The organism is Gemmatimonadota bacterium, from assembly GCA_026706345.1.
In the GTDB taxonomy this organism is placed as follows: Bacteria; JAAXHH01; JAAXHH01; order JAAXHH01; family JAAXHH01; genus JAAXHH01.
In genome coordinates, this window is the sequence record JAPOYX010000066.1 from 1 (window position 1) to 45,088 (window position 45,088).

Consider the following 45,088-nt stretch of genomic DNA (forward strand, 5'->3'; position numbering starts at 1 on the left):
CACCTTTTCGGGCGTCCAGTGGGGATAGGCTTCCAGCAGCAGCGCGGCGACACCCGCCACCAGGGGCGCAGAGAAGGATGTGCCGTTGAGGCGCGTGTAACCGTCGAAGCTGAACGGGTCCACCGTGTAGACGTCTTCCCCCATGGCCATCACGTCCGGCTTGATGCGGCCGTCGAAGGTGGGGCCGATGGAGGAGAAGACCCAGCGACTGCCGGATGCGTCGACGGCTCCGACGGAGATCACCTTTTCCGCGTCGGCAGGCGCCCCCATCTTTTCATAGGGGGCGCCGCCCAGGTTTCCCATGCTGTTCACGACCACGATCCCACGGTCCGAAGCCATGGAAGCCGCCCGGGTGATCATGGCGGTTTCGCCATCCATATCTTCATAGGAATACCAGTCGGGGTAACTGAGCGAACTGCTGATTACGTCCACGCCGAGGCTGTCGGCCCATTCCATGGCGGCCACCCAGAAGTCCTCCTCGATCTCGTTCTCGAATGCGACGGCCTCCGTGCTCGCGAGGAGGTAACGGGCTCCGAAAGCCGGACCGACCAGATGGCCCGGCGCGTATCCGCCGATGGTGCCGAGCACCGCCGTACCGTGACTGGAGTCCTCCAGTCCGGTGAACCCGGTTTCGTCCCGAAGGAAGTTGCGCCGCGCTTCCACCCGGGTTCTCAGGCTGTCGAATGCTACGTGATCCAGGCTGAATCCCGTGTCGAAGAGCGCCACGAGCACGCCGTTTCCGGTAAGCCCCAGATCGTGGAGTTCCGGTACCTGCAACTGGTTCAGCTGAATGAAGGAAGGACCGTAATCGAGTCGGGCGGACCGGATCGCCCGCAGCCTGACGTCCGTTTCCGCCGGGCCGGGAAGTTGCGGCGGGACGGGGCGCGGATAACGGAGCCTGGCGACCGCGTCGATCCTCAGCACGAAGGGCTGGCCGGCCAGGCCGTCAATATCTCCGGCCGGGATGGATACGCTCGCCGCGTTCAGCCAGCGGGACACCTGGAGGACCCTGCCCCCCAACCCTTCGATGCGCTCCAGGTAGGGATCGTGGACGGGGATATCCTCCCATCCCGCCAGCCGGTTGCTTCTTGTCGACAGCCGCCGGCGGGTGCGGGGCGACAGCCTGTCTTCAGCGGCCGCCAGCGCGGTGTCGTATCCGGCCCCCGGGGCCTGGCCTTTGTCCGCCAGGTAAACCCATACCTTCAGCACCTCGCCGGGCGGCCTCGTGGCGAGCATGTTCTGAAGGCGGCCGGAAATCCCCGGTTCGCCGCCGGGGGCGATCCCCCGCACCGGCTGCTGATCGGGCACGGGGCCGCCGTAAGCATTGGAGGTAACGAGGATGAACAGGAACGGCAGGCATCGCTTCATGGCAGGCTTTCATGTGGGCGGGATGGGGACGGGATCGATACCAGCGGCCTGCGCCCCGCCCTGACTGCTATTCGGTTCGGGCGTTGCGCTGTCGGACGGCCCTTCGTCTGATCAGGCACAAGTAGAACATGATCCCCAGGACTGCAAGAAAAAAAGCGCCTCCCAGTATCAGCGAGAGGTCCACGCCCAGGACGCCGGCCATCTGCCTTCCGAGGTAGAACCCCAGGACGCCCCCGATTCTGAACCGAAGGTACTCGGGGAGAATCGGGATCAGGCTCGCGGTGGCGGTTCCGGTAACCACGAGGACCAGGAGCCAGGCGGATTGCCAGATCAGTCTCGCCGGACGCTGCCCCCGGATCCTGTTCAAGGCGAGCAGGCCGATGAGAACGGGGACGACGTATCCCCCGTATCCCAGGACGAGCATCACGCCGTAGGATACCAGGGCGCCGGGACGGCCGCCCAGGTTGACCACTTCATCCGGACCGCGGCTTGAATTGGGATAGTCGTCTTCCGCGTGGGTTACGAGGCTGAGCAGGACGAATACCGCGACGGGCACCAGGAGAAGCCCGATCGCGTGTATGCGGCGTTCGATGGCTCGGCTGAACGGGGGGAAGCTCAAACGATACGCTCCCGTCAGGTGCTAATGGATCCCGCGGGCATAGTCCACGGCGTTCCGGAAGATGTGCAGTCCGTCGGGCTCCCTGCGGCCCTCCCGGGTCCACCGTGGATGATGGGTCGGATGGGTATATCGCTCCGGATGAGGCATGAGCCCGAAGATCCGGCCGGTTGCGTCGCAGATCCCTGCGATGGCGTCCACCGAGCCGTTGGGGCTCCAGGGATACCCGGCCTCGTCGCCGTCCACCCAGGGCGGATTGGCATACCGAAGGGCGACGTGGCCGCCGGAAACGAGCCGTTCCCGCACACCCCGCGAAGCGAGCATGACCTTGCCTTCTCCGTTTGCGACGGGTATGTATATGGTGTCCGGCATGTTTCGGGTGAAGACGCAGGGACTCCCGGGGTCTCTTCGCAGGTAGACCCAGCGGCACTCGAACTTGCCGGAGTCGTTGTAGAACACCGTCGCCTCCTGTCGCCGCCCGCTCGGTTCCGTCTGGGGCAGCAGACCCATCTTGACGAGCACTTGGAATCCATTGCAGATACCGAGGATGAGTTTCTCTTCCCCGATAAACGATTCCACGTCTTCCATCAGCTTGTACTGCATTTCGTTGGCGAGCACCTTGCCGCCGGAGAGGTCGTCACCGTAGGAGAACCCGCCGGACAGGACCAGTATGTCGTATTCGGACAGGCGACGGCGTCCCTGGATGAACTCGTTGATGTGGATAGGATCCACCCGCGCCGCACCGGCGAGCCGGAAAGCATGGGCCGTTTCTTCATCGCAGTTGATCCCCGCGGCGCGTAGAATCAGGACCGAGGCGGCAGGCATGGAAACTCCCGAATTTGAAAGGATATGAAAGGCGGATCGCCCGATCCGTTTGGCCCGCGCGGCCCGCCCGGATCGCCCGGATCGCCTGCTCCGCCTGCTCCGCCCGGTCGCGTCACCATCGCAGGGGACGCTGCCAGGCTTCCTTCAGCGTACGAAGGTCCGCCGATATGATTTCATCGCCCCGGAGGCCGCGTACGACCAGGCGGTCCTCTTCGGTAACGACGCCCACGCGGCCGAGCGGACTGCCGGCCATCCACGCTTCGAAGTCGGTCTCCCGTCCACTGGGCACTTCTACCACGAACCGGCTGTTCGATTCGGAAAAAAGGACGATGTCGTCGCGGTCCGCGCCCCCGTCCCGGGGGACGGCATCGAGATCCAGCGTCACGCCGAATCCGCCCGCGAAGGCCATTTCCGCCGCGGCCACGGCCAGGCCGCCCTCGGAGCAGTCGTGGCAGGCGGCTACCAGGCCCCGCGACATGGCCCGGTGCAGCCGGTTCATGGTCGCGCCCCCCGTGTCCGTGTCCAAGGTCGGCACGTTGCGCCCGATGAATCCGAGCATGCTGTAGTACCGGGAACCCCCCAGCTCATCGCGTGTGCATCCCGCGACGTATATACTGTTACCCGGCGCCTTGACGTCCATGCTGACTGCCCGGCTCACGTCGTCCATGACGCAAATGGCCGATATGAGCAGCGTGGGAGGAATGGCGATGGCCCGGTTGCCGTCGGAGAATTCGTTGTAGAAGCTGTCCTTCCCCGAGATGAAAGGCGTGCCGTAGGCCACCGCGATATCGTAACAGGCCCGCGCCGCGCGGACCAGCGCGGCGAGCCGGTCCGGCTTGTCCGGATTGCCCCAGCAGAAATTGTCCAGCAGCGCGGTCCGGTCGACGCTGCCGCCCACGCAGGTGATCTGCCGGAGGGCTTCGTCTATGGCGGAGGCCGCCATCCAGTACGGGTCGATGTCGGCGTAGGACGGATTGATGCCGTTGGCTACGATGACGCCCCGGTCCGACGAAAGCACCGGCCGCACGATGGCGGCGTCGCCGGGTCCGTCGTTCCGGGCGCCCTGGAGGGGCTTCAATACACTGCCCCCCTGCACCTCGTGGTCGTATTGACGGACGACCCATTCCTTGCTCGCCACGTTCCACGACGACAGCAGCCGCGTCAGGCTCGCCGAAGGATCGGGGCGGTCCGCTTCGGGGGGCTCGGGATGCTCCGGCGGGTCCCAACGGGCCTTCCGGGCGATACGCGGCACCCCCTTGTGCAGGAATTCCATGTCCAGGTCCGCGACCGTGGACCGTTCGGCGTCCTCCCGATCGTCCCTGTAGGTGACCCGCAACCTTCCGTCGCCGGTAAAGGCTCCGATCACCGAGGCCTCGACGTCCTCGCTCGCGCAGAGGTCCCGCAGGGCCTCGATGCGGTCGGGCGGGACCGCCAGGATCATGCGTTCCTGGGACTCCGAGAGGAAGATCTCCCACGGTTTCAACCCGCCGTATTTAAGAGGCGCCTTTTCCAGGTGCACTTCCGCGCCCGTGTCCTGACCCATTTCGCCGACGGCCGACGAGAACCCGCCTGCGCCGCAGTCGGTGATGTTCCGGTAGAGCATGCGGTCCCGGGCCTGCATCAGCACGTCGAGGATCTTCTTCTCCTCGATCGGATTTCCGATTTGAACGGCCTGCGTGGCGGTGGATTCCGAAGATTCGGTCAACTCGATGGACGAAAACGTGGCCCCGTGGATTCCGTCTCTGCCCGTCCGCCCGCCGATGGAGACGATAAGATCGCCGGGTTCGGCCGACTTGTCGACCCGGTCGACCGGGATGATGGCCGCCGTGCCGCAGTAGACCAGCGGATTGCCCAGGTACCGCTCGTCGAACAGGATGGCCCCGTTGACGGTTGGTATGCCCATGCGGTTGCCGTAGTCCCGGACGCCGGCTACGACGCCCTTGAAGATGCGCTTCGGATGCAATACGCCTTCAGGCAGTTCGTCATAGGGGAAGTCGGGCGGCGCAAAGCAGAAGACGTCCGTATTGAAGATGGGCTTGCCGCCCAGGCCCGTCCCGAGCGGATCGCGGATGACCCCGCCGATGCCCGTGTTGGCTCCGCCGTAGGGGTCCAGCGCGGAAGGATGGTTGTGGGTCTCTACCTTGAATACGAGATGATAGTCTTCGTCGAACTCGATGATGCCCGCGTTGTCGACGAACACGGATACGCAGCGGTCTTCATCGCCCTTCTGCCGGCGGATATCCTCGGTCGCCTTCCTTATGGAGCGGGCGAAGAGATTGTCGATGCGCTCCGTCTTTCTGCCCGAGACGTAATCGATGACCCCGTTGAAGACCTTGTGCTTGCAGTGCTCGGACCAGGTCTGCGCGATCGTTTCGATTTCCACGTCGGTCGGGTCCCGTCCGATCGAGGCGAAATAATGCCGTATCGACCGCATTTCCTCCAGGTTGAGGGCTAGCATGCCATCCCGGCTCAACCGCATCATTTCATCGTCGGTCGCCTTCAGCAAGGGGAGGGTCTCTACCGTGTCGTCGGCCTCGTAGGTCATTGGCCCCCTTCATAGCATTCGTACCGTTCGATCACATCGTTGGCAAGCAGCCGGCGGCATATGGTGTCGATCTGAGGCCGGTCAAGCGGACCCCCCAGGATGTATCCCCGGCCCGTGTCCACCGATTCAATCCCCGTGACGCCCAGGTCGCGGCTCCCTTTCAGCGCCGTTTCGCCCACGGCGTCGGTCACCCCCTGCCTGAACCATACTTCCACGCCCCACTGGCCGGATTCGACCGGCAGGCCCGCGGCGTCGATTTTCAGATGTTCCTGAGTGACCGGGTCGGCGAGCAGACCGGTGGTGATCCGGTCGAGTTCGGCCGTCGACAGTTCCCCGTGGAGCGTGTAGAGCCGGACGTGCCGAACGCGTTCGACCCCGTTGATGCCTAGGTCAAGGATATCTCCGCGGAGACTTTCTCCCACGGCGTCCACCACGTCTTTCCGATTCGCTACGGCAATACGCCATGTTTTCGATTCCGCGGCCATCCGCCGTTTCCTTGCGGGAAGGATCTCCGGTCATGGAGGTATGCGTCCGATTTCGAGAGTGCCAATGTATCCACCGGTCCTTCTCCTGTCAATCTTAAAGGGAAAACACTTGACTTTACGGGCGATATCGGTTTATTTTGGGTATACTGGGAACTGTCACCCAGGCAAAGCCTTCTTGTAAGCCTGTACATGCTGGATTCCGGTTGTATTCGATGGCAACCCTTCTCAGTTCCCGTTGTCTGAGTGATGACGCAATTTCAGTTTTTGAACGCGCATCCGCCGGATTGTCCTTTCCGTTTGTCTGCCGATGGCGTCTTTGCCGCTTGCATATTCTGAAACAGGGTCCTGTATGGCACGCATCGTTCGGCACGCCGTTGACACCACAGAGGATCGTGATGTAACGGGAACCGGGCCTGCGTAGGCCGGAGCGGAAGGGATATCCCGCGCGTGGCGCATGGCGCGGAGGGGAGGTGAAGCAAGATCAGCACTTCATATCAAGAGTCCTATGGCAACGGGGCGAGATACGAACAGGCGCTGTATCGCTACCTGGCCGAGATGTCCAAGTATCCCTTGATAACGGCCGAAGAGGAGGTCAGGCTGGCCCGCCTGATCAAACAGGGCGACCAGAACGCCCTGGACAAGCTGGTGAAGGCCAATCTGAGATTCGTCGTCAGCGTGGCCCGGCAGTACCAGAACTACGGCCTGCCCCTGCTGGACATGATCAACGAAGGTAACATGGGCCTGATGCGGGCCGCCAAGAAGTTCGACGAAACCAGGGGTTACAAGTTTATCTCCTATGCTGTCTGGTGGATACGCCAGGCCATCATACAGTCCATTGCCAACCAGTCGAGGACTGTTCGGGTCCCGGTAAACCGCTCTGAAGAGCTTCGCCGCATCAAGCAGACCTCCAAGCATCTGCAGCACGAGCTCGGCCGCAAACCCGAAATAGACGAGATCGCCGAGGAAATGGATATCTCGGTCGACGAAATCAACGAGGCCCTCAGTTCATTCAGCCACTGCATCTCCCTCGACGTTCCCTTCAATCACGATGACGACCGCAGCCTGCTCGACCTCCTGCCCGACGAAATGCAGACGGCGCCGGACGAGAGCACCATGCTCCAATTCCTGAAGTCGGACGTGGGGAAGGTACTGGACACGCTTCCGCCCCGCGAGGCGGAAGTGATCCGCCTGTACTTCGGCGTAGGGTCGGAAAGGGCCCACACGCTCGAGGAAATCGGTATTCGTTTCGGCCTGACGCGGGAACGGATACGCCAGATCAAGGAACGTGCGCTGCAGCGTTTGCGGCACGCGACCCGCAGCGGGAAGCTCAGCCCCTATCTCCGGGACGACGACTGAGGGGGAGTCACCGTTCGAATACAGCAGGCAGCCCCGGCGCGACCACGCTTTCCCGCCGGGGTTTTTTCTTGAGAAATGGAACCGGAAACCGGCCGTTCCGGTTCAAATAAAAGGGTTGTTCCAGGCTGGCCGCGCCTGTAAGTTTCATCGTCGGCATATCAGCCGCAAGAGTCCGCCTCCACGGCACGGAACGAGGGACGAAACACCATGCTCACCCCGATCAAGAACCTGATTGCCAGCGCTTTCGGGACCAAGCACGACAGGGACGTCAAGCGGATGGAGCCCATCGTCGACGCCGTCAACGAATGGGCCGACGAATACCGGACGCTTGAAGAAGACCAGTTCCCCGAAAAGACGCGGGAGTTCCGGTCCAGGTGGGAGGACGGCGAGGAACTGGACGAAATCCTGCCCGAAGCCTACGGCCTGGTCAAGGAGGCGTGCAGACGCATGATCGGCCGGTCGTGGACCGTCCCCGGCCAGGGCGAAATGGTATGGGACATGACGCCCTACGACGTGCAGATCATCGGCGGGATCGTGCTTCACGAAGGCAAGATCGCCGAGATGGCGACGGGCGAGGGCAAGACGCTCGTCGCCCTTTTTCCCATGTATCTCAACGGCCTGACCGGACGCGGCGCCCACCTGGTGACGCACAACGAGTTCCTCGCCAAGCGCGACCGGGCCTGGATGGGACCGGTATTCGAGTTCCTCGGGCTGACGGTGGAATGCCTGGAGAACAACGATCCCGACGTAGAGCGCAAGAAAGCGGGCTACCAGGCGGACGTGACCTACGGGACCACCAACGAATTCGGGTTCGACTATCTCCGGGACAACATGAAGTGGCGCCTGGAGGACCGCGTGCAGCGGGGGCACAGCTACGCGATCGTGGACGAGGTGGATTCCATCCTGATCGATGAAGCGCGCACGCCCCTCATCATCGCGGGGCAGGTAAGCGAATCAAACAGCGGGAAGTACGCCGAATCGCTGCCGGACGTCCAGAAACTCATGCGCGCCCAGACCCGCTTCGTGGCGAAGATCATCGCGGATGCGGAAGCTTTGCTGGATAACGAGAAGGAGGACGACTACGAAGCCGGGACCAGGCTGTTGCAGGCGCAGCGGGGCATGCCGAAGAACAAGAAGCTCCTGAAACTGCAGCAGGAGCCCGGCATCAAGAAGCTCATACAGCAGGTGGAGGGGGATTACATCCGGGAAAAGCGCATGTCGCAACTGGACGATGATCTCTTCTTCACGGTCGATGAAAAAACCCGCCATACCGAGATCAACGAGAAAGGCCGGGAACTCCTTTCGCCGGGCGATCAGGAGCTCTTCGTCATACCCGATCTCGGCGAAGGCATGGTCGAGATCGAATCCGACGCGAGCCTCACCGAGCAGCAGAAGGACGAGCGGAAGGCCAAGCTGGAGAAACTGTACGCCGAACGCAGCGAGCGCATCCATAACATGCACCAGTTGCTCCAGGCCTACGCGATCTACGAGAAAGACATCGATTACGTCATCGAGAACGGGAAGGTCGTCCTGGTGGATACCTTCACGGGCCGGTTGATGTACGGGCGGCGGCTGGCGGAAGGCCTGCACCAGGCCATAGAGGCCAAGGAAGGCGTAAAGATCGAGCAGGAAACGCGCACCGTCGCTTCCATCACCATACAGAACTACTTCCGCATGTACGAAAAGCTGGCGGGCATGACCGGCACGGCCGTTACGGAGGCGAGCGAGTTCTTCGCGATCTACAAGATGGACGTGGTGGAAATACCGACCAATCAGCCCGTCCGGCGCATGGACTACGACGACGTGGTCTTCCGGACCCGGCGGGAGAAGTACAACTCGGTCCTGGACGAAATCGAGGAAATGAACACGCGCCGCCGGCCCATCCTGATCGGGACCACCTCCGTCGACGCCTCGGAAACGCTGAGCCGCATGTTGAAACGCCGGGGGATCAAGCACAACGTGCTGAACGCCAAGTTCCACCAGCAGGAGGCGGAAATCATCGCGAAGGCGGGACAGCCCGGTTCCGTGACCATCGCCACGAACATGGCGGGGCGGGGCACCGATATCAAGCTCGGCGCGGGCGTGGTGAAGTGCGACCGCTGCCACCTGGAAAACGGCGAGTCGCTCAATACGCCCACGGCGGAAGGGCTGACCGTGCGGGACTGCATGGCGGACGTGCCCTGCGGACTCCACATCATCGCAACGGAACGCCACGAAGCCCGCCGTATCGACCGCCAGCTCCGCGGCCGTTCCGGACGCCAGGGAGACCCGGGTTCCTCGCGTTTCTACCTCTCTCTGGAGGACGACCTGATGCGGCTCTTCGGTTCCGAGCGCATCGCGGCCGTCATGGACCGCCTGAAGATACCGGACGGGGAAGTGATCGAGCACTCCATGGTGACCCGGTCCATCGAACGGGCCCAGAAGCGGGTGGAGGCCCAGCATTTCGACATGCGAAAGCACGTGCTCGAGTATGACAACGTCATGAACCAGCAGCGCGAAGCCGTGTACGACCGCCGCCTGCACGCCCTTGAGCGGAAGGACCTCAGGAACGACGTCATCGAGATGATTCGAGGGGTCGCCGAACGGAAGGTCGCGGAATACACCGATCCCAAGACCTATCCCGAGGACTGGGAACTGGACGCTTTGAGCGCCGATCTGGCCCGCAACTTCCACGTGGCCGTGGCCGTGGCCGAAGACGAAATGGCCGATCTGAACGTGGAATCGCTGGTGGAGCTCGTCGACGAGAAGATGCTCGAATCCTACGAGCGGAAGGAAGCGGCCCTGGCACCCTCTCCCGACCTGATGCGCGACCTGGAGCGCCTGGCCACCCTGCACGTCATCGACAACGCCTGGCAGGAACACCTGTACGAAATCGACCGGATGCGGGAGGGCATCGGGCTGCGCGCCTACGGTCAGCTGGATCCCCTGATCCAGTATAAGAAAGAAGCCTACGCCATGTTCGAGGAGTTGTGGGACCGGCTGGACGAGGAGATCGTCAAGACCGTGTTCAACGCCGAGCTGGCGGAAACGCGGATGCCGCGCCAGGAAGCCCCGACCAACATGCGGGCGATCCACCAGGAAGCCCCGGCCATGGCCGGCATGGCCGCGGAAGACCCCGAAGCGGAGGCCGGCGTCCGGCGGGGGGGAAGACGGGGTTCGGACTCCGACGGGAATTCATCCCGGGCCCGGCCCGTCAAGGTCGACCGGAAAGTCGGCCGCAACGCGCCCTGTCCCTGCGGAAGCGGCAAGAAGTACAAGAAGTGCTGCGGAGCGGGCGTCGCCTGAAAGGTCCGAGGCGCGCGTCAGCCATCTGCAGCGCCTGAACTCGATCCCACCTGAAAACTGTCTTATTCTTCCTCGGCGCCGATCTGCCCCAGGTCCAGGTCCAGTTCGTCGCGCCGCTGGTTCTTGGTGATCCTTCCGTCCTGTACCCACAGGATGCGGTCTGAAACGTCCAGCATCTTCAGATCGTGGGTCGCGGAAATGATCGTCACCTGTTTTTCCTGGTTCAGCTCCCGCAACAGTTCGATGATCTCCCGTCCGGTCTTCCGGTCCAGGTTGCCCGTGGGTTCGTCCGCGAGGACGATGGCCGGGTCGTTGGCCAGCGCGCGGGCCACGGCGACGCGCTGCTGCTGCCCGCCGGACAGTTCCAGCGGCTTGTGCTGGACCCGCTCGCCGAGGCCCACCAGCGTCAGCAGGTCGACGCCCTTGTCGATGGCTTCGTCCGTCGCCAGGCCGGCGAAAATCATGGGCAGGGTGACGTTTTCCAGGGCGGTCATGACCGGAATCAGGTTGAAGGTCTGAAAGATGTAACCGATCTTGCGGCACCGCAGCCAGGCCAGTTCATAGGCGTCCAGCTGGGCGACGTCGACCTCGTCGATGTAGACCTTGCCCTCCGTGGGCTTGTCCAGCGCGCCGATCATGTTGAACAGGGTGGACTTGCCCGAGCCCGACGGGCCCATGATGGAGATGTACTCGCCGCGCTGGACCTCCATGTCGATGCCCTTGAGCGCCTCCAGGGAGAGCTTGCCCATCTGGTACACTCTCTTGACCCCGCGCGTGCGGACGATATTCTGCGTTTCGGTATCCGGCGCGTCCATTACCGCGGTCTGTTCTTCTGTCATTTTCCGCCCCTTTCAGATATCTGTTCGAATCCGCTCGTTCCGGCAAGCGTTCCGGGTGCAGTCCGATGTCAAACTTCCGTGCGCATGGCGTCGGCCGGAGGCATCTGGGATGCCCGGTACGCGGGGTACAACGCCCCGATGATGGCGAGACCCAGTCCGGCCCCCAGCGAATACAGGCCGCTTCGCACCACGTCCAGCAGAGGAAAAAGCATCAGGGGGTCCCATCCATAGGAGGTCATCATGGAAACCAGCATGAACAGGCAGCCAAGTATGACCCCGCCCACCGAACCGACCAGTCCCTGGAAGGTAGACTCCAGCACGAACAGCTGTATGATGAACTTGTCCAGCGCCCCCAGGCATTTCATGGTCCCGATTTCCCGGTACCTTTCGGTCACCGACATCAGCATGGCGTTGGTGATTCCGACCACGCACACCAGCAGGGAGAGGGAAACGAGCCATACCTGCTGCGTCGCCGAATCGCCGTCCGCGCCTTTCTGTTCCAGCAGCGCCCGGACCTGGGGGGAACCGCCTTCAACGAGCGCTTCGTTGATGGCCGCGCCGGTCAGGATGGACATGAGGAAGGCGATGCCGAAGAAGATCCCGCCGATCGTGATCAGCGACCGCCAGAACCTGATTCGCAGGCTGCGGAAACTGATCTCGATCGCCTTGGACAAGGGCAATGAGATCTGCTTTTCCGTCGTGCCGGCCGTCGCGACTGATTCCGTCGTCATGCGTTCTTTTCTCCTTTTCTGTTTGCCACGGCCAGTCCAATCAGTCCCTTTTCCGTGAGTTGCTTCAAATACGTCAACGTGGAGACTTCCGCTTCCTTGCGTTCCAGCTTGTATTCGTTCCGGATCGTCGATATCACGTGGTCCACCGTGTTCCGCCCGTCACATAGCCCCCAGAGGAACGAGCCGATCCGGTCCAGCACCACCGTCCGCCGGCTTGGCACGTAGAACACCCTGGACAGGGTATTGATCCACCAGGTCTTTCTCCTCGGGATGCCCAGCACGATTTCCCCGTCGGAGTTTTCTTCGCAGGTCAGTCTTTCATTGCGTACCGGCTTTGCGCGCAACAACTCCCTTCGAGGCAACGGGGGCGGTTTCTTTCGAAAGAACGACATGATTTACGACCCGTGGAAAAGATGCCGGCCATGGACGAGCGTGTATGCTTCCCGCAAGATCAGTGGCAAATCACAGTACCGGCTATCCCGTCCAGGAAGTCTGGCCGGTGCGTCTCGCCCATGTGTCGCAGCACGTAGAGCCTATTGCCATCGATACAATGCCAGCCGCAACAACTCAATGGTTTTTTGCGCGGACGCCGCCACGGCAGCCACGCCATCCGGCTGTGAACCGTCTCGGGATCCACGCCCTCGCCGGTCCCGCGGACGCCCGGATGACCGTAAGCGGAAGCGGAGCCATCGACCCAGTTGTCCATCTCGTTTCCGTAGGTATCCTGGAACCACTCCGGGAACGTCCGGTTCTCGAGGTGCATTTCGGCAAGGCTCATCCTTACCAGTTCCAATCTGGCGCCACCGTACTCAAATGTCAACTCGATCCGTCCCGTCAGAAAGGCATGCTTCACGAGGGCGCATTCGGACGGCAGTTCGAATTTCAGCCCGTACACGGCCCAGACGGCGGTGTCGCCCCGTGCGTGGTCGTCCAAGGTGTTCAGAAGCCTCGAGGCCTGGGCCATGATGGATTCGCCCCCGCGTCCGAGGACCTGGGCAAAGACCGTACGTCCGCAGGTTTCGCACATCCACAGGCAGCCATAGGCCTGCAGGGGGTCGCGCCCTTCCGTCCGCCAGTGGAACCCCTCCACTGTTCTGTCCGCCAGCACGGACTCGTCCTTGATGAGCCCCAGGTCCCGCCGGACTTTCACCGGCGGCGCCTTCTTTTCGCCCTTTCCGGAAAGATTCTTGAGATATCTCGCAACCACCTGGTCGACGGGTTCCCGGCCCCGGGTACGCTCCCACCTCAGTTCGAAACGGGGCATTTCCGTATCGTCGAGCCGCAGGTAGCCCGATGTATAATCTCCCGTTACCGCGCCGATACTCCAGTCTTCCGGCCGCTCGAACGACAGGTGATGCCAGCCGGTGACCGCCCATTTCGAAGCGCCGCGATTCATGTAAGCGTACTTTCCCGTCGCATTTCCCTGCGATCCATCGTGCCGGAAGCCCCGGGGACTCCCGCGGTCTCCGGACTGCCCGACCGGGTCCGGACCAGCCGCGCGAACCCCAGGACGTAATGAATGCCCGATCCGACGACGCAGCAGAGCGCCGCCCAGAGCGCCCACGCCCCATAAGGCTGCAGGTCCGCGGCGTAAAGGAAAAGCGTGCCACCCATGACCAGGGTGGTCAGTTTCCCGATCCGGTCGGCCGGCAGGACCAGGTTGCCGGGCCTGAGATAAAGATACGCGCCCGCCCCCAGTATGGCCAGGTCGCGGGCGATGACCAGTGCGGCCGCCCACAGGGGGAAGTCCCGAAACAGCACCAGGAAGACCGCCAGGCTGCCGACCAGGATCTTGTCGGCCAGCGGGTCGAGGACGAGCCCCCATTTGCTTTCCCAGCGGAAACGGCGCGCCAGGTAGCCGTCGGCCGCGTCCGTCAGAAAAGCCCAGCCGATGAGCGCGTAGAGGCCCAGCTGCGCATCCTGGGCGAAACCCCAGTATATGAACGGCACGGCGGCTATCCGCGAGAGGGACAGCAGGTTGGGCGGAGACCAGAACCCTCCCGTTCTTCCGGCCCGCCTGGTCCGCCTCGCCGGCCTGGTCCGCCCTGCCTGCCCGATTTGCCCGATCTGCCTGGCCTGCCCGATCTGCCTGGCCTGCCCGATCTGCCTGGCCTGCGCGTCCTGCCCGGAATCCGGACTCATGTCGCCGTCCTTCGCGGTCTCACACGGCCGCCGTGCGCCGAAGCATCTCGCGGGCGTGCGAGAGGGCCATGGCGTCCACCGTCTCCCCGGCCAGCATGCGCGCGATCTCCCGGATCCTGCCGTCCTCGTCCAGGTGATCGACCAGCGTGACCGACCTTCCTCGAGCCGACTGCTTCTGCACGGTAAAATGCGTACGGCCCCAGCAGGCGACCTGGTGAAGATGGGTGATGCACAGCACCTGGTGGTCCCTGGACACTAATTTCAAACGGTGCCCGACCGATTCGGCGATGCGTCCGCCGATGCCGATGTCCAGTTCGTCGAAGACCAGGGTCGGCATGCGGTCCGATTCGGCGAGGATCACCTTCAGGGCCAGCATGACCCGGGATATCTCCCCGCCGGACGCGATATTCACCAGCGGCTTGAGCGCCTCTCCGGCATTGGGCGATATCAGGAATTCGATCCGGTCCATCCCGTGGACGTCCACGTGAAAGCGGCGGCCGTCGATGCTCAGGGGGCCGTCCTCGGACTCCTGCCAGTCGATCCGGACCTGGAATCCCGTCTTCCCCATGCCCAGTTCCGCCAGTTCCGCCACCACCCTGCTTTCCAGTTTTCGCGCCACCTGCTTTCGCCGGTCCGACAGGGCCTTTGCCCGCACGGTCAACTCCTCGCGGGCCGCTTCTACTTCCGCGTGCAAACGGTCCCGCCGTTCGTCGACCGTGTCCATCTGGTCCAGTTCTCCGGCGATCCGGTCACGGTAGGCCACGACATCCTCGATCGTGGCGCCGTATTTCCGTTTGAGACGCCCGACGAGATCCAGGCGGTCCAACACCTCTTCCAGGCGCGCCGGATCGTACTCGACGCGGTCGCGGTAGCGCCGCAGGAAATCGGTGCAGTCGTCGAGCTGGTAGCGCGCGTTCCGAACGCCCCCGAGGGCTTCCCCGAGCGCGGGGTCGATCCGCTCCGCTTCCTCCAGCGCGCGGATGACCCGGACCAGTCCGTCGACGGCCGCGCCTTCCCCTTCGGAGAGCGCGTCGGAAGCGTCCGAGGCGACCCGGATCAACTGCTCCGCGTTTTCGAGGACGGCCCGCTCCCTTTCCAGCGCCTCGTCTTCTCCCGGAGACAGGTCCGCCTGGTCGAGCTCGTCCAGCTGAAAGCGGTAAAGCTCCTCGCGCTCCCGGGTAGCGGCGAGTTCATCTTCCAGCCGCCCCAGTGCCTCCGAACACTCCGTGAAACGACGGCAGGATTCGGCGACCTTTTGTTTCGGCGCTCCGGCATCCTCGAACCCGTCGAGGAAATCCCGGTGCGTCCGCGGGTTCAGAAGCGTCTGGTGATCGTGCTGCCCGTGCAGGTCCACCAGCAGGACGCCCAGGCTCTTGAGGACGGAAACGGGGACCAGGCAGCCGTTGACCGTGCACCGGTTGCGGCCGTCGCGGCTGACCTCCCGCCGGATGATCAGCGTATCCTCTTCCACGTCCACGCCGACTTCTGCCAGCAGGGCCTGCACTTGTGCGTCCCGCGCTCCTTCGAACAACCCTTCGATCGTCGCGGTCCGGGCGCCACTGCGTATGGCATCCGACGTGGCCCGGCCGCCGAGAATGAGTCCCAGCGCGCCGATCAGGATGGACTTCCCGGATCCGGTCTCCCCCGTGAGCACGTTCAATCCGGGGGTGAATTCGATGTCCACCTCGTCGAGCAGCGCGTAGTTTCTGACCCTCAGGTTCGCAAGCATAGGCCACAACAGGAATAGCGGTGACAGGCGGACGAGGCGGACCACACGGACCAGCTGATTCCCTCCGGCTGAGTCAGCGTTCGCCCCATTTCAGCTTCGAACGCAGGACGTCGTAATAAGAACGATCCATGAACCGGATCAGATGTATGGCGTGGTCCGCCCGGCAAAGCTCCACGGTACAGCCCGGCTGTATGACCACGTTTTTCTGCCCATCCACCGTCAGCAGGAGATCCGGATGGTCGGCCCGGACTTCGACTCGAATGCGGTCCCGCGCGGCGAGCACCATCGCCCGGTTGGACAGGGTGTGCGGACAGATGGGCGATACGACGATCGCTTCCATGTCCGGCGCAAGGATCGGGCCGCCCGCCGCCAGCGAATAGGCCGTGGATCCGGTCGGGGTCGAGACGATCAACCCGTCCGCCACGACGTCATTGACGTATTCGTCGTTGATGTAGATACCCAGTTCGATGACCCGGCAGATCGAACCCTTGTCGATTACGATATCGTTCAGCGCCGAAAACACTTCGCCGCCGACCGCGTCCCCCGAAGTTCCGTTTCCTGTCCTTCCTTGCAGGACCAGCCTCTTGTCCAGCGAGTATCTCCCTCCGAAGACCCGTTCAAGGGCGTCGCCCAGCTCGTCGGGGGTCGTCTGCATCATAAAGCCGAGCTTCCCGGTGTTGACCCCGAGAATGGGTATGCCGGAAGCGCCTACCAGGCGCGCCGTCTTGAGCAGCGTGCCGTCCCCCCCGATGGCGATGATCCAGTCCGCCTCCCCCGCGACGCCGTCGTCCGTATCGACGATCACGCAGCCCCGGCGGGACGCATAATCGCTGACCAGATCCGCCAGGTCGGACGAAAGCGTCGGTTTTCCGGACCGCGACGAAAGAAGCCGGACGAGTTCCGGTATCAGGCGGCGGACCATGGGACGGGCTGGATTGGCGATGATACCCACGCGATGCATCAGAAGGACCTTCCGATCAGGTATTCCGCCCAGTTGACCAGGTACCCCTTATAAGAAGAGTCGGGAATCGCATCGAGATTTCGAATGGCGTCGGCCACGCGCCGTTCCATGAGCGCCCGGGCGTGGTCGAGACCGCCGTGGGCCAGGATGAGATCGCGTACCTCCGCGATCTGGTCATCGGTAGCCTCCGGTTTTCCGACGACATCAAGCAGGAACCGCCTTTCGGCGGCCGAAGCCTTTTGGTACGTGTGCACGAGCAGCAGCGTACGTTTCCCTTCCCGCAGGTCGGAGCACACCGGCTTTCCCAGGGTGGCCTCGTCGGCCGTGAGACCCAGGATGTCGTCCTGCAGCTGGAAGGCCACGCCGCATTCTCCGGTGAAGGATGAAATCGCCCGTACCAGGGGGTGGGTCCGGTCCGGCGTGTTCAGGCCGATCATCGCGCCGGCGGCGCCCGCGAACGCGTAGAGCGCGCCGGTCTTTCGCCAGAACATATCGATTACGGACGCTTCGTCCATGCGTTCCATGGGGGCCTTGGCGTATTGGATGTCCAGGGCCTGGCCGCCTACGAGCGCCAGCAGGACCTCCGTTTCCAGGTAACGGATCAGTTCGATCACCATCTCGCCGTTGTCCGCATCCGCGTCGTACAGTTCAGACAGGAGCGCGGTGGCCCATCCGTGCTGCACCTCGCCCGTCATGATACCGATGGACACGCCGTAGTGGGCGGCTTCCCGTTCGTCGAAGGCCTCCGTGGCCAGCGCCCGTCTCCGGAACGCCTCGTGGACGGTGGGCGCGCCGCGCCGCAACGCGTCACGGTCCATGATGTCGTCATGAACGATGGTCCAGGTGTGGAACACTTCCACGGCGACGGCCGCGGGCGTCGCCGTCTGCTCCTCCCCGCCTACGGCGCCGCAGGAGAAATAGAGGACGCAGGGACGAAGCACCTTGCCGGACGCCTGAAGGTAGCTGAGCACCCCGTCGTGAATGTCCTCCGGAACGAACAGCGCTTTACGGCGGTCCCGTTCCAGGTATTCGTGCACCCAGCCCTTGCGCTCGGCCAGCGCTTCGAGGAATGCCCGCTTTTCCTTGGTATCTGCCATATGCCACACCAGGTATATAGTATATCGCGTCCGTGCCGGCGCGTCATGCGTCCCTGCCGGCAGGCCGAGCGCGATAGGCGGGACGATTCCCAATGAAACGGACGTCCTTCGCGCCGGGAACGCTCAAGGGAGGCGCGCCGATGTCAGAAGGACAGGTCGTCGTCCTGGCCAGCCGGTGTTTCGGGTTCGAGGGGCTCGATGACAAACCGGCCGTTCTCCACCCGGACCAGCTTCCGCACGTGTTCGTCCGCCGCATTCAACTGGCGCGTGCAGATCCGGGAGAGCTCGATGCCTTCCTGGAACAGGGCGAGCGACTCGTCCAGCGGAAGATCGCCCTGCTCCATGCGCTCCACGATGTGCTCCAGGCGCTTCAGCGCCTCCTCGAAGGTCGGTCCTTCTTTCTCATTCATCCTGGGCATCCACTGGGTTAGGTATGTTCCGGGGAATCTGATTCGTCGAAGAGACTGAAGGACTCTGCCGCCTCCCCGCGCCGTTTCCTGCGCGGCGCGGCCGCGATTGGTTCCGCCCTGCCGCGAATGTGTTCGACGCGGCAGAACGCCTCGCCTTTGCGCAGCCGGATGTTCACCCGGTCGTCCACGCTGAGTTCATCCGCGCTGCGGACGACGCCGCCGTCGGACGCCCGGTGGCAGACCGCGTATCCACGCTCCAGGACCGAGAGGGGGCTGAGCGCCTGGAGCCGGCCGGCCAGTCCGCTGACCGTCTGGCCGCGTGTTTCGTGATCGTGGAAGCATCTGTCGGCCAGACGGCGGGTCAGCTCATCGGTGAACTGGGCGTACTGTCCGATCTGGTCCACCGGTCTCCTGAGTCCGTAACTGGAGACCAGCGCGGCGACGCGCTGGCGGTGCAGGTCCATGTAGGCCGCCATGCCTCCGCAGAGCCGCCTCAATACGCTATCGGACCGGTCCTTCAGTTCCCGCAGGTCGCGAACGACGATTTCGGCCGCGCCCGACGGCGTGGGGGCCCGGTGGTCGGCGGCGAAATCGGTCAGGGTAAAGTCCGTTTCGTGCCCCACGGCTGAGACTACCGGAATGCGGGACTTGAAAACGGCCCGGACCACCGCCTCTTCATTGAATGCCCACAGGTCCTCTGCCGATCCGCCTCCCCGACCGACGATCAGCACGTCCACTTCGCCGTAGTCGTTCATCTCTTCGATGGCGGCGGCGATTTCGGCCGCGGCGCCTTCGCCCTGCACAGGCGCCGCCCGCAGGATGATCGAGACCCATGGCGCGCGCCGGCGCAGCACCTGTATGATGTCCCGTATCGCCGCGCCGGAGCCCGAGGTGACCACCCCCACGCGCTCCGGGAAGGACGGCAGCGCTTTTTTGTGCTCCTCCCGGAAGAGGCCCTCTTCCTCGAGCCGTGCTTTCAGGCGTTCGAAGGCCGCCTGGAGCGCGCCTGCGCCAACTGGCGTCAGCTGCTGGGCGACCAGCTGGTACTGCCCCTGTACTTCGTAGACGGAAAGGACACCCCGTGCCAGGACCTCCATGCCGTCTTCGGGCTCGAAAGTCAGTTTCCGGTTGGCCGATCGCCACATGACGCAACGCAACTGGCTGCGGTCATCTTTCAGGGAGAAGTAGGCATGGCCGGACGAGTGCCGTTTGTAGTTGGAGATTTCGCCGGACACCGACACATAGGGGAACGCTTCTTCGAGCAGCGTCTTGACCCCCGCGGTCAGTTCGGTAACGGTAAGGATACGGGTATCGGCATCGGTCCCCACGCCTGGTCTTCCTCCCCTGCCTCTATCGGCAACGCCGCTACCTGGCGAATTCGACCGCGCGGGTCTGCCGGATTACGGTCACCTTGATCTGACCCGAGTACTCCATCCTGACCTGGATCTTCCGGGCGATTTCCGTGGCGAGCTGTACGGCCCGGAGGTCGTCGACTTCTTCGTGATCGATCATGACCCGCACTTCTTTGCCCGCCTTCATCACGAAGGCCCCGGATACGCCTTCGAAGGAACTCACCAGCTTTTCGATCTCCCGGAGCCGGCGTACGAATTTCTCCAGCGGCTCTCTGAGCGCGCCGGGCCTGGACACGGAGAGGACGTCGGCGGTCCTGACCACCACGGCCATGGGGCTGGCCTCATCCAGGTTTTCGTGGGTAACGCCTATACATTCCAGTACTTCGGGCGGCTCGCCGTACTTTTCGGCGACCGATCTTCCCAACGCGCCATGGGCGCCTTCCGGGCCGCCCTCCACGGCCTTGCCGATATCGTGGAGCAGTCCGCAGCGCCTGGCCAGGGTCACATCCAACTCCAGTTCCTGCGCCATAAGACCTGCCAGTTCGGCCACCTCGCGGCTGTGATGCAGCGCGTTCTGCCCGCCCGTCATACGGTATTTCAACTGTCCGAGCAGGATGGCCAGCTCGGGGCGGACGCCGGTAACACCCAGGTCGAAGAGGATCTGGTCGCCCGTATCCTGGATCAGATCGTTGATTTCTTCCTGGGTCTTGGAGACCACCTGCTCGATGAATCCGGGATGTATCCGCCCGTCCTGGATCAACTTCTCCATGGAGAGCTTCGCGATTTCCCGGCGCATGGGATTGAACCCGGAGAGGACGACGGCATTGGGCGTGTCGTCGACGATGACATCGATCCCCGTAGACATTTCGAACGCCTGGATGTTGCGTCCGTCGCGCCCGATGATGCGTCCTTTCATTTCATTGTCGGGCAGCGATATGACCGATGTCGTCGTTTCCGTCACGTGATCCAGCGTGTACTTCTGCATCGCGTGCGTGATGATTTCCCGGGCTTCGATCTCGGCGTTCTGGCGGGCTTCTTCGATGATGCTGCGGGCCTGTTGGCCGGCTTCGGCGCGTATCCGCGCGTCGATGTTGCTGAGCAGCGACCGCCTCGCTTCTTCCGTCGACATGCCGGCGGACTGCTCGAGTTGTTCGGTCTGCCGCTTGACCAGCTGTTCCAGCCGCTCTTCTTCTTCCGTCAGTTTCTCGTCCCGCTCCTGCAGCGACTGGAGCTGCTTCTGAATGCCCCTTTCCTGCTTGGCCACGTAGTCGGCCTTGCGCTCTACATTCTGTTCCCTGATCGCGATGCGTTTCTCGGCCCTGTTGTATTCCTGGCGGGCCTGGTTACTCTCTCGCTCGAATTTCGCCTTGGCCTGATACGATTCCTCCTCCATTTCGATCCTGGCCGTGTTTTTTATCGTATCAGCTTCTTCCACCGCCTCTGCAAGGATGCTCTCTGCCAAGCGCTCCATACTGTCGGTCTTACGTTTTTCGACACGCTTTCGAATGTACCATCCGAAGAGAAACATGATCAGGGCGGTGCCGGCGTAGAGACTGATCGTCACAAGCATAGTGGCAGCCACCTTCTTCAAATATGATATTTAATCCGGACATGGTCCGTTCCTCAACAAGACCGGTCATGGTTTTCTTTCTCGTCATCCTGTTCAGGAATCGCGCTTTCCAGCAATTCGTCCATGCGCCGGATCAGATCCGCGATCCGCTCGTCGTGCATGGACTCCGATACGACCTGCTCCTGCTTTTTTTCACGTTCCTTGTGCAACTCGTCGGCAATCCTGATCGCCGTAAGGACCGCCACGCTGGTGAGGGACTGCATGGTCACACTGACGGGCACCTCGCGCATGCGTTCGTCGACGTAGGCCGCGATCCGCTGTATGTACTCGGCTTCCTCCTCCGCCTGTATGGGATACTCGGTCCCGCAGATGTTGACGCGAACGGTGACTTTTTCGTCATCCATCATGTGTTCATCCCCGTAAGCAGCCGATGCCTGATCGTACGCGATACGAACGAGTCTTCCGGGTCGATTGAGCTGGGGACAGATCTTACTCGATGACGTCGAGACGCGACAGCATGGTGTCTATGCGTGCCTTGATGTCGTCCTGCTTGACGCGCAACTCCTGATTTTCCTGTTCCAGCTCTTCTTTCGTGGTAACCGACTGCTCCTGGACGCGCTGCAGTTCCTGGACCTGTGACTCCAGGTTCTGATTCTGGCTGCGCAGGCCGGCGTTCTCGTCCTTCAGTCGCTGAATCAGGTCAATCATCGTTTCTATTCGGCCCAACAACAACTCTATGGATTGCTCTTGCATGATCCCTCCGCTGGAGTGGTTCCTGCGCGCCCCGACGACGCTAGGAGCGAAGTTCCGCCCGGTACCGGTTTACCAGCCGGCGCAGCACCTTGTCCTGGAGCCGCGTGACTTCGGCGTCCGTCAGCGTCCGTTCACCGGACCGGAATCGCATGGCGTATGCCATGCTCTTTCGGTTGGCGGCTATCTGCTCTCCACGATATACGTCGAACAGTTCGACGGCTTCCAGCAGGTCGCCACTACACGCGCGGATTTCTTCCAGTATGTCCCGGTGCGAAACCTCGTCGGGCACGACTATAGCCAGATCTCTTTCCACCGCGGGGTACTTGGGGGCCGAATGATAGGTCCTTCGTTCAGACGCGCCGCCAAACAGGACTCCGCAGTCAATCACCCCCATCCAGACGGGCTCCCGGATGTCGTACCGGTCGAGGATCCCGTGCGATACCGCGCCGAAACGGCCGATCCGCACCCCGTCCGCGAGCAGTTCGCCGGTCCGGTCCGCGTCGAATAGCGGGTCGTCATTATCATACGGGACGGTTTCGACCCTGTCAAGTCCTAACCGCCCGGGCAACGCTTCCGCCAGCCCCTTCAAATCGAAGAAGTCGAAGGCCCCCGGCGGCCCGTCCCAGTGCGGGTCGTGACGCTGTCCCGTAACGGCGATGCAAAGGTGTTCGGGCTCATCTGGAAGGCCGTCGGATTTCGGCCAGAACACGCGGCCGACCTCGAATATCCGGATGTCCCGCACCTTGCGGTTGGCGTTCCAGCGAAGCACGCTCAACATGGAGGCCGCGAGGCTCGTGCGCATGGCGGAAAGCTCGGGACTCAGGGGGTTGTCGATCAGGACGCTGGACCGGGAAGGATCTATGAGCTCGTTCCGGTCCGGGTGCACCAAACTGTGGGTGACCACCTCGGTGAAGCCGAAGCCGGCCATGGTGTCGCGCAGGCGCCGCCGGACATCCTGCTGGGCGCGGCGCTCCTCCACCCGCTTTCGCGCTTCCGCCGTCTCGTCATGACGAGGCACGGAGGGAACCGGCTCGATCCGGTCGTATCCGTAGAGCCGTGCGACCTCCTCGGTCAAATCCACTTCGCGGGTTACATCCCTCCTGAAGGAAGGCACCCTGACCTCGAGATCCGCTTCGGCGGTCCGCATAGGCTGCACGTCGAAGCGGAGTTTACGCAGAAACGAGGCGATTTCGTCCCGGTCCAGGGCGGTTCCGAGCAGTCCGTTTACGCTGCTCGTGCGCAGCCGGATCACCGGTTCGGGTTCAGCCGGGGTCCGGACGTCAATCATGCCCGTTGCCACGGCGCCGCCGGATACCTCGGCGATCAACCCCGCGGCCCTGCTTACGGCCGCTCCCTGCAGTTCCGGATCCATGCCGCGCTCGAATCGCCGGGACGCGTCCGTCTGCAGCTGCAGCGCCTTCGAACCCCGGCGCACCCGAACCGCGTCGAAGCAGGCGCCTTCCAGGAACACCCGGCCGGTGTCGGCCGTGATCTCCGTGTTCAGTCCGCCCATGACGCCGCCGACGCCGATACCCCGTTCGTGATCGGCGATCATCAATACCTCGTGGCCGAGCGTCCGTTCCACCCCGTCAAGCGTGGTGAACGGTTCCTGCGCCACGGCGCGCCGGACGATGATGCCCTGGCCCGCCAACCGGTCCAGGTCGTAGGCGTGCAGCGGCTGACCCATTTCAAGCATCACGTAGTTCGTCACGTCGACGACATTGCTGATGGACCGGATGCCGGCGGCTTCGACCCGTCTTTTCAGCCAGTCCGGGGAAGGCCCGATCCGGACACCGGCGATCACGCGGCCTACGAACCGGGGACAGTCTTCGGGTGCGTCGACACGGACGTTGGCGAGAGATTCGGCGGTGGGGCCCGATTCGTCGACACTGGTGGACGGCATACGCAGTTCGCCGCCCGACAGAGCCGTGATTTCCCTCGCTATGCCCACGAGGGACAGGCAATCGGGACGGTTGGTGCCTACGTCGATGCTCAGTACGGTCTCCGGTTCGCCCAGAACGTCTTTCAAGGGCAGGCCGGGCTCGATCGCTTCATCGAGCACCATGATGCCGTCGTGGTCGTCGGACAGGTTCAGCTCGGCCTCGGAGCAGACCATCCCGAAGGATTCCACTCCCCGGATCTTTGCTTTCTTGATCTTCATGCCGCCGGGCAGCGACGTCCCGATCGGCGCCACCGGCACCTTCTGGCCGGCGGCCACGTTCGGCGCCCCGCATATGATCTGGAGGGTCTCCGTTCCCACGTCCACGGAGCAAAGGGAAAGCCTGTCGGCGTTGGGATGGCGTTCCACGCGCGCCACGTGCCCGGTGACAAACCCCTCGAAGTCGCTACCGACCGTCTCGACGGCATCGACTTCCAGGCCCGTCATGATCAGCCGTTCCACCAGTTCCTCGACGGACCAGGGGATGTCGCAGTACGCGCGCAGCCACGAAAGGGGGACTTTGATCACCATGGGACGCTTGGCTCCTTACCGGACGGACGGCCCTTAAGGCCGCTCGAGCAGACGCAGGTCGTTTTCGAGGAACATGTGGATGCTGTCGATCCCGTACTTGAACATGGCGAGGCGGTCCAGCCCCATGCCGAAGGCGTAGCCGGTGTACACTTCCGGATCGTAGTCCACGAAACCGAACACGGCCGGGTCGACCATGCCCGCGCCCGATATCTCGAGCCATCCCGTGTTCTTGCAGATCCTGCAGCCGTCGCCGCCACACGCGATGCAGGAGAAGTCATACTGTACGCTGGGCTCGGTAAAGGGAAAGAAATCGGGGATGAAACGCACCTTCACCCGTTCGCCGAAAAGCCGCCGGGCGAAATGGGTCATGTCGCCCTTGAGTTGCGCCATCGTGACCCCCTTGTCCACGTACAGCCCCTCGCACTGATGAAAGGTGAAGGCGTGGGTGGCGTCGGGATTCTCGTGGCGGTAGGTGCGTCCCGGCACGATCACGCGCACCGGGGGCTGCTGCTGCTCCATGACGCGGACCTGCACCGGGGAGGTATGGGTCCGGAGCACGATGTCGCGGCCCAGGTAGAAGGTGTCCTGCATATCGCGGGCCGGGTGGTCCTGCGGGATGTTCAATGCTTCGAAGTTGTAGTAGTCCCATTCCACCTCGGGACCGTCCACCACCGAGAAGCCCATTTCCTGGAAGATCTCGCTGACCTCTTCCCGGATCAGGGTCAGGGGGTGCTTGCTTCCCCGGGGCGGGCGGCGCCCCGGAAGGGTGACGTCCAGGGAGCCCGCCGTGGATTCCCGTCCCGTGCCGCACGCCGCCTTGCGGGCCTCCAGCGCTTCGCTGACGGCTTTCTTGGCCTGGTTGACCCGCTGGCCGATCCGGGGGCGGTCTTCAGGGGCCGCCTTGCCCACGGACCGCAGGATCCGGGTCAACTCGCCGTTCTTGCCCATGTACCTGATGCGGATGTCTTCCAGGTCCGACGGGTCGGCGGCGCGGGCGATTTCATCCAGCGCCCGGGCTTCGATGGCTTCCGCTTCCTGTCCCATAGATGGTCAGGAAAACTGCGCTTTTGCCGCGTCCGCTACTTCGGCAAAGGCGGGAGGATCGTTGACGGCGAGTTCGGCAAGGACTTTCCGGTCGATTTCGATATGGGCCAGCTTCATGCCGTGAATGAGCTGGCCGTACGTCAGGCCGTTGAGCCTTGCCGCCGCATTGATTCGGGTGATCCACAGGCGGCGGAAATCACGCTTGCGCCGGCGCCTGTCGCGGTACGCGTACGCCCAGCCCCGGTTGACGGCTTCGCGGGCCGTCCGGTAGAGCCGGTTGCGTCGCCCCCAGTATCCCCGGGCAAGCTTGATGATTTTCTTGCGCCGCCTGTGCGAGGCGGCGGCGTTGGTTGCACGTGGCATGGTTCGTTCCTTCTCTGGTTCGGCGTCCTTCGCCGTCTAGTTCGGCATCATCCGCCTGAGGCGCGGCGTGTCGGCCTTGCTCGCCATGGCGGTACCGCGAAGGCTTCTCGTGCGCTTGCCGTTCTTGGACAACTTATTGTGGGTCGCATGGGAATGGCTGCGTTTGAACTTGCCGGAAGCGACCCGCTTGAAACGTTTCGCCGCCGCTTTCAACGTCTTCATTTTCGGCATGATCAACTCCTGGTATTTGCCGTACTTGCCTTACCTGGGCATGAGGACCAGCGACATGCTGCGTCCTTCCAGCCTGGGCCGCTGTTCAATGGTGCTCACGTCCTCCAGCATTTCCGCCATGTGTTCCAGCTTCTGCTGACCCAGCTCCACGTGGGTCATTTCCCGGCCCCAGAACCGCACGGACACCTTGACCTTGTTACCGTGCTGCAGAAAATCGCGGGCCTGGTTGGCCCGGTACTCGAGGTCGTGTTCGCTGATCTTGGGCGTCTTGAAGCGGATTTCCTTCAACTGCGTCACGTGCTGCTTCTTGCGCGATTCCTTTACCCGCTTGCTCTGCTCGTACTTGTACTTGCCAAAGTCCATGATTTTGCATACGGGCGGGCGGGCGTCGGGCGATACTTCCACGAGGTCCAGATCGGCGCCCGTCGCAAGTTGCAGGGCCTCCTTGGTATCCATGATGCCGACCTGCTCGCCTTCCGCGCTTATCACCCGTACCTGGGGCACGCGGATCATTCCGTTGACTCTGACGGTTCTCTTTTGAATAGTTTTCCTCCCGAATCCTCGTAACCTGGATTCACTTCGCCGCCCGGACCGTCCGAGCGATTTCTTCTTCCATCGTGCCGATCAGGGCGTCCACTGTCATGTTCCCCTGGTCACCCTCGCCGCGCCGGCGGACCGATACGTCGCCCGCCTCCATCTCGCGGGCGCCGGCAATGGCCATGAAGGGGATCTTCTTCGTCTCCGCCTCGCGGATCTTGTACCCGACTTTCTCGTTTCTCACGTCCGTCTCGACCCGGAAACCGGCGTCGGCCAGCCTGCGCTCCACCCCGCGGACATACTCGGTCTGGTGTTCCGAAATGCCGATCACGACCACCTGGACCGGCGCCAGCCAGGTCGGGAACGCGCCGGCGCAGTGCTCGATGTACACGCCGAGGAACCGTTCCAGGCTTCCGAGTATGGCGCGGTGGATCATGACGGGCCGGGCGGGCTTGCCGGATTCGGTGATGTATTCCAGGTCGAAGAGCTCCGGCATGTTGAAATCGAGCTGGCACGTACCCAGTTGCCAGGGGCGCTGCAGGGCGTCCTTCACGAAGAAATCCACTTTCGGTCCGTAGAAGGCCGCTTCGCCGGGCGCCACCTCGTAATCGACTCCCAGGCTGTCCAGCACGCGGGCCAGGGTCTCCTCCGCCCGGTCCCAGAGCTCGTCGGAACCGGCGCGCTTGGCCGACCGCGTGGACAGGTGGATGACGGTGTCCTCGAACCCGAGCGTGGTATAGGCGTCCGCCAGCATCTTGATGAAATCGTCGACTTCGTCCCGGATCTGGTCGGGACGGCAGAAGATGTGAGCGTCGTCCTGCGAAAAGGAGCGCACCCGCATCAGGCCGGCCGTCACCCCGGAACGTTCGTGCCGGTGCAGCCGGGCGAAATCGGCGTAGCGGATGGGCAGGTCGCGGTAGGAATGGTGGCCCGCCGCGTACATGAGGCAGTGGCTGGGACAGTTCATCGGCTTGGGCGCAAATTCCCGTTCGTCGGCGTCGATGGTGAACATCTCGTCCCAGAAATGCTCGTAATGTCCCGAGGTCTTCCACAGCCCGGCTTCGTATATCAGCGGGGTGATGACTTCGTCGTAACCGTGCTTTCTATATAGATCGCGCACGTAGTCGGTCAGGGCGTTGTAGATCTGGGCGCCTTTCGGGAAGAAGAAGGGCGACGCCGGCGCGTAGGGATGAAACATGAACAGCCCGAGCTGCCGGCCCAGCTTGCGGTGGTCCCGCCGCTCCGCCTCGGCGCGCCGTTCCAGGTACTCCTCCAGGTCGCTCTGGCGGGGATAGGAAACGCCGTATATCCGCTGGAGGCTCTGGTTGTTCTCGTCGCCGTGCCAGTAGGCGGCCGCGACGCTGAGCAGCTTGAAAGCCTTGATCTTTCCGGTCGACGGGATGTGCGGGCCCCGGCAGAGGTCGATGAAATCCCCCTGCTCGTAGATGCTGATCACCTCGTCCGCGGCGAGGTCGTCGATCATCTCGACCTTGTAGGACTCGCCCCGCTCGGTGAACAGGGCGCGGGCATCCTCCCGGGAGAGTTCGCGGCGCCGGATCGGCATGTCCGCCCGGGACAGCTCGACCATGCGGCCCTCGATGCGCTCGAGATCATCTGCCGTGAACGGCGCCGGCATGTCGAAGTCGTAATAGAATCCCTCTTCGATCGGCGGACCGATGGTCAGCCGCGCTTCGGGGAACAGCTCCTTGGTGGCCTGGGCCATCAGGTGCGTACTGCTGTGCCAGTACACCTCGCGGCCCTCGGGATTGCTGAAGGTCAGCACTTCCAGGGAGGCGTCTCCGTCCAGCCGGTGGTCCAGGTCGACCTGGGCGCCGTCGATCTTGGCCGCGAGCGCCGCCCTGCCCAGGCCGGGACCGATGCGCGCCACAGCGTCCATGACCGTCGAACCCTGCTCCATTTCGATCTGACCGCCGTCGGGAAGTGTGATCCTGACGTTTTTCAATGACTTGCTCCTGGGCAGTACTGTGTCAGTTCCAGGCTGGTCCGCCTGATTCCGCATGGCCTTTCCACCTACCGGACAAACAGAAAAAAATAAGGCGCGAGACGGAATTTGTCAATAGAATTACCTGGCCCAAAATCCCGTCAACGATCGAACAGACTGCCCATCATGTCGCTGTAAGAACGCCGGCCGTCTGCGACGTTCTTGCTGATCCGAGAATGCTGGTGCAGACCCTCGAGCAGGAATTCCATGGCGACGGCGAGTTCGGCCCGGCTTTCCGTTCGGATATGCTCGCCGGCCAGTTTCCGCAACCCGCCGACACCGTTCAACGCGCTGTAATAGGATTTGTCGTCCATGGTGTCCGAAATCTCGACTGTTTTTCCCTCCTCGAACCAGTCGAGGACTTCCCGGTAGTACGCGCCGCGTTCGTCATCCTCGCCGTAAACCGCGGGAAAGTAGTTTCCGAAGACTTCTTTCACGGCCCGCCCGATCAGCGCCTCGGCCACCTTTACCTCGCCTTCCTGCTCGCCCTCGTACACGAGTTCGAGCTTGCCCGTCATCGCCGGTATCACCGCGGAAAGATCACACATGCGGGGAACGACGGACCGGCGCTTCTGCAATATGCTTCGCTTTTCGACCTGGCTGACCAGGTTTTCCATGGCGGCGATGGTCATGCGCGTGCTCACGCCGGAAGTCTGGTCGATGAATTCGCTGCCACGGGCCTGGAAGGCGATCTCTTCCACCGTTTCGCGTATGAAGGACGGCATGTCGATGCGGACGCCGCCGGGCCGGTCGGTCCAGGCCTCCTGGTCGGTGATGGCCAGGGCGTACGTGCGGTTGACCGGATAGTGGGTGAGGATCTGCGAGTCGATCCGGTCCTTGAGCGGGGTGATGATGGCGCCCCGGTTGGTGTAGTCCTCCGGGTTCGCCGAGAAGACGATCATCACGTCCAGGGGAATCCGGACGGGAAACCCCCGGATCTGGATGTCCTTCTCTTCCATGATGTTCAGCAGGCCGACCTGGATGCGGGGCTGGAGATCGGGCAATTCGTTGACGGCGAAGATGCCCCGGTTCATCCGCGGGATGATGCCGAAGTGGATTACGCCCTCGTGGGCGTAGTGCAGCCGCTGAGAGGCCGCCTTGATGGGATCGATGTCGCCGATCAGGTCGGAGATGGTCACGTCGGGCGTGGCGAGTTTTTCGCCGTACCGTCGCGACCGGCCGATCCATTCGATGGGCGTGTCGTCCCCGCGCTCGGTCACGAGGTCCCGGGCGCGCCGGCTGACGGGCGCGAAGGGCGAGCTGTTGATCTCGCAGCCTTCGATCACGGGCAGGTACTCGTCGAGCAGCGTGACCAGCGATCTCAGGATGCGGGTCTTCGCCTGTCCTCGCAGCCCGAGAAGAATGAAGTCGTGCCGGGACAGGATCGCGTTGATCAGTTCGGGAATGACGGTCTGGTCATATCCGACTATGCCGGGAAAGACCTGCTCGCCGCGGGTGAGTTTGCCGATCAGGTTGTCCCGCATCTCGTCTTTAATGGTACGTTGCGGATAACCCATGCCGCGCAGCGCGCCGATGGTAGTGGCAGCGGTATAGTCCATTTGCTCCCGGGAGTCCGTGACGGGATGGATTCGAGGGAGGATCCGTGGCGTGGATTTCCCCTTCGACCGTCGACGGATTCTATCGCGGAAGGCCCGTCCTGTCAACAGTTTTTTGGCTTCTCCCAGGGGCCGTAACACCGTCTTTTCCTTTGACTTCGCCGGCCTTTCGGCCTATGTTGAAAGGTCATGAAGAATCTGATCCACGCAGTGCCCGCCGCGTTGCTGACCGTCGCGCTGATTGCCGTGGGCCTGGTCGAAGTGCGCTGGCACGTCATCGAACGGTTCGTCGGCGCCTACATGGATGCCCGAAACGATTCCCGCGACCGGCTGGAGCGGTTCGTGAACCAGGAAACCCAGACCAACCAGGCGCTGGAGCATGCGAACCGGTTAATCGAACAGCGCAGCCAGGTAGCGTTGGACACGGAGGGCGAACCCGCGGAATCGAAAATCCGGTATGCTCCGGCGTCGGAGATCGTCCGGCTGGAACGCGGACACAAGCTGATCATGACCCGGGATCGCTTCCTGGACCTTCCCGAACGGCTTACCGGGACCGCCGATCCTTCCGGGGAGCCGGCCGATCCGCCTTCGGGCGACCCGTCGTACAAACTGCCGGATGCCCGTCCGGACGCGCGGTCTCCAGCCCGGGTGGATTTACGGCCCGACGCGCCGTCGCCGTTCGAACCCGATTCCGTGGAAGGCTGGACGCGCACGGTCGTTATCCGGCCGGGGTGGATTCGCCGGGGCGAAGTCTACCTGGTGGACGACGAAAACTACATCCTCCACCGGATGCCGATATCGGTTGAACAATTCGATCTCATCGACGCGTATGCGACGGCGGCTGATGGACGGATGCACGAAGACATGGAGCACGTGTACGGGCCCGGGATGTTTTTCGAAACGTTGCGGAGCCTGGACATGGAAATGCGGGACGAAATCATCGATCCACTGCGGTTCCGGGAACTCGAGGCCACCGCGCAGCGGGTAGGGGTGTCCGAGAACCAGCGGATCATCCAGATCGAACGGTTGGTAGACGGCCGGATCGACGTGGTCACCATACCGGTATCCGCGGATCTGTTCGTGGAACTGTACGTGGCGCTGGGAGCGCTGTGATCCGTCCGCTTCCGACGGACCGGGATTGGGCGATGGATTTCTTTCGATACTTCAGGCGGATAGTGTACGGCATTTCCGGCGCGTTGCTGCTCGGCGTGCTGACGGCCGTCATTCTGTTTTTCTTCACCGTTCCATCCATTCCCCGCCTGCCGGACGACCTGAACGACATCTTCGGACAGATGACCCGGATCTACGCCCATGACCGGGAGGGCAATCCCCGCCTGGTCCATACCCTGGGCGGACATAGCCGGGTCGACCTGGAAGAGATTGCGCCGGTGTTCCGTGACGCGATCATCGCCACGGAGGACGCCGATTTCTTCAACCACCGGGGCGTAGACAAACCCGGCATCGTCCGGGCCTTCGTGACCAATCTCCTCGAAGGCCGGATCCTGGGGCAGGGTGCGAGCACGATCACCCAGCAACTGGCGCGCCACCTCTTCTTTACCCGCGAGAAGGTATGGATCCGCAAGATCAGGGAAGCTTTGGCGTCGACGCAGATCGAGGCGAGATTCAGCAAGGACGAGATCCTCTCCGCCTACTGCAACAACATGTATTTCGGTGCCGACGCCTACGGCGTTGAAGAGGCCGCGCAACGGTTCTTCAGCAAGCGCGCGAGCGACCTCACGCTGGGCGAATCCACCCTGCTTGCCGGCCTGGTCCAGCGGCCGAGCGACTACAACCCCTACTATCGCATGGACCGGGCGCTCAGCCGCAGGGAGACCGTGTTTCATCGCATGATGGACAACGGGTATATCACGGAGGAAGATGCCGCGCTGGCCCGGGAGGAAGAGCTCACGCTCAAGGGGACAAGCATCGGTCCGGCCAGGGGCCCGTACTACCTCGATTACGTCGAGGACCTCCTGGTCCGGCGATTCGGCAGCAACCTGGTCTACAACGGCGGACTCACCGTGTACATCGCCATGGACCTGGAAATGCAGGAACTCGCCGAGGAGACCATCAGCACCCGTATGGCCTACGTGGATTCGCTGGTCGGCGACCCGGCCTACGAAACGGCCACGGCGGAAGAGAAGAAGCGGGCGCTCGAAGCGGCGCTGGTCGCCGTCGACACGCGGACCGGAGCGGTTCGCGCCCTGGCCGGGGGCCGAGACTACACGGCGAGCGAATTCAACCGGGCCGTCGAAAGCAACCGGCAACCGGGGTCCGGCTTCAAGCCCGTCGTCTACCTGGCGGCGCTGGACCACCTGGGTTATTCCGCCAACACGGTCGTCGTGGACGAGCCCGTGGCCTATACCACCGAACTGGGCGATCTCTGGGAACCGCAGAACTTCACCCGGGAATACGAAGGGCCCGTCATCCTCAAGCGGGCCTTCATGCGTTCGATCAACGTGGTCTCCGCGAAACTGGTCAGCGAAGTCGGTCCGTCGAAGGTCATCGAGTACGCCCGCCGCCTGGGCATCACCAGTCCGCTGGAGCCCATACTTTCCCTGGCGCTGGGCACCAACGGCGTCTCGCCGCTGGAGATGGCTTCCGCCTATTCCGTGTTCGCCACGGGCGGGGTCTACCACAGGCCCTATGTCATCACCCGCGTGGAAGATTCCGAGGGCAGGATGATCGAGGAAACCGAACCGGAATCGCGCCGCGTGATCAGCGAGCAGTCCGCCTACCTGATGCTCGACCTCCTGCGTGGGGTCATAAGCGGCGGCACGGGCGTCGGTGTACGCTATCGATACGGGTTCACCGCGCCGAGCGGCGGGAAGACGGGGACTTCGAGCGAATCCAGGGACGTATGGTTCAACGGTTTTACGAAGGATCTCGCGACTTCCGTCTGGGTGGGGTACGACGATGCCCGGCCCCTCCTGTCCATCGAGGAAGACGAGGAGATTACCGGCGCTTCCGGCGCCATACCCGTCTGGGCGGCTTTCATGAAACAGGCCACGGCGCTGCAGGAACAAGGTGAAGTCCAGGCGATGATGGCGGCGGCCGATTCCGCGCGCGGCCTGCCCGCCGGTCTTCCGGCCGACAGAACCGGCGATAGTGTCGGACCGGACGCCGGTGAAGAAATGACCTCGGACGAGGAAGCGAAACCCCCGCCGGCTTTCCCCATGCCGCTGGGCATCGAAAAGATCCGGGTCGACTTTCGCACGGGCCGGTTGTCGCAGAACCCGGAACGCTCCCTGGTCGTGACCGTCCGGGGCACGAATCCCAGGGTAAGGACGGAGATGATCTCGCCGGACGGTGCAACACCCGAGGAGACCGGTATGATGGAGATGCCGGACGGTGCAGCACCCGAAGAGACCGGACTGATGAAGACGCCGGCGACGAAAGAACCGCCGGGTCAGGCCGATCGGGCGTCACAGGGGGAACAGTCCGCCGAGACAGGAGAGTCCATCCCGGAGGATTCACCGGGACCTGTTGATCGATAGGGCTGGTGTTGGAGGGGCGTGGGACTACGCAGGGGATCAGTTCCCGGGCGGGTGCTCCGGCCCATTCCGGTTGCGGTCTATCGCTTCCCGCACCGCGGGAATCAGGAACACGTTTTCCAAAGGAAACTCGGAAAAGGCGCGGCCGAGGAGGTTGATCCGGCTGTCCGTGTCGAGCCGCTTGTTGATCACGATATGATACCTTCCGCGGTATCGGCACAGCCCGCCGTCGCCATCCAGCTTGCCATATCGGACCCTGATCGACATCCGTTCCGCCAGATCTTCGAATTCCTGCAGTAGCGTCGTACTGTCCATGTCACACACGGATGTGAAGACGAACCGTTCGACCCGGCGGTCCTGCAAGCTCCCGGGAAGCACGGACCGTATTCGGTAATACACGGCGCGTTAATGTACGTAAAGTATAGCGGACGCCTGGCCGGGTCAAGAACCGAAGTCCTGTCGCGGGGCCGCGGCCGTCCGATGGAGCCCGGCAGGGCGCAGGTCTCAAGGGTAGTTCCAACCGCCCGTCGAGATCAAAAAACCCTTGACACTCGGTAGGCGGATTTCGATATTCCGGGAAAGTTTCGCGGCACCGTCCTGATGGGTTCGCGTACAATCAGCGGGAGTAGCTCAGCGGTAGAGCATCACCTTGCCAAGGTGAGGGTCGCGGGTTCAAGCCCCGTCTCCCGCCTTCGGACGTGGCGGCATAGCCAAGTGGCTAAGGCACGGGATTGCAAATCCTCGATCGCCGGTTCGAATCCGGCTGCCGCCTTGTATCCCTCCAGCCTCCTGTATCCCCATTGCATTCGATCGTGGCCGTCCTTCCCGGAATCGCCGAGTTCCCGGCGGGCGAACTGTGTTCGCGAGAGCAGTCGTCCTGCCGCGCGCGGCGACAGGCGCCGCCACGCGGTCCGTTCCTCCTTGCGACGGTCGAATCCCCTCCGTATAATAGCCATCGAATGATCACAGTTTCTGCCAGAACCTCACCTTAAACAGATTCTTGTGCCATGGTCGAAATCGAGTGGGTACGTCGCATCTACGGAGACGGCTGGCACAACGCCTTCACGGACTTCCAGTTGTTTCGAGGCCGGTACTACGTCTGCTTTCGCAACGGCCTCTCCCACGTGAGTCCCGAAGGCAAGGCTGTGGTAATCGCCAGCGACGACCTGGTCGACTGGCATCGAGCGGGCGTGCCGATAAACACCACGGGCGACGACCGGGATCCTCACATGATCGCGACCGCGGACCGGCTGTTCGTCTACGCCGGGAGCGTCGCATGGACCGGACGGTGGGATGACCCGGATGGTGGAGTCCGCATAATACAGACCCGATGCGCGGTCAGCGAGAACGGGGAGACCTGGTCCGAACCGAGGCCGGTCTACCGGGAGGGGTACTGGTTGTGGGGCGTCGGTCGCGCGAATGACCGGTTCTACGGGCTCGCCTACGGGAACGAACCGGGGGACCGGCATGGCCGGCCCAGCGAACTCCACCTGGTGCGGTCCGCCGACGGGCTGGACTGGGACCTGGTGTCTGTGGTCACGAAAAACGGGAGTGAGGCCACTTTTCGGATCGCGGCCGATGGTGCCATGCGCGTGGCCATCCGAGGCGGCAACGACAACAGGTTCACCATGGCCACCGCGAAGCCACCGTACACGGACTGGTGGCTCCAGGACCTCGGCAAGGTGATCCCGGCGCCCCTTCTCGTGGAAGTCGGCGGACGGGAATACGTGATCGGCCGGCAGCACCTGCGGGACCCGGGAGGGCCGGGTGATTCGGGCGATCAGGATGGATCGGGAGATCCCACGGACCGGGAACGGATCGTCGACCGGCGCACGAGCATCTGGCGGCTGGAGGGCGAAGGAGTCGTCCATGTCCTCGACCTCCCGTCCGGTGGCGACACGTCCTACGTGGGTGTAGTACAACAGGAGGACGGCGCCCTGTTGCTCAGCTACTACTCGCAGCACGAAGTGGAGACCGGCGAGAAACACTTTCTCTATCCCGCCAACATCTATCTGGCAAAGGTCAGGCTGTGAGCGGAAAGTGGGTCAGGCCGTGAGACAGGAACTCGGCCTCGATGCGCGTCCACGGGAATTAGAACGGGAGATACCATGCCACTAAGCGCCATACGGACAGGCGAGCGGTTCACCGACGACGAGACCGGGCATATCCGCCGCTGCTTTCAGCGGGACGGGTACTACGCCTTCGGCAGGCTGATGGAGGACGAGGAAGTGGAGGCCCTGCGCGCGGACATGCAGCGCAAGTGGGACGACCCCCGCATGTACGAACCGGCGCGGGACCAGATCCGCGGCACCAGCCTGATGCGCATGTTCGAGTACTCCTACGCCTTTCGCGACCTGATCGTCCGCGAGCCCTTCGCGAGCCTGGCGGAATCGATTCTCGGCGACGACTGCCACTGCATGTCCCAGAACGCGCTCTACACGCCGCCCAATCCCAAGGCCCTCGCGGACGGTCCGGGAGGATGGCACCTGGACGACCTGGTCCACTTCCCCCTGCCCGAAGGCGTGCCGCGCCATGACCCCGCAGTCCCGCCGCCCTGTTTCGTCGTGCAGATCTTCACGCCGCTGACCGATGTGGAGGCCGTCCGTTACGGCCCGACCCAGGTCGTCCCGGGAACCCACTTCGCGGGCCGCCAGCCCCACGAGCAGGACCGGCCGGAATTCGAAGGCCGGGGGCCCCACTCCTTCCTCGTCCGGAAGGGCGACGCCTACATGTTCAACAACCAGGTCTGGCACCGCGGGGCACCGAACGCGTCCGACCGCACCCGGCTCATGGCCGGCGTCACCTACAGCAAGCGGTTCATCGCCCAGAAACTCTACCCCTTCATCGACTACCGCATGCCCGACCACGTGTGGGCCGAGGCATCGCCCCGCCTGCAGCGCATGCTGGGCAGGCACAGTAAAGGAGCGTACGGCTGATGGCTGATAAAGCGACGCGGTCCGAACGATCCAGGCAGTCCGCGGAATTCGCGGGGCGCACCGCCCTGGTAACCGGCGGTTCCCGGGGGATCGGTCGTTCCACGTGTGTCATGCTGGCGGAACACGGCGCCCGGGTGGCGGTCAACTACACGCGCAACGAGGAAGCGGCGAAAACGGCCCTCGGCATGGTGGTGGAGGCTGGCGCCGAGGGCATGATCGTACAGGCCGACGTATCATCCGAAGCCGACGTGGATCGCATGGCCTCGGAGGTGCGGTCGCGCCTGGGACCCGTCGACCTGCTGGTCAACAACGCGGGGATCGCGAAGAACCAGGCCCACTCGGAGCTCGCCTTCGCCGACTGGAAACGCATGTTCGAGGTGAACGTGGACGGGGTGTTCCTGGCGACCTGGGCGGTTAAGGACGAGATGATCGCCCGTGGATTCGGCCGCATCGTCAACGTGGCTTCGCTCGCCGGCATCATCCTGAAGAAGGACATGATCCATTACGCCACGACCAAGGCGGCGGTGATTTCCCTCACGCGACACTGTGCCGAGGCCTTCGCGCCCCACAACGTCCGCGTGAACTGCGTGGCCCCGGGCCTGACCGATACCGACCTGGCCGGGTCCGGCAACCCGGGCATGATCGACCGGCTCATCGCTTCCACGCCCATGGGCCGCATGGCCCTCCCCGGAGAAATGGCCTCCGTGATCCGGTTCCTGCTTTCGGAGGATTCCAGCTTCGTGACCGGTCAGACGGTCACGGCCTGCGGGGGCCGGAGCTGAACAGCGGCTGCCGTGCCGAAGGACCGGGCTAGAGCGCCGGTGGTCCAAGCTGCGCGCCGGCGGCCCCAGCCGGGCGGCGTTTACCTGTTCTCGATCAACTGGTCCACCACGGCCGGGTCCGCCAGCGTCGTCGTATCGCCGATCTGGTCCAGCTCGTTGGTGGCGATCTTCCGCAGGATGCGGCGCATGATCTTGCCGGAGCGCGTCTTGGGCAGGGCCGGCGCCCAGTGGATCACGTCGGGTGTCGCGATGGGTCCGATGATTGAGCGCACCTGCTTCTTCAGGTCGGCGCGCAGGTCTTCCGTGTATTCCTCGCCCACGTTGAGGGTGACATAGGCGTAGATCCCCTGCCCCTTGATCTCGTGAGGGAACCCCACCACGGCCGCTTCGGCCACCGAGCCGTGGGCTACCAGCGCGCTCTCCACCTCTGCCGTGCCCATCCGGTGGCCGGATACGTTGATGACGTCGTCCACCCGCCCCGTGATCCAGTAGTAGCCGTCCTCGTCCCGCCGGCAGCCGTCTCCGGTGAAGTAATACCCCTTGTACTGCTGGAAGTAGGTGTCCTCGAACCGCTGGTGGTCCCCGTACACCGTGCGCATCTGCCCGGGCCACGGCTCCCGGATGGCCAACACGCCCATGATCCCGTTGCCCTCCAGTTCCCGGCCGCTCTCGCCGTCCAGCAGCACGGGCTTCACGCCGAAGAAAGGCAGGGTCGCCGAACCCGGCTTGGTGGGGATGGCGCCCGGCAGCGGGGTGATCATGATCCCGCCGGTCTCCGTCTGCCACCACGTGTCCACGATGGGGCACCGCTCCTTGCCCACGTTCACGTGGTACCACCGCCAGGCCTCGGGATTGATCGGTTCGCCCACTGTGCCCAGGAGTTGCAGCGTGGGCATGGGGTGCCTGGCCGGCCATTCCTCGCCCTCCCGGGCCAGCGCGCGGATGGCGGTCGGGGCCGTGTAGAACTGGTTGACGCCGTACTTCTCGATGATCTCCCAGCAGCGATCCGGCGCCGGGTAGGTCGGGATGCCCTCGAACATGATCGTCGTGGCCCCGTTGCCCAGGGGGCCGTAGATGATGTAGGAATGTCCCGTGACCCAGCCGATGTCCGCCCCGCAGAAGTAGATGTCGCCTTCGTGGTAGTCGAACACCAGGCGGTGGGTGACCCCGGTGTAGACCATGTATCCCCCGACGGTATGCTGCACCCCCTTCGGCTTGCCGGTGGACCCGGAGGTGTAGAGGATGAACAGGGGATCCTCGGCGTCCATCTCCTCGCACGGGCATTCGGCGTCAGCCTCCGCCATCAGGTCATGCCACCAGAAATCCCGGCCTTCCTTCATGGGAAACCGGAAATCGGGATCGGCCTTGACCCGGTCGACCACGATGCAGGTGGTGACCGGCTCGCCCATCTCCTTCTCCGCCGAGGCCATGGCTTCGTCCGCCACCGGCTTCATGAAGACCGGCTTGTCCCCGCGATGGGTCCCGTTGGTGGTGATGACCGTCCTACAGGTAGAATCCACGATGCGGTCCGAAAGCGAATCGGCCGAGAATCCGCCGAACACGATGGAATGGACCGCGCCGATCCGGGCGCAGGCCAGCATGGCGACGGCCAGCTCGGGAATCATGGGGAGGTAGATCGATACCCGGTCGCCATTCCCGACGCCCCGCGCCTTCAGCACGTTGGCGAACCTGCAGACCTGCTCGTGCAGTTCCCGGTAGGTGAGCCGGCTGTCTTCGCCCGGTTCGTTGCCTTCCCAGATGATGGCCGTCTGGTCGCCCCGCGTATCGAGATGGCGGTCGATGCAATTGTACACGATATTCGTCCTGCCGCCCTCGAACCACTTGATGGAAACGGGTCCCTTCCTCAGGTCGTAGTTGTAGGACCGGATCCGGTCCCACTTCCTGAACCAGTGGAACGATTCCGCCTTCTCGGCCCAGAAGGCCTCCGGGTCGGCAACGGACCGTTCGTATTCCCGCCGGTATTCGTCCAGGCTCTTCAGGTGCGCCTTGTTGCGAAAGGATTCGTTGGGCTGATACAGGTCGGACATGTTCGTTCTCCGGTCTCCGGGCTGCGGGTTATGCGATCGGGTGATACCGTTCAGTGCTCCACTTCCACGTCTACGCGGTCCCCGGTCGACACACCCAGGGTTTCCGCCGCGCTGCCGCCGTTCACGGCGATCTCGAGCAGTCCGGCGCTGTCCAGGATCGCCAGGGCCGCGCCGCCGGCCGCTTCGTCGTAGGATGCGCTGACCCGGTCCAGCGCCAGGTCGGCCAGCCGGACCAGGAACCGCTTCTCCCGGGTCGTCTCCAGGAAGAGGGATTCGCCGATATCCGTTATTATATTGCCATAGCGGTCGATATGCAATACGCGACCCGTGATCCCGCCTTCGCGCGCCACGGGTTCGGTGATCGATCCGGCGTGACAGTCTTCGATCTCCGGCCCGAAAGCGGATACGGGCGTGCCCACCGCGAGGTGAGCCGCCACGGGCGCGAAGACGTCCCGGCCGTGGAACGTGTTGCTGATGTGTGGCAGCATGAAACGGGTCTCTGTCACCGAAACGATACGGTTAACGGGCTCTCGCGCATACACGTGGGCGAAAATGCCGTTGTCCGGTCCCACGAAACGGTACCGGGGCGTTTCAACGATCAGGACCCGCCGCTCGCCGCCCACGCCCGGGTCGACGACGGCCACGTGCACCGTGCCCTCCGGGAAGTAAGCATAGGCGGTGCGCAGGACGAAGGCGCCTTCATCGATCCGCTGGGGCGCGATCCCGTGGGACAGGTCCACGATCCGGGCCTCCGGGCAGATCTCCAGGATGACCCCCTTCATGGTGCCCACGAAGGCGTCGCGGTGGCCGAAGTCGGTTATGAGCGTGATTACGGACATAGGTTGGCCTGCCCGACCAGGATGTTGCGGGGGACTTCGGCGCTGACCGGACGCCCATCGAAATCTCCGTACGTCTGCGTGACCTTGAGTCCGGCCCGGTCCATCATGGCTTCGAGCTCTTCCAGCGCATACATCCGCACGGACTCGTCGTAACTTCGCTCCGTGCCGTCCTCCCTGATCCGCACCTGCTTGTTGATGCGCACGTGTCCGCCCGCCTTCGACGGGTCCCCCGTGATCCAGCGCCTTTGCTCGACCACCATGCCTTCCACGGTGCGGCGGTCCGACGGAACGAGCGTGGCGATCACGTAATCGCGGTTCAGGTAGTCCATGAGGAATCGTCCGCCGGGGCGCAGCACCCGCGAGATGGCTGCGAGTACCCGGGCGTTCTCGCCGTCCTCCCGGAAATAGCCAAAACTGGTGAAGAAGTTGACGACGAGATCGAAGGCGGACTCCCCGGGCGGATCGCGCATGTCGCCCTCGATGAACGTGATGTCCAGCCCCTCGTCCGAGGTGCGGCGGCGGGCCCGTTCGAGCAGTTCATCGGAAAGGTCGAGCCCGGTTACCCGGAACCCGCGCCGGGCGAGCTCCAGACTGTGCCGGCCATCGCCGCAACCCAGGTCCAGCACTTCGCACGACGGAGGCACATCCAGTCTATGCAGGAGGAAATCGACCTGCCGGCGCGCCTCTGCGTCGTTCCGGTGGGGGTATACCCGCAGGTAGTCGTAACGAAAGGCGGTCTTGTACCAGTCGGATGCCGGACTGCGATGCGAATCCATGCCCACCTGCCGGGTTTTCGGGTTCCTGATTTGACGAGTTTTCAATATACAGCACAGCGGGTTCGCGTCAATCCGTGATTGCCGACCCGCCCGGTACTTCGGCGCATTCTATTGACAACAGGTACTCATACGTTTAGTTTTACCGTGTCGACTCACGGCCGCGGCGCCAGATACCACGGTCCGGCCCTGACTGGAGCATGTCATGGCAAGCAAAGACAGGCGGGCAAACGGTTCCGCGGACGACGTGGAATTCGAGAAGCTGCTCGACGAAATGGACGAACTGGGACGCCAGGCCGACGCCTTGCGTGCTAAGGTGAATCACCTCATCGACGAGATGCGGGAGAACGACGTCCCCCCTGAAGATGAAGCGGGCGAGGAAGTGGACGGCGTCGCTGTAGACACGGACAACGTAGCGGACGAGGAAGTGGACGAGGAAGTGGACGAGCAAGCGGACGACGAACCGGACCACGAAGCGGACGCGACGTAATTCCGCCGCGCCGGCCGCGAATCCTCACGTAACCTCACGTAACCTTACGTAACCCGTCGTACACGCCGAAGGCTTCTTGCCGCGACGGAATCGAGTAGGTCGCCCCGCGGCCGCGGACCTTGAGGCCCGCCATGATGGTGCCGAGCCGGGCGGATTCGACGGCGCCCATGCCGTGGGTCAGTCCGTACAGCAACCCTCCGTTGAACACGTCCCCGGCCCCCGAGGTATCGGACACGCGCTCGGGGACGTAGGCCGGGATTTCATACATCCCGTCGTCCAGTCCCAGCACGGCGCCTTCCGCGCCGCACTTCACCGCAACCATATCCACGCCCCGCTCACGGGCCTGCTCGATCACCGCGCGGGCGTCGTCCGTGCCGAAGAGCGCCTCGCTTTCCTCGGGCGCGCTGGGCAGGAGGATGTCCACGTGGGGGATGATCTCGTCCAGGGCGTCCCGGGCTTCCTCCAACGACCAGAGTCCCAGCCTGAGGTTCGTGTCGAAGGCCGTGGCGACCTGCCGATCCCGGGCGATTCGAAAGGCCTCCAGCACGGCCGCGCGGCTACTCTTGGATATGGCCTGCGTGATGCCGCTGGCATAGACGACCTTCGCGCCGCCGATGTAATCGGGATCGATGTCGGCCGGTTCGAGGAAGCTTGCGGCGCTGCCCGCCCGGTAGTAGGTGAACTCCCGTTCGCCGCCGGGCAGTATGGAGATGAAGTAGAGTCCGTTGGGCCGGTCCAGCGGGGTGGCGCAGGTGAGGTCGATCCCCTCCGACCGCCATGCCCCGGTCAGGAAATCCTGGAAGGGATCGTTGCCGACGTGGGTGACGTACCCGGTCCTCGCGCCGAGGCGGGAGGACGCCACGAGCATGTTCATCGTGTCGCCGGCGAAGGTGCGGGTGTAGGTGTCGGTACTGGCGAGGGGGCCTTCGCAGAACATCTCGATCATGCACTCGCCGATCGAGATGATGTCCAGTTCGGACGTGCTGTCGGATATCCGCACGGCGGATCCTACCTCTTCAGGCTAACGGCCACGCCGTCCCGCAGGGGGATGATCGTCGTCCAGACTTCGCCGGTGCCGTAGGCCTTCCGGTTGTATTCTTGGATGGCCGAGGTCCAGCGGTCGTCGGACGGCTCGGTCACGCGTCCGCTCCAGAGCACGTTGTCGGTGATCAGCAGGCCGCCCGATCGAATGCGCGGCAGCGCCAGGTCGAACACGCGGGGATAGTCGTGCTTGTCCACGTCGTTGAAGATCAGGTCGAAGCTGCCCCCGGTCTGCTCCAGCAGATCCAAGGCGTCCCCCACCTGGATCACGACACGGTCCGCCACGCCGGCGCGCTCGATGAACGCGCGGGCCTGCGCGGCGTTCTGCTCGCTGCCGTCGGAGTAGTACACCCGGCCTTCAGGGCCCACCGCCCGGGCGAGCCAGATGGTCGAATAGCCGATGGCCGATCCCATTTCGAACACCCGTTTCGCGCCGCTCAGCACGGCCATCTGGTGCAGCACGCGGCCGACCAGGGGGCCGACGATGGGAATCCGTTCCGCCTGCGCCTTTTCTTCCATCTCGGTAAGGACCTCGTCCCTGTCGGGCATCAGGTCCGTCAGGTAGCCGTCGAGCGCTTCCGTCAATACGTTAGGCATGGGGTTGTTGCTCCTGTTTTCAGTAATCAGAAGATCTCGACGGTCACGTACCGGCTGGGATTCGATCTCAAATCAACGACGAGTTCGTCCAGGTTGGTCACCAGGCGGTCCATTTTGCCGGCCACGCGGACGGCGTCCTCGTACAGCCGTTCATCCTGAAGCAGTCTCCCGATCGTACCTTCACCTCGGTCGAGGCGGGTTATGATGTTGTCGAGCGCTGTCGTGGTGCTCTGCAGCTCGTCCATCATGGCGCTCAACCGGCCGGAAGTACTTTCCAGGTTATCCAAGGTGCTCGACACCTTGGACCGCTCGGTTTCGCTCAGATCCCTCACGTTGCTCACCAGCGAATCCATGTTCGCCACGACCCGGTTGATCTGGCCGCTCTCCCGTTTCAGGGTCTCCTGCAACTCGACGGTCAGGTCGTGTACGCCGGCCAGACTGCTCTTGATCGACTTGTCCCGCTCGGGGTCCAGGAGGATGTTGGCGTTTTTAAGCAGGTCGCGCATGTTGAGGGTGACGGAGTCGACCTGCGTGAACATATCGGAGATCCCCGGCGCGGCCGTACCCTGGATCGTGCCCCCCGGCGGGATCAGTTCCGAACTGATGCCCTTGCGGATGTTGATGGATTTCTCGCCCATGACGCTGCGCGATATCACCTCCACCTGCGAATCCACGGGGATCTCATAGGGCTCGTCGATACGCAGGGTGACGATGGGCGTCAGGTTGTCGAGCGACACGGCCTCCACCTTGCCGATGCGCACGCCACCCACGAGGATCGGGTCGGAGGATTTGACCCCGACATCGCTGCTCAGGCGCACGTCGACGAGGTAGGTATCCCCCGTTACTCGCCATTCCTTAAGATAGAAGAGGCCCCAGACGAATATGATGATCGCCAGGAGAAAGACCATGCCCAGTTTCGCCTCGTCGGGCAGTAGACTGTTTTTAGAGTACGTCACGTCGCACCCCCCGGTTTACAGTATCGTCCTGGCCAGTATATAGTCCAGGCACAAGATCAGAATGCACGACACCACCACCGTGTTGGTGGTCGCTTTGCCCACGCCTTCCGCGCCCGAACCCGGCTTCACCTTGAACCCCTGGTAACAGGCGACCGTGGTGATCGTAATCCCGAAGCAAAAGGCCTTGGACAGCCCGAAGAAGGCGTCCTTGGTCCGGAAGAACTCCCGCATGCCGCGCTCGAAGTCCGGGATGCTCACCTGCATCCGGTCGAGGGCTGCGACCATGCCGGACAGCGTGCCGATCAGGTCGGCGAAGACCACGAGGACCGGCAGCATGAACATGCCCGCGATGATGCGGGGAATCGCCAGGTAGACGATGGGGTTCATGGCCATCACCTCGTAGGCGTCGATCTGCTCCGTTACCCGCATCGTGCCGAGTTCCGCCGCGATGGTGGCGCCCACCCGTCCCGACAGCACCAGGGCGCCCAGGACCGGCGCGAGTTCGAGGACCACCGAAGACAGGACGACGCTGCCCACCAGGTAGGCGGGCACGTATCCCTGGAACTGGTACCCGGTCTGCACCGCGGTCACCAGGCCGGCGAAGAAGGCGATGATCAGGACGATCGGCATGGAATGTATGCCGATCTCGAACATCTGGTGGACCATCAATCCCCAGTACGTCCGGATCTTCGGCAGGTTCCGGACGACTTCGACCATCATCATGCCGAAGTCGCCGATATTCGTCAGCGCCCAGAGGACGCGCCTGCCAAGGAAGGAGAGGAAAGCAGTCATAGTCGGCTTAAAGGGCCGCGCGGCTGCAGGACGACGCAGTCACGCGGCTGCAGGACGACGCAGTCACGCGGCT

The 45,088-nt window shown here is 63.4% G+C and carries 41 protein-coding genes and 2 tRNA genes; 10 read left to right on the top strand and 33 right to left on the bottom strand.

What is annotated here, in order from left to right:
- The 5 genes from OXG98_05545 to OXG98_05565 form a co-directional block, all read right to left on the bottom strand.
- The coding region (locus OXG98_05545; GenBank protein ID MCY3771466.1) for a S8 family serine peptidase at positions 1-1,368 on the bottom strand (1,368 nt) is incomplete at its 3' end.
- A gap of 67 nt (positions 1,369-1,435) precedes the next feature.
- Positions 1,436-1,987: a DNA translocase FtsK 4TM domain-containing protein gene (locus OXG98_05550; protein ID MCY3771467.1), complete on the bottom strand. Its 552-nt coding sequence runs from the start codon at positions 1,985-1,987 to the stop codon at positions 1,436-1,438.
- A gap of 21 nt (positions 1,988-2,008) precedes the next feature.
- On the bottom strand, positions 2,009-2,809 hold the full coding sequence (gene purQ / locus OXG98_05555; GenBank protein ID MCY3771468.1) for a phosphoribosylformylglycinamidine synthase I: 801 nt from the start codon (positions 2,807-2,809) through the stop codon (positions 2,009-2,011).
- Between the two features lie 112 nt (positions 2,810-2,921).
- Positions 2,922-5,354, bottom strand: a complete 2,433-nt coding sequence (gene purL, locus OXG98_05560) for a phosphoribosylformylglycinamidine synthase subunit PurL (GenBank protein ID MCY3771469.1) — start codon at positions 5,352-5,354, stop codon at positions 2,922-2,924.
- Positions 5,351-5,839 (bottom strand): phosphoribosylformylglycinamidine synthase subunit PurS, encoded by a 489-nt coding sequence (locus OXG98_05565; protein ID MCY3771470.1) that lies wholly within the window; start codon positions 5,837-5,839, stop codon positions 5,351-5,353. Before OXG98_05565 ends, purL begins: the two co-directional genes overlap by 4 nt.
- Positions 5,840-6,394: 555 nt before the next feature.
- Between OXG98_05565 and OXG98_05570 the strand changes: the two genes are divergently transcribed.
- Together OXG98_05570 and secA are read left to right on the top strand one after the other, a co-directional pair.
- On the top strand, positions 6,395-7,195 hold the full coding sequence (locus tag OXG98_05570; protein MCY3771471.1) for an RNA polymerase sigma factor RpoD/SigA: 801 nt from the start codon (positions 6,395-6,397) through the stop codon (positions 7,193-7,195).
- 207 nt (positions 7,196-7,402) lie between these two features.
- Complete coding sequence (gene secA / locus OXG98_05575; protein MCY3771472.1) at positions 7,403-10,480, top strand: preprotein translocase subunit SecA; 3,078 nt, start codon at positions 7,403-7,405, stop codon at positions 10,478-10,480.
- A gap of 62 nt (positions 10,481-10,542) precedes the next feature.
- Here the strand turns inward: secA and OXG98_05580 are convergent, their stop codons facing one another.
- From OXG98_05580 to OXG98_05675, 20 genes are all read right to left on the bottom strand, one after another.
- A complete protein-coding gene (locus tag OXG98_05580; GenBank protein ID MCY3771473.1) occupies positions 10,543-11,319 on the bottom strand; it encodes an ABC transporter ATP-binding protein in 777 nt (258 codons plus the stop codon).
- A gap of 68 nt (positions 11,320-11,387) precedes the next feature.
- Entirely contained in the window at positions 11,388-12,050 is a 663-nt protein-coding gene (locus tag OXG98_05585) for an FtsX-like permease family protein (protein ID MCY3771474.1), read from the bottom strand.
- The gene (locus tag OXG98_05590) at positions 12,047-12,442 is read right to left on the bottom strand and encodes a PqqD family protein (GenBank protein ID MCY3771475.1); all 396 of its coding nucleotides are present in this window, start codon (positions 12,440-12,442) and stop codon (positions 12,047-12,049) included. Before OXG98_05590 ends, OXG98_05585 begins: the two co-directional genes overlap by 4 nt.
- A 59-nt stretch (positions 12,443-12,501) precedes the next feature.
- A complete protein-coding gene (locus OXG98_05595; protein ID MCY3771476.1) occupies positions 12,502-13,446 on the bottom strand; it encodes a hypothetical protein in 945 nt (314 codons plus the stop codon).
- Positions 13,443-14,192, bottom strand: a complete 750-nt coding sequence (locus OXG98_05600) for a CDP-alcohol phosphatidyltransferase family protein (protein ID MCY3771477.1) — start codon at positions 14,190-14,192, stop codon at positions 13,443-13,445. Before OXG98_05600 ends, OXG98_05595 begins: the two co-directional genes overlap by 4 nt.
- A 19-nt stretch (positions 14,193-14,211) precedes the next feature.
- Complete coding sequence (gene recN / locus OXG98_05605; protein ID MCY3771478.1) at positions 14,212-15,921, bottom strand: DNA repair protein RecN; 1,710 nt, start codon at positions 15,919-15,921, stop codon at positions 14,212-14,214.
- Between the two features lie 73 nt (positions 15,922-15,994).
- On the bottom strand, positions 15,995-16,882 hold the full coding sequence (locus OXG98_05610; protein ID MCY3771479.1) for an NAD(+)/NADH kinase: 888 nt from the start codon (positions 16,880-16,882) through the stop codon (positions 15,995-15,997).
- Positions 16,882-17,979 carry a polyprenyl synthetase family protein gene (locus OXG98_05615; GenBank protein ID MCY3771480.1) on the bottom strand — a complete coding sequence of 366 codons (1,098 nt, stop codon included), beginning with the start codon at positions 17,977-17,979 and terminating at the stop codon, positions 16,882-16,884. Before OXG98_05615 ends, OXG98_05610 begins: the two co-directional genes overlap by 1 nt.
- Before the next feature lie 143 nt (positions 17,980-18,122).
- Positions 18,123-18,389 (bottom strand): exodeoxyribonuclease VII small subunit, encoded by a 267-nt coding sequence (gene xseB / locus OXG98_05620; GenBank protein MCY3771481.1) that lies wholly within the window; start codon positions 18,387-18,389, stop codon positions 18,123-18,125.
- A gap of 17 nt (positions 18,390-18,406) precedes the next feature.
- Positions 18,407-19,717 carry an exodeoxyribonuclease VII large subunit gene (gene xseA / locus OXG98_05625; GenBank protein MCY3771482.1) on the bottom strand — a complete coding sequence of 437 codons (1,311 nt, stop codon included), beginning with the start codon at positions 19,715-19,717 and terminating at the stop codon, positions 18,407-18,409.
- Between the two features lie 37 nt (positions 19,718-19,754).
- The gene (gene rny / locus OXG98_05630) at positions 19,755-21,311 is read right to left on the bottom strand and encodes a ribonuclease Y (protein MCY3771483.1); all 1,557 of its coding nucleotides are present in this window, start codon (positions 21,309-21,311) and stop codon (positions 19,755-19,757) included.
- 53 nt (positions 21,312-21,364) lie between these two features.
- Complete coding sequence (locus OXG98_05635) at positions 21,365-21,718, bottom strand: cell division protein ZapA (GenBank protein MCY3771484.1); 354 nt, start codon at positions 21,716-21,718, stop codon at positions 21,365-21,367.
- Positions 21,719-21,800: 82 nt separating this feature from the next.
- Positions 21,801-22,064, bottom strand: coding sequence for a cell division protein ZapB (gene zapB, locus OXG98_05640; GenBank protein ID MCY3771485.1), 264 nt, complete (start codon positions 22,062-22,064; stop codon positions 21,801-21,803).
- A gap of 40 nt (positions 22,065-22,104) precedes the next feature.
- The gene (gene pheT / locus OXG98_05645; GenBank protein MCY3771486.1) at positions 22,105-24,534 is read right to left on the bottom strand and encodes a phenylalanine--tRNA ligase subunit beta; all 2,430 of its coding nucleotides are present in this window, start codon (positions 24,532-24,534) and stop codon (positions 22,105-22,107) included.
- Positions 24,535-24,567: 33 nt separating this feature from the next.
- Complete coding sequence (pheS, locus tag OXG98_05650) at positions 24,568-25,578, bottom strand: phenylalanine--tRNA ligase subunit alpha (GenBank protein MCY3771487.1); 1,011 nt, start codon at positions 25,576-25,578, stop codon at positions 24,568-24,570.
- Positions 25,579-25,584: 6 nt separating this feature from the next.
- Complete coding sequence (gene rplT, locus OXG98_05655; GenBank protein MCY3771488.1) at positions 25,585-25,941, bottom strand: 50S ribosomal protein L20; 357 nt, start codon at positions 25,939-25,941, stop codon at positions 25,585-25,587.
- Between the two features lie 36 nt (positions 25,942-25,977).
- On the bottom strand, positions 25,978-26,172 hold the full coding sequence (rpmI, locus tag OXG98_05660) for a 50S ribosomal protein L35 (GenBank protein ID MCY3771489.1): 195 nt from the start codon (positions 26,170-26,172) through the stop codon (positions 25,978-25,980).
- Between the two features lie 30 nt (positions 26,173-26,202).
- Positions 26,203-26,715, bottom strand: coding sequence for a translation initiation factor IF-3 (gene infC / locus OXG98_05665; protein ID MCY3771490.1), 513 nt, complete (start codon positions 26,713-26,715; stop codon positions 26,203-26,205).
- Between the two features lie 31 nt (positions 26,716-26,746).
- Entirely contained in the window at positions 26,747-28,672 is a 1,926-nt protein-coding gene (thrS, locus tag OXG98_05670) for a threonine--tRNA ligase (protein ID MCY3771491.1), read from the bottom strand.
- Between the two features lie 140 nt (positions 28,673-28,812).
- A complete protein-coding gene (locus tag OXG98_05675; protein MCY3771492.1) occupies positions 28,813-30,270 on the bottom strand; it encodes a magnesium chelatase in 1,458 nt (485 codons plus the stop codon).
- A gap of 186 nt (positions 30,271-30,456) precedes the next feature.
- Between OXG98_05675 and OXG98_05680 the strand changes: the two genes are divergently transcribed.
- Both OXG98_05680 and OXG98_05685 read left to right on the top strand, forming a co-directional pair.
- Complete coding sequence (locus tag OXG98_05680) at positions 30,457-31,380, top strand: hypothetical protein (protein ID MCY3771493.1); 924 nt, start codon at positions 30,457-30,459, stop codon at positions 31,378-31,380.
- Between the two features lie 32 nt (positions 31,381-31,412).
- The gene (locus OXG98_05685) at positions 31,413-33,764 is read left to right on the top strand and encodes a PBP1A family penicillin-binding protein (protein ID MCY3771494.1); all 2,352 of its coding nucleotides are present in this window, start codon (positions 31,413-31,415) and stop codon (positions 33,762-33,764) included.
- A 36-nt stretch (positions 33,765-33,800) separates the two neighbouring features.
- On the opposite strand, the gene OXG98_05690 is transcribed toward OXG98_05685, so the two are convergent.
- Positions 33,801-34,139 (bottom strand): hypothetical protein, encoded by a 339-nt coding sequence (locus tag OXG98_05690; protein ID MCY3771495.1) that lies wholly within the window; start codon positions 34,137-34,139, stop codon positions 33,801-33,803.
- 241 nt (positions 34,140-34,380) lie between these two features.
- Between OXG98_05690 and OXG98_05695 the strand changes: the two genes are divergently transcribed.
- The 5 genes from OXG98_05695 (at position 34,381) to OXG98_05715 (ending at position 37,479) form a co-directional block, all read left to right on the top strand.
- Positions 34,381-34,452, top strand: a tRNA-Gly gene (locus OXG98_05695).
- A 9-nt stretch (positions 34,453-34,461) separates the two neighbouring features.
- A tRNA-Cys gene (locus OXG98_05700) sits at positions 34,462-34,533 on the top strand.
- A gap of 235 nt (positions 34,534-34,768) precedes the next feature.
- Positions 34,769-35,794, top strand: a complete 1,026-nt coding sequence (locus tag OXG98_05705; GenBank protein MCY3771496.1) for a hypothetical protein — start codon at positions 34,769-34,771, stop codon at positions 35,792-35,794.
- 75 nt (positions 35,795-35,869) lie between these two features.
- Positions 35,870-36,697, top strand: a complete 828-nt coding sequence (locus OXG98_05710) for a phytanoyl-CoA dioxygenase family protein (protein ID MCY3771497.1) — start codon at positions 35,870-35,872, stop codon at positions 36,695-36,697.
- Entirely contained in the window at positions 36,697-37,479 is a 783-nt protein-coding gene (locus tag OXG98_05715) for a glucose 1-dehydrogenase (protein MCY3771498.1), read from the top strand. Before OXG98_05710 ends, OXG98_05715 begins: the two co-directional genes overlap by 1 nt.
- Positions 37,480-37,559: 80 nt before the next feature.
- Here OXG98_05715 and acs read toward each other — a convergent pair whose 3' ends face one another.
- The 3 genes from acs to OXG98_05730 are packed head-to-tail and all read right to left on the bottom strand — an operon-like array spanning position 37,560 to position 41,142.
- Complete coding sequence (acs, locus tag OXG98_05720) at positions 37,560-39,527, bottom strand: acetate--CoA ligase (protein MCY3771499.1); 1,968 nt, start codon at positions 39,525-39,527, stop codon at positions 37,560-37,562.
- A 50-nt stretch (positions 39,528-39,577) separates the two neighbouring features.
- The gene (locus tag OXG98_05725) at positions 39,578-40,366 is read right to left on the bottom strand and encodes an SAM-dependent chlorinase/fluorinase (GenBank protein MCY3771500.1); all 789 of its coding nucleotides are present in this window, start codon (positions 40,364-40,366) and stop codon (positions 39,578-39,580) included.
- Complete coding sequence (locus OXG98_05730; GenBank protein ID MCY3771501.1) at positions 40,357-41,142, bottom strand: class I SAM-dependent methyltransferase; 786 nt, start codon at positions 41,140-41,142, stop codon at positions 40,357-40,359. Before OXG98_05730 ends, OXG98_05725 begins: the two co-directional genes overlap by 10 nt.
- Before the next feature lie 202 nt (positions 41,143-41,344).
- Between OXG98_05730 and OXG98_05735 the strand changes: the two genes are divergently transcribed.
- A complete protein-coding gene (locus OXG98_05735) occupies positions 41,345-41,629 on the top strand; it encodes a hypothetical protein (protein MCY3771502.1) in 285 nt (94 codons plus the stop codon).
- Between the two features lie 34 nt (positions 41,630-41,663).
- Here OXG98_05735 and OXG98_05740 read toward each other — a convergent pair whose 3' ends face one another.
- The 4 genes from OXG98_05740 to OXG98_05755 are packed head-to-tail and all read right to left on the bottom strand — an operon-like array spanning position 41,664 to position 45,015.
- Positions 41,664-42,629: a sugar kinase gene (locus OXG98_05740; protein MCY3771503.1), complete on the bottom strand. Its 966-nt coding sequence runs from the start codon at positions 42,627-42,629 to the stop codon at positions 41,664-41,666.
- An 8-nt stretch (positions 42,630-42,637) separates the two neighbouring features.
- Positions 42,638-43,267, bottom strand: coding sequence for an O-methyltransferase (locus tag OXG98_05745; protein ID MCY3771504.1), 630 nt, complete (start codon positions 43,265-43,267; stop codon positions 42,638-42,640).
- Positions 43,268-43,293: 26 nt separating this feature from the next.
- The gene (locus OXG98_05750) at positions 43,294-44,223 is read right to left on the bottom strand and encodes an MlaD family protein (GenBank protein MCY3771505.1); all 930 of its coding nucleotides are present in this window, start codon (positions 44,221-44,223) and stop codon (positions 43,294-43,296) included.
- A 15-nt stretch (positions 44,224-44,238) separates the two neighbouring features.
- The gene (locus OXG98_05755) at positions 44,239-45,015 is read right to left on the bottom strand and encodes an ABC transporter permease (protein MCY3771506.1); all 777 of its coding nucleotides are present in this window, start codon (positions 45,013-45,015) and stop codon (positions 44,239-44,241) included.
- Positions 45,016-45,088: the final 73 nt, after the last annotated feature.

Bases quoted from the DNA above. Each gene is read 5' to 3' on its own strand.
- recN (MCY3771478.1), bottom strand. From the start codon at position 15,921: ATGCTTGCGAACCTGAGGGTCAGAAACTACGCGCTGCTCGACGAGGTG.
- OXG98_05715 (MCY3771498.1), top strand. From the start codon at position 36,697: ATGGCTGATAAAGCGACGCGGTCCGAACGATCCAGGCAGTCCGCGGAA.
- xseB (MCY3771481.1), bottom strand. From the start codon at position 18,389: ATGAATGAGAAAGAAGGACCGACCTTCGAGGAGGCGCTGAAGCGCCTG.
- zapB (MCY3771485.1), bottom strand. From the start codon at position 22,064: ATGCAAGAGCAATCCATAGAGTTGTTGTTGGGCCGAATAGAAACGATG.
- OXG98_05730 (MCY3771501.1), bottom strand. From the start codon at position 41,142: ATGGATTCGCATCGCAGTCCGGCATCCGACTGGTACAAGACCGCCTTT.
- OXG98_05585 (MCY3771474.1), bottom strand. From the start codon at position 12,050: ATGACGACGGAATCAGTCGCGACGGCCGGCACGACGGAAAAGCAGATC.
- purL (MCY3771469.1), bottom strand. From the start codon at position 5,354: ATGACCTACGAGGCCGACGACACGGTAGAGACCCTCCCCTTGCTGAAG.
- rplT (MCY3771488.1), bottom strand. From the start codon at position 25,941: ATGCCACGTGCAACCAACGCCGCCGCCTCGCACAGGCGGCGCAAGAAA.
- OXG98_05680 (MCY3771493.1), top strand. From the start codon at position 30,457: ATGAAGAATCTGATCCACGCAGTGCCCGCCGCGTTGCTGACCGTCGCG.
- OXG98_05610 (MCY3771479.1), bottom strand. From the start codon at position 16,882: ATGCATCGCGTGGGTATCATCGCCAATCCAGCCCGTCCCATGGTCCGC.
- pheS (MCY3771487.1), bottom strand. From the start codon at position 25,578: ATGGGACAGGAAGCGGAAGCCATCGAAGCCCGGGCGCTGGATGAAATC.
- OXG98_05635 (MCY3771484.1), bottom strand. From the start codon at position 21,718: ATGATGGATGACGAAAAAGTCACCGTTCGCGTCAACATCTGCGGGACC.
- OXG98_05615 (MCY3771480.1), bottom strand. From the start codon at position 17,979: ATGGCAGATACCAAGGAAAAGCGGGCATTCCTCGAAGCGCTGGCCGAG.
- OXG98_05570 (MCY3771471.1), top strand. From the start codon at position 6,395: ATGTCCAAGTATCCCTTGATAACGGCCGAAGAGGAGGTCAGGCTGGCC.
- OXG98_05595 (MCY3771476.1), bottom strand. From the start codon at position 13,446: ATGAATCGCGGCGCTTCGAAATGGGCGGTCACCGGCTGGCATCACCTG.
- OXG98_05705 (MCY3771496.1), top strand. From the start codon at position 34,769: ATGGTCGAAATCGAGTGGGTACGTCGCATCTACGGAGACGGCTGGCAC.
- purQ (MCY3771468.1), bottom strand. From the start codon at position 2,809: ATGCCTGCCGCCTCGGTCCTGATTCTACGCGCCGCGGGGATCAACTGC.
- OXG98_05725 (MCY3771500.1), bottom strand. From the start codon at position 40,366: ATGTCCGTAATCACGCTCATAACCGACTTCGGCCACCGCGACGCCTTC.
- OXG98_05580 (MCY3771473.1), bottom strand. From the start codon at position 11,319: ATGACAGAAGAACAGACCGCGGTAATGGACGCGCCGGATACCGAAACG.
- secA (MCY3771472.1), top strand. From the start codon at position 7,403: ATGCTCACCCCGATCAAGAACCTGATTGCCAGCGCTTTCGGGACCAAG.
- acs (MCY3771499.1), bottom strand. From the start codon at position 39,527: ATGTCCGACCTGTATCAGCCCAACGAATCCTTTCGCAACAAGGCGCAC.
- rpmI (MCY3771489.1), bottom strand. From the start codon at position 26,172: ATGCCGAAAATGAAGACGTTGAAAGCGGCGGCGAAACGTTTCAAGCGG.
- OXG98_05710 (MCY3771497.1), top strand. From the start codon at position 35,870: ATGCCACTAAGCGCCATACGGACAGGCGAGCGGTTCACCGACGACGAG.
- OXG98_05745 (MCY3771504.1), bottom strand. From the start codon at position 43,267: ATGCCTAACGTATTGACGGAAGCGCTCGACGGCTACCTGACGGACCTG.
- OXG98_05755 (MCY3771506.1), bottom strand. From the start codon at position 45,015: ATGACTGCTTTCCTCTCCTTCCTTGGCAGGCGCGTCCTCTGGGCGCTG.
- OXG98_05600 (MCY3771477.1), bottom strand. From the start codon at position 14,192: ATGAGTCCGGATTCCGGGCAGGACGCGCAGGCCAGGCAGATCGGGCAG.
- OXG98_05675 (MCY3771492.1), bottom strand. From the start codon at position 30,270: ATGGACTATACCGCTGCCACTACCATCGGCGCGCTGCGCGGCATGGGT.
- OXG98_05685 (MCY3771494.1), top strand. From the start codon at position 31,413: ATGGATTTCTTTCGATACTTCAGGCGGATAGTGTACGGCATTTCCGGC.
- OXG98_05590 (MCY3771475.1), bottom strand. From the start codon at position 12,442: ATGTCGTTCTTTCGAAAGAAACCGCCCCCGTTGCCTCGAAGGGAGTTG.
- rny (MCY3771483.1), bottom strand. From the start codon at position 21,311: ATGCTTGTGACGATCAGTCTCTACGCCGGCACCGCCCTGATCATGTTT.
- OXG98_05735 (MCY3771502.1), top strand. From the start codon at position 41,345: ATGGCAAGCAAAGACAGGCGGGCAAACGGTTCCGCGGACGACGTGGAA.
- OXG98_05565 (MCY3771470.1), bottom strand. From the start codon at position 5,839: ATGGCCGCGGAATCGAAAACATGGCGTATTGCCGTAGCGAATCGGAAA.
- pheT (MCY3771486.1), bottom strand. From the start codon at position 24,534: ATGGTGATCAAAGTCCCCCTTTCGTGGCTGCGCGCGTACTGCGACATC.